A 57,671-nucleotide genomic window follows, 5' to 3' on the forward strand; every position below is an offset into this window, starting at 1 on the left:
TTTGGGTGGCCAGCACCACAAAGGGCGTCGGCATGGGGTAGCGCGTGCCATCCTGCGTTACTTGCCGCTCCTCCATCACCTCAAACAGCGCCGACTGCGTTTTGGCTGGGGCCCGGTTAATCTCGTCAATCAGGACTACGCTAGCGAAAATAGGGCCGGGCCGAAACTCAAACTCCGATTTAGTAGGCCGGAAAACGGACGTGCCCAGCACATCAGACGGCATTAGGTCGGGCGTGAACTGCAGGCGGCTGAAGGGCACATCGAGGGTGCGAGCCAGCAGCTTGGCCGTGAGGGTTTTGGCTACTCCGGGCACGCCTTCCAGCAGCACGTGGCCATCAGCAAGCAGGGCTGTAAGCAGCAGCTCGGCTAGGGCCTGCTGGCCCACAATTACTTTGCTAAGCTCCTGCCGGATTGCCTCCGCGTGGCGGCTCAGATGGCTCAGGTCAGTACGCGACCTAAAGGAGGTTTCAACCATATCAGCACCTAGTGCCGGAGCCGATGAGGGCAATGCTGGATCAGGTGATGAAGTGAGATTATTTTCCATATTTGAAGCAATGCAAAACGAAGGAGTGAGGGTGATAATAATTACATTTAAGTAATTGAATAATTTATAAAAATATGTGTTTAATGATCTGATAAGGTGTTATTGAAATAGTTATAAAATGGTTTATTACAATTGCGTATATAAGTGCAATTTTTTATGCTGACTTTTCTCGGAAGGAATTAATGGCGCTAGTTAAGGCAAGTAAGTCAGTATCCGATACCTGAGGCGCGGTTCGTACTAGGTTCATGCGGCGCACCAACTGGTCGAGCTCAGCGCGGGAAACACCGGTTTTCTGGGCGAGTCTTTCCCGGAGTGCTTCATCGTTGAAGTCAAGACTTGGCTCGTGGTAGCGGGTGCGCACGTATTCTTCAAACAGCCCTATTTTCTTTTCCGCAATGAGGGCGTGGTTGGTGCCCTGCCGGTATAGGCCCGCTACGGTGCGCGTAAACAGCAGCGTAGTGTTGGGCAAGGGGTTCTGGATGGGGATAATGCGCTGCTGGCGCCGGGCTTCAACCAGCACAAACAGCAACCCGCCTAGCAGGCCTACTACCAGCGCCCACCGCAGCGCCTGGTGCTGTTTAAGCACGCGCAGTAACGATTGCTCGCCTAGGGGGCCTTGCTTCTGATACTCATCCCAAAATATAGTCCGGTTGGCGGGTAGCCACGATAAAGCCGCGAAAGCAAAGCCAGCCGTGGCAGGTTGCAGCAAAAGCAGGTTGCTAAAGGCGGCGGGGGTAGTGCTGAGTAGCATCCCGCCGCGGCCTACAGGCACCCACACCAGCACTGGGCGCTTGCGGGCATCATGGGCCAGCACAGTAGCTTTAGAGCCCGCCCGAGCCTTAAAATAAGCCGGTACTTCGCGCTCCGGGAAACGGTAGCGGCGGGCGGCGCCTTGTGGTGGGTTTACCAGCGTCAGGGAGGTAGTGCGGCTTCTGTTGGGGCTGCCTTCCAGGCGACGCATCAGCAAACTATCCAGATCCAGTATTGCTTCGATTTCCAAGTGCAGCGTATCAAGCAGCAGCTGCGAGATACTCTCGGCGGCGATAAACGCTTGGTTGCCCTGGGCTAGGTAGCGCAGCAGGGCATCCTGGTCGAGGCGGGAGCATCGGAATGCGTCATCAACAAACAGATACGTGGCCGCATCATGACGAAGGGCTGGGCCCGAGGCTGTAAGTGTGGTGTCGCGGTTGGCATCGGTACCGAGGGTAGGCAGCAGCTGATTGGCGATGGGCCGCCGCGTGGCTTCAATCTGTTGCCCCGGAAACAACGTTGGCAACTGGTCATACAGCACGTAGGTGCCATACGGAATCTTGTCGCGGTTGATAAAGGTGCGGCTCCAGTTAGTAGGCTGGGGGCGGAAATATTCCACAGCCACAAACGCTACGAACAGCACGCTCAGGCCTACCAAAAAAGCACGAAAACGGGTCATGGCAGAGAGCATGCTTACGCCGCAGTGCGGGAAAGTTGACGAATAAACTCCTGACGGGCATCGCGCAGGGCGGGGTACTCTGCCTCCGATATCCCTAGCTCGCCGTACCACACAAACTCAAACTGATGCGTCAGGGCCCGAAAAGAGGCTGACCAGGGTGTGCCGCTCAACTCGCGCAGGTACTCGTGGTTGGTTTTGTTGGGCTGCCACTGAATCAGGTTGCGCTCAGTGAGTTCACGCAGCGTTAGCAGATAGCCCAACCGAACCGCCAGGCGGTAGTTGCCGGCTGCTTCAGCCTGAGCTATAGCCGCGTCGAAATCAACTCCGTGGATGTCCTCAGCGGCCGCATCATAGGGCAGCGGCACCGTACGGCTGCCTCGCCGCCGGAACAGGCCCGTCAGGTCGAGGCGCAATAGCCGTAGCAGCACATACAGGAAAGCGCCACCAAACAAGGCGTATACCACGTAGCGCCCGCCGTTCTCGTAGCGCGGCCCCGAAAATAAGCCCAGAATCCAGCGGCCCACTTGCTTCCAGAAGCGTGTCCAGAGGCTGTTGTCGGCTTCCTGGGCTTCGGGCTCGGCATACTGAAATTCCGGCTGGCGGCTCAGCTCCCGCAGCCGAGCGGTTTGGGGTGCGCGTAGCTTTCCGGCCGGCCGAGTATCAGCGGGCAGGGGGATAAACCGGGTTTGAGGTGAGGCAGGGGCTAGCGAATCAGAGGGAGCCAGCAGAGGCGGGCGGGATGGGGCCGGCGTTTGAGCCAGGCTGCTAAGGCCGGCGAGCATACCAACCACCAGCAAAACCCGCCAGCTGCTACCCCGCCGCTGCCGATTCACCTGATTAATATTCGCCCTCATCGTCGGGGCGCAGGGCTTGGGCAGTTGCCAGTGGCGCTTGCTGGCCAATGGAGTCCAAGAGTAGGCGGCTGCCTTCGCCCTCGCGGCGCTCTACCAGGTTGAAATATTGAAAGCTAATGGCAATCATCACCAAGGGGTAAAATGCCAGCGAAACCAGCACCTGAATGCCTGAATACACAATCAGCAGAATACGGCTCAGCGAGGAAATTTCAGTGGCGCCTCCACCGGTCATCAGCTCCGTAAAGGGCAAGCCAATGGCTGAAAGAGCAACAACTACTAGCAGCATAATCAGCCACAACATCATTGTCATGACCATAATAAGGCCAAATGTAGACCACCATTTGCCCCAAATAAGCTGGAAGCAGCGCTTTACACTACCAATAAAGCCACGGCCTTCGCGCAGCCAAATCACAAAGTACAGGCTGAGTGCTACCATGGCATAAATCATGGCGATATAAATCACGAAAACGGTCAGGAAGATTACCCAGGAGCCCAGCAGAGCGGAGAGAGCCGCGGAAACCAGACCAATTGCCATGGAAATGGCCAGCGCACCTACCGTGAAAAGCAGCCCTAGACCCAGAAAGGATCCAATCATGCCCAAGAACCTGGACTTCACCACCTGCCACACATCCGCTGGGGTAACGGGCGTTTCTGGGTCGGTTTTGCTGGCGCTCAGCACCACGTAGCCATACACTACCAAATGAAACACCACGAACAGCAGCAAGCTGCCCAGCATCGTGAGTAGGAAGCCCGCTGAGGTAAATATCGGAGGCAACACACTCTGCACGTCGCCCATCCGGCTGCGGCGGGCCATGTCGCCGAAGGTGCCTAGCAACTGGTTTTGCATCAGGCCCAGGCCGATGCCGGTGAGCAGGGCCAGCGGAAGTACCAACGTGGCCATCACGCGGGCTAGGGGCGTAGCGTGGTAGCGGATAAAATCAAACGTAGCCTCAATTTTCTGGCTGAAGTCCCGCTCGCGCAGAAAGTCAGTGGGCTTGGTAAACGCGAGATGACGCATAAAAAGAGTAGAGTGAAATCGATAAGCAGAAAAAAACAGGACAGTATGTTATGCTCCCGCCGACTGTCGGTGAAGCCACCAGGGATAGGCTACAAAGTACCCCAGAATAAAGGCGCCGGAAGTGCCAATAATGGCCAGGCTGGCTAGTAGCGGCATTTCGGTGTGGCGCGTGACGAAACCCTCCAGAAAGCCCGCCACAATAAAAATAGGTACTAGGCCCAGCACCAGCTTCATGCCGTCGCGGGCGCCGCGGCGCAAGGAGTCGCGGCGGGAGTACGTGCCCGGAAACAGGATGCTCTGCGCCATTACGGCCCCCGCTCCGCCAGCAAGCACAATAGCGGAAATTTCGAGAGTGCCATGAATCCAGATGGTGAGTACTGAGGGTAGCAGCGCGCCTTTCTGGTAGAAGAAATACTGGAAAGAGCCCAGCATTACCCCGTTCTTGAACAGCATAATAAGCGTGAGCAAGCCCCCTGTGATGCCGCCGGCAAACGCGTAGAGTGATACTTTTACGTTGTTAAGCGTGATAGCCAGAAACATCAGGGTTTCATCGGCGCCCTTGTACACGGCCATGGGGTCGCCTTTTTCAATATTAGCCAGGGTCTGGTTTACGTAGTCGTCGCTGAGCACCACGCGCACAAAGGAATCGTCGCGGGAGGCGGAAAGCGCCCCAATGAACGTGGAAAGCAGGAAGAAGACCAGGGCGCCCAGCAATACGCGGTGGTGGCGCACCACCAGCAGGGGCAACTCTTGGCGCCAGAACGCGACAAAGCGGCCGGTTTCCTGCTTTTTGTTTTTGTAGAGGGCCTGGTGTAGCTTGCTCGTCAGAGTATTGAGGTAGGCGGTAGTGGCGGAGTCTGGATAAAACGTCCGGGCATACGACAAATCATCGGTCAGCTCAATGTAGCGCCGGGCTAGCTCATCGGGGCCCTGAGCCGGGGCCGTTTCATATTGCTGCCACCGGGCTTGGTTTAAGCGCAGGAATACCGTTTCGCGCATATCACTACCTAGCTATTCTTTAACGGGCATTTCCTTACATTTCTTGGCTGGTGCCGAAGCGCGCCGGGCTAAATATACAGGTTTCGGGCGGCCTCTAAGCGCCCAATTTTCAGCAGCATGAGTACGATTCGAATTCACACAACCCAGAACGTAGTTCTGGAATATGAAGCGGCCAGCGTCGGCGACCGGGTGTTGGCCCAACTGATTGACCTAGTGGTAATGGGCTTATGGGCGCTGGTGCTAAACTTTCTGATTGAGCAACTGACCAACTCCTCCGATGAGCGCCGAATTTTGCAGTACGCGCTTATTTCCGCGCCCTTGCTGATTTATCATCCGGTGTGCGAAACGTTTTTTAATGGGCAGAGCCTGGGCAAGCACGTGCGCCACCTCAAGGTAGCCCGCCTCGATGGCAGCCGCCCCGGCCTCGGCGACTACCTGTTGCGCTGGCTGATTGGGCTAGTAGAAATCGGCATGACCATAGGCTCGTTGGCACTGCTAGCTACCCTGCTCAACGGCCGCGGTCAGCGCCTCGGCGATATGGCGGCCGGCACTACCGTGGTTAGCCTGCGCACGCGCACGCCCAGCGTAGAGGCCATAGCCGCCGAAACCGCCATTCCGGCCGGCTATATGCCCGTTTTTAGTCAGGCCGCCGTGCTCACCGATCAGGATGTGGCCATGGTGCGCCGCCTTTTCCATCAGGCGGCCCGTCGCAACGACTACATGCTGCTGAATGAAGTGGCTAACAAAGTGAAGGCCGTAACCGGCATCCGGACGGAGCTCGAAGATGAGCCCTTTCTGCGCACCGTCTTACGCGATCAAGCCTACTTCGCGGCCCAGGAAAGCGCCCACGGCTAGGCCTCGGGTGCCTGCACACCCTGCTTTACGCTATAAAAAAGCCGTGCTGCCAACGAGGCAGCACGGCTTTTTACCTGAAGTACTAGGTCCGTAATCTTACTGAACCACCAGGCGTTGGGTGCCGGCCGTTTGGCCATCCACCGTTAGGCGCAGGAAGTATACGCCGGCCCGCTGGTGCGTAGGCTGCCAATCGAGGGTGTGCGCCCCTGCCGCCAACGCACCGGTAGCTTTGCGCTCTACTGTGCGGCCTAGGGCATCGATGAGCACCAACTCGGTTTGACCGGCGCGCGGCAGCCGGAAGCTGATTTGCGTGGCTTCGCTGAGCGGGTTGGGGTAGAGGCTGAAGCCCGTAGCTACCTCGGGGCGGCGCGTGCCGGTAGTAACGCCGCCAGCCGCTGCAATGGCTATATCCCGCACAGCAATGCCATTTCCGATTACAGCAGGGGTAATAGCGGCGCCGGTGGTCAGATTCAGGGCATATAGGCTAGAGTTGGCGGAGGCGCCCGATGCGGCTACCAGGTACGCTGTGTTGGTGCCGGCCGCGGAGCTAAAGATGTCGATATCCACGTTAGGGCCGGCCGTGGCCGTAATGCCTGATGCCCCGATGGTCGTGAGCGTGCCTACATTGGGCGGATCTTGGCGCACCAGCACATTCAAGGCTTCATCGTAGCCAAACAGGGTAGTAGTGCGGGGCGTTTCGGTGGTGCCGGCCGGGCCGGGGTAGCTGTTGGTATAGGCCACAGAGCCAATAGCCGGTGTGGCGCTGGCATTCGCATCGGTAGTGGCGTACGTCAGCTGCCCATCGGTGGTAGGGGCGGCGGTGCCGTCGTTGGGGTTCAGGCGGAAGTTGCCGCGGTTAGCTCCTACTACCCGAATGCGGTCTACGGCCGGGTTGAAATCGAAGCCAATGCTGCCAGTGCCCAGCGCCAGCGGCACTAGGTTGCCGGTAGCAGTTGCCACGCCCGTAGTGGGGTTGATGGTATACAGCTGGCCCATTTGCATGGCGGCATCATATCCTAGTCCATACAGGCGGTTATCCAGCGGGCGCACGTCTATGCCCACCAACGTTTGGGAAGCCGCTACCCCCGTAACACCCACCGAAGTCCGGATGGTACCAGGCAGGGCGGTGTCAAACGAGAGAATGTTGCTGCCGGCCAGCGCATAGGCCAGCTGGCCAGTAATGGCGGGCAGCGTAGCAGGGCGGGTTATTTGGAAGGCAATATCCGTGATGGCCACCAGCGGGCCCGTGCCTACCGGCCCCACCGCTGTAGCGGCACCCGTAGTGAGGTTTACGGTATAAAGCGTGGTAGTAGCGGCCGTGAGGCTAGTAGCCGTAGCCACCGTCATGTAAGCCGCGTTGGTACTGGTAGTGGGGTTGAAATAGATATCCAGATCAGAGACTTGGGCCATGCCGTTCAAGGTAACGCCCAGCGGGGCGGTGCCTACCGTGTTCAGAACGCCGTCATTGGGTGGGAGCTGGGTAACGAGGCGACTGTTGGCTTCGTCGAGGTTATAGAGCGTGGTACCAGTAGCCCCGATGTAGCTGTTGGTGTAAGCCGAAGAGCCTACGCCCGGGGTTTGAGCCGTATTAACATCTGCAGGAGCGTACGTGAGTTGACCATCAGTGGCCGCTAAGGCACCATTGTTAGGGTTTAGCCGGAAGTTGGTGCGGGCTCCTGAGGTTACCCGGATGCGGTCTACTGTAGGATTAAAGTCGAAACCAATGCGGTTCAGCTCCGTGCCCAGATTCAGAGTGAGGGCCGGGCCAACGGTGGTAGCAGCGCCCGTGGTGCGGTTGAGGGTGTACAGCTGAGCCTGAGTGCCGGTAGGGTTGTAACCCAGGGCAAACAGCTCGCCGGTGTTCGGCCTGAAGTCAATGCCTACTAGGTTCTGGCCCGCGGTAAGGCCCGTTATCGGAAGCGCGGCCGTGAGCGTACCCGGCGTTGCCACATCAAAGGTTACCAGGCTTGCGGTTATCGGAATTCCGCCTTGGGATATGCCATACACGGTTTGGGCCGCAACTGGCGCAGCAGTCGCCAAGAAGGCGGCCACTCCTAGCAGGAAGCCGCCCCGCCGGGCCGCCATGCGGCGAGTAGAAGTTGTAAACATGAATACGTAGAGGTTAGTGAATGAGATGGGAGTTAAAATGGGTAGCCTATATAGGCTTTCGTAGATACGGAGTTGAGCGCGAGAAGGCTTTTAGCTCCGCAGTAATTAATCTGGTTTTAATGCTAGTGGGCTAAAAAGGCTGATTGTCAGTAGGGAAGCCTAAAAATTACACCTTGCCGCACACAAAAACGACCTGTCAAGCGCTTGACAGGTCGTTGGAAGTACAGAGTGCGAAAATCTAGTTTAGAAGAAGCTAAGGCCTAGCCCGCCGACACTGCTTTGCGGCGACTGGCGGTTTTAGGGGCTCGCTCTTCGCCTTGGGCTAGTAGCTCGTCGTCGCGTTCGGTTTTCTTGGCCCAGCTCAGCGAGTACAGGTCTTTGCGCCGGTCGCGGAGGTTACGCACGGCCCCGCTGGTGTTGAGGTCCTTGAGCAGGTCCAGGTCTAGGTCAGCAATGAGGGTCATCTCCGTGTTCGGGGTTGCTTCGGCCACAATAGCATCGTGGGGGAAGGCAAAATCAGAAGGGCTGAACACGGCACTCTGCGAGTACTGGATGTCCATGTTCTCAACGCGGGGCAGGTTGCCTACCGAGCCGGTAATGGCCACGTAGCACTCGTTTTCAATGGCCCGGGCTTGGGCACACAAGCGCACACGCTGGTAGGCGTTTTTGGTATCCGTCCAGAAGGGCACAAACAGAATTTTCATGCCTTCATCTGAGAGCATGCGCGAAAGCTCGGGGAACTCCACATCGTAGCAGATGAGGATGCCTATTTTGCCGAAATCCGTGTCGAAGCAGCGCAGTTTATCGCCGCCGCGCATGCCCCAATAGCTGGCCTCATCGGGGGTTACGTGCAGCTTGTACTGCTCATCCACGGTGCCATCGCGGCGGCAGAGGTAGCTGACATTGTACAGCTTGCCATCGTCGTAGAGCGGCATGGAGCCGGCGATAATGTTGATGTTATAGCTCACGGCTAGCTCCATCATTTTCGTTTTGATGGGCTCCGTGAAGGCCGACATCGAACGAATGGCCACCGACGGCGACTCCTCGTTGGTAAGCGCCATCATAGGCGCGTTGAAGAACTCCGGGAACAGCACGCAGTCGGCCTTATAGCCCGAAACGGTATCGACGAAGAACTCCATCTGCTGGAAGAAGTCCTCCAGGTTTTTGGTGGCGCGCATCTGCCACTGCACAATACCAATGCGCACGTTAGACTTCTGGTTACCGATCAGCTTGTCGGTTTCCTCATCGTAGTACACGTTAATCCACTCCAGCAGGGTAGCATAGGCCTTCGATTCGGAGTCGTAGGGGAGGTAGCCCCGGATGAGCTTGCGGACGTAGAAGTCGTTGGAAAGCTGGAAGGTGAGGATAGGGTCGGTGAGCTCCTTGTTGCGCACCATTTCCACATACTTGGCCGGCGTCATTTCGTTGGCGTAGGCAGCGTAGCCCGGAATGCGGCCCCCTGCTACCATGGCGCGCAGGTTCAGGTTTTCGCACAGCTCCTTGCGGGCATCGTAGAGGCGGCGGCCCAGGCGTAGGCTGCGGTACTCGGGGTCCACAAACACGTCTACGCCGTACAGCGTATCGCCATCGGGGTTGTGCGTGTTGAACTTACCGTTGCCCGTGATTTTGGCGTAGGTATGCCGGTCGCCGAAGTCGGAATACTGCACAATGATGGCCAAGGCCGCGGCTACAATCTGGCCGTTGTCTTCAATACAGATCTGGCCCTCCGGAAACTTCTTCAGCAAGGCGTTATACTCTTCCTGCGACCAGGAGCCTTCCATATTGGAGTACACCTTGTCCATGATTTCCTTCACGGCCTTAAAATCGGAGCGGCGCAGTGTGCGCAACACGAGTTTGTGGGCCGGAATAGCAGTAGGCGTCAGCAGCTCAGGAGTGGTGGGCATGCCAGGAAGCGTATTTTTTTTGGCGGAGCCCCCGCCGGCTTTCCCATGTGAAGTGGTGGACATATGTGTCAGAAAGAAAGTAGCAAAACAAGATCAAAGATACCCACCCGGTAGCCGGGCGCGGCACCTCTCTTACGGGTGCACAACAACTTTAGTAAAGAAATAGATCAGCCGCGCGATTCTGGCTGGCCTCGGGCGGTGTTAAGAACGAGAGGGAATAGACACGCGTGCTACTCCCGAACCACACGCCGCACGGCAACTCCGGCTGCCGTTTGCACCCGCAGAAGTACTACCCCCCGGAAGGAGCCAAAGGCACTGGAAGGCAGCAGCAAGGAGCGGCCGGGCCGGGTAGGTTCTTGCCGGAAAAGCAGACGCCCGGTCACGTCCGTAGCGGTAAGGGTTACTAGCCCTGCCGATGCGGGCAACGTCAGGCGCAGCGGCTCGCCGGAGCGCACGGGGTTAGGAAATACCGAAACTGCCGATTCAGGCAGGGGAGTGCTGTTGGCTAGGGGCCCGCTGAGGCGGCGGTACACGTCGCGGTACTCTAGTAGTGCCACCGTTTCGCGACCGGCTACCACTTGCGTGGTTATTTGCAGCAGCGGGAGGCCCTGCTTCAGGCCCAGCCATTTGTACTCGCGTGTTACCCGGTCGAGGGCGGTGCCGGGCTGGCCTTGCACCGAGAGGCTGTCGTGGGCAGTGAGCGTGCTCACGACCCGTAGCACAGTAAAGGTGCCAAAAGGCGTGATGAGCGTGCCCCAGCCATCGGTGTGGTTTACGCGTTTCTGCTTTTCACGCAGGTAAGCTAGGGTAGGTACACTGGCTGTAAAATCGGAGTTGCTGGAGTCTTTTTGGCCATACGTGAGCGGAAAGCGGTACACCACATCCTGCAGTTGCTGACTTTGATACGTGGCGGGCAAACCTGTCCCTTGCAGCACCGCCCCAAAGCCTACTTGGCGGTAATCAGCGGCGGAAGCATTGAAAAACTGATACACTTCGCTTACAGGCAAGCCGGCTTCGGCCAGTGGGCTCAGGTCTTGACGAACGGCTTGGGTTGCACGATTTACACCGGATAGTGGCCCAAATGCTACAGGCAGGAAGCCGGGAGTACTAGCCACGTTTTCAATCCGAACCACCCGCTGGCTGACCGGCGTTAGGGTAGAAAAATCCCAGGTTTGATTGGGGCCGGTTTGGCTGAGCGATACGCTCGTGGCTGCGCCGGCTTGGCTTAGCCGGAGTGTGTCACCCACGCTAGGCATGTCAGCCAGCGAAAGACTGATTGCCTGCTGACTACGGGCCGGAGCCACTAACCCAACAAGCAGCAACGAGACCAGAAGCGGGGCGTAGCGGTAGCACATAAGCAGGCAGAGAGAAAGTGGCCGGATTTCCGAAGATACACCACAGAAGGGGTGAGGCAACATCTCCAAGCGCCCGTATCCTCGTACCTTGCAGTATGCTGCCGCCCGAAGAACGTCGTATGCAAACGCTAGCCCGCATCTTATCAGCTCCGGAAGTTTTCCCGGGCACGGCGTGGCTTTGCGCCCCGCCGGAGGTAGAGCGCTGGGTTCCCGAAACGCCGGCGGCCGTATTGCTGACGGCCGTGGCGGGGCAACCCGTCCCGGCTCCGCATGGCTTGGTGCGCACGCTGTTTATGGATGAAGTGCAGCTACTCATGGAGCGCCTGGTGCGGCAAGTGCCCGGTGCATCGCCCTGGCTTCGGGTACAAATGCTGAGCCGCTACCACCAGCACGACGAGTTTCCGGCCCTCACCGGCCAGCCCGATACGCTGGCTTACTACCTCGTTGATGCGGTCAGGGCCGGTTCGCTCACGCCACCGGAAGCGCTGGCTCAGCTACGCCGCTATTTTTCCCACTTCACCCTAGAAGCTGCCCAGCGCATACTAGCCAAAGCGTTTTTGAGCTCGAAGTGAGGTAGGGTAGGTAGACGCTAAGGATGTATAACCAAAAGTTGCCGGTCACGCTGAGCGCAGCCGAAGCATCTCTACCGCTTCGCTAGGCCAGTTGATTAGCCAGAAGTAGAGATGCTTCGGCTGCGCTCAGCATGACCGGCGATTTGGTTACTGACGCCACGCTCATAGCAATCAACCGGACCGATATGCAAAGCCCCGCGCAGCCTTTCACGTTCTGAGGTAATTGACTACCTAGTATCAGAACGTAAAGTGTTGCGTGGGGCTTTGTATATCGGATTATTCTGTCGGGTGGCTGCTGACTTACAGCGCCATTTCTGGCACGTCGTCGGGGATGACGAGCTTGCCGGCGGTGGCGGCTTTGATCTGCTCTACGGTAACGCCAGGCGCCCGCTCGCGGAGCACAAAGCCGTCGGGCGTAACGTCCAACACAGCCAGCTCCGTCACTATTTTCTTGACGCAGCGCAACCCCGTGATGGGCAGCGTGCAGGCGGGCAGCAGTTTTGAGGAGCCATCTTTGGCCACGTGTTGCATGGCCACAATGATGTTTTTAGCCGAAGCGACTAGGTCCATGGCGCCGCCCATGCCTTTCACCATTTTGCCCGGAATCTTCCAGTTGGCAATGTCGCCGTTCTCGGATACTTCCATAGCGCCCAGAATGGTTAGGTCCACATGCTCGCCCCGGATCATGCCAAACGAATCGGCGGAGCTAAAGATGCTGGAGCCAGGCAGGGTGGTCACGGTTTGCTTGCCGGCATTGATGAGGTCGGGGTCCACCTCGGCTTCGGTTGGGAACGGACCCATGCCTAGCAGCCCGTTCTCCGACTGCAGCTCCACATTGATGCCTTCCGGAATGTAGTTGGCTACCAGGGTTGGGATACCGATGCCCAGGTTGACGTAGGAGTTGTTTTCTACTTCCTGCGCAATGCGCTTGGCAATACCGTGTTTATCTAGCATGATGGGGTGGGAAAGTAAGGTGGGAGAGAGCAGCGCCTATTTCACAGGTGTTGCTTTCGATTGGATTACCGTCTGGCGAACCAGACGCTTGAATTTGTCGCCCAAGTCGCCGTAGCTGTTGGGGTGTTTCTGGGTATAGAGCAAGGCCACAATCTTCTCCTTGGGGTCAACCCAATAAGTAGTCCCGAAGATGCCGCCCCACTCAAACGTGCCTTCCGAAAGGCCAGATTGAGCCGCGCCTTTTGGAGTAATAATGCTGAAACCCAGGCCAAATTTATTCAGGCCCTGCTCAACCGAGCCGATCTGGTTGCTGGTTATCAGGCGCACGGTGGCGGGCTTGAGCAGGCGCTGGCCGCGGTATTCGCCCTCGTTCAGCAGCATTTGCAGAAATACGGCGTAATCATCAATAGTCGACGATAAGCCCGCACCGCCCGCGAAGTATGTACCGGCCGTGTTGGGATACTCTGGGCTGATGTAGCCCAAAGAAGCTAGCTTGGCTGGGCTTGGAATGGTGTTTTTGCTGGCATCTTCGGTGTAAAGCTTAGCCAAGCGGGTCTGCTTTTCTGCGGGGAGGTAAAAGTAGGTGTCGCGCATGCCGAGCGGCTGAAACAGGCGCGTGCGCAGAAACTGATCCAGCGACTGCCCCGATACCACCTCAATCAGATACCCAAGCACGTCGGTGTTCAGGCCGTACGTGAATTGCGCGCCGGGCTGGTGCATGAGAGGCAGCGGGCCCAGCGCCTTCATGGCGGGCGCCAGCAACCCCGCCGGCGTACCTATGCCGCTCGGAACGCGAGCCTTAGCGTATATAGCATTAGCCTCCGGCGAGCCAATAACGGCGTAGCCGATGCCCGAGGTATGCGTCAGGAGTTGGCGAATGGTTACCTCGCTGCGCGCCGGCACGGTAGTATAGCTGGAGTCCCGGGCGTTGAAAGTGGCTAGCACCTTGGGGTTGCGAAATTCCGGCAGGTACTTCGATACGGGGTCGTCGAGCTGAAATTTGCCTTCCTCGAAGAGCATCATCACGCCCACGCTGGTAATGGCCTTGGTTTGGGAGGCAATGCGCACAATGGCATCCTCGCGGAGCGGCTTTTTACTAGCCACATCATCGAGCCCAACCGCCTTTCGGTAAATGATTTTACCGTCGCGCGCAATCAGGGCAATGGCGCCGGGCACCTTGTTGGCGGCCGTGTATTCTTGCAGCAGCGCATCAATAGCCGGCAACGAAACCGGCGCCGCGGTTAAGGCCTGGGCGTGGGCTTTAGCTACGGCGGGTTTGGCGGGAGCGGCAATTTGCGCCACCGCGCCCCAGCCGCTGAGCAGCAACAAAGCAAGCGTCGGGTACTTCATATCAACCTCAGGAAAGCCAAGAATGCACTAGGTAGAAAACGGCGGCAAACCGGTGCTTAGCCCTGCCGAACCGTGCGCTGCTCAATGCGCTTCTCGTAGTTTTTGCCCTCGAAAATGCGCTGCACAAAAATGCCGGGCGTATGAATCTGGTTAGGGTCCAGCTCGCCGGCGGGTACGAGTTCTTCTACCTCGGCCACCGTGATTTTGCCAGCCGTGGCCATCATGGGGTTGAAGTTGCGGGCCGTGCCTTTGTAGATCAGGTTGCCGGCGGTGTCGCCTTTCCAGGCTTTTACGAAAGCAAAATCGGCGTGCAGCGCGGTTTCCAGCAAATACATTTTGCCATTGAACTCGCGGCTTTCCTTGCCTTCGCCTACCTCGGTACCGTAGCCGGCTGGCGTAAAGAACGCCGGAATGCCGGCGCCTCCGGCGCGCACTCGCTCGGCTAGGGTGCCCTGCGGTATCAACTCTACTTCCAGTTCACCGCTCAGCAGTTGCCGCTCAAACTCAGCGTTTTCGCCTACGTAGCTGGAAATCATTTTGCGCACCTGCTTGGTCTGCAGCAGGCGGCCAATACCGAAGTCATCGACGCCGGCGTTGTTGCTGATGCAGGTCAGGTTTTTCACGCCTAGGTTCAGAATTTCCTGAATCGAGTTTTCGGGAATGCCGCACAGGCCGAAGCCGCCGAGCATCAGCGTCATGCCGTCGGTGAGGCCGCGCAGGGCTTCGGCCGGGCCGGCTACCACTTTGTTAATCATAGGTTGGGTGGGAAAAGTTTGGGGCGGAAAGTTAGGCTTTCTCGCAGGCTTTCCCACTCAACAGGCAATTGAAGGCCGAATTGCTAGGGTGCTAGGTGCCTTAAACTGCTTAGGCCCCCAGCAAATGTCGGCGGGCGTCGGCGGCATCCATGCTTAATTGCTCTTTCAGAGCATCTAGGCCATCAAACTTCTGCTCATCACGCAGACGGGCCACAAACTGCACCGTCAGGGGCTGGTCGTACAGGTCGCCGTCGAAGTCGAGCAAGTGGGCTTCAACCGTTTGGGCCAGGTTACCGCCTACCGTGGGGCGCACGCCAATGTTGAGCATGGCCGCGTGATGCGTGCCGGCCGCTGTGGTTGCCATGACAGCATACACGCCCCGGGCCGGAATAAGCTTCAGGGGCTCCTCACACTGAATATTGGCTGTGGGCCAGCCAATGGTGCGGCCTAGTTGCCGGCCTTTCACTACGGTGCCGGTGAGAGGGTAGGAGTAGCCCAGGTAGCGGCTGGCAGTAGCCACATCGCCGGCTTCCAGGGCCCGCCGGATGCGCGTGCTGCTCACGCCCACGGCATCTACATCTTCGCGCGGAATTTCTTCTACCGTCATGCCATAGCGGTCGGCATGCTGGCTCAGGTATTCGAAACCACCTTCGCGGTTTTTGCCAAACCGGTGGTCGTAGCCTATAACTAACTGGCGCGTGCCCACCGTGCGCAGCAGAATATTCTGAATGTATTCTTCGGAAGTCCAGGCCGCAAACTCTTTGGTGAACGGCACAATCAGCAGGTAATCAACGCCTAGCTCCGACAGCTTCGTAATACGCTCCGGCAGGGTATTCAGCAAATGCAGGTCAATTGGCTCCGGATGCGAGGGCGGGGGGGCCAACACTAAGCGCGGGTGCGGCCAGTAGGTGATAACCACCGAAGGACCACCGCTCTGCCGCGCTACTTCAAGCAGGCGCCGCAGAATCTGCTGGTGCCCCACATGGACCCCGTCGAAGGTGCCGCTGGTTACTACGGCATTGCCTAAGTGCGGAAACTGCGCGGGGTCCTGAATAACGTGCATAGGAAGAATAAGCAGATCAGTGAACTAAAAAGAGCTGCGCGAAGGTAGGGTTGGGCTCAGCAGCACACCTAGGCAGCAGAGGCCGCAAGTATACTACGTGAGCAAGTGGCTTTACGCTGCCGGTTCCGGCGTTTCGTCGGCGGCAGGCGGTGGCGTGTGGTTAGCCTGGAAGTATTCTAGTCCCGCGCGGCGCTCCGGTTTGCGCTGTCGCCTCTGGCCGCCCGAGCGTTCGGAGCGCTCTGCCTCGCCGGCGGGGCGGGGTGGGCGTAGGGCTTCAATGGCTTCCATGGTGAGGGCGTCGGCTAGCTGATACTCGCCAATGCGGGTACGCACCAGCTTGGTTAAGTGTGCGCCGGAGCCTAGGGCCGCGCCATAGTCGCGGGCCAAGCTGCGGATATAGGTGCCTTTGGTGCATACCACCCGGAAATCGACGTCGGGCAGGGCAATGCGGGTAAGCTCAAACTCCCGAATGGTAATCTGCTTGCTTTTGATTTCGGCCTCGCCACCGCGTCGGGCTACCTCGTAGGCGCGTTCCCCGTTTACTTTCACCGCCGAAAACAAAGGCGGCGTTTGCTCGATTTGGCCGATGAAAGGGGCTAGGGCTGCCCGTAGGTCCTCCTCGGTGAGGTGCTGGTAGGGCGCTTCGTGGTCAACGGGGGTTTCCAGGTCGAAGCTGGGGGTAGTCTGGCCCAGACGGAACGTACCGGTGTATTCTTTTTCCTGGGCCTGAATCAAGTCAATCTGCTTGGTCATTTTGCCGGTGCACAAAATCAGCAGGCCGGTAGCCAGCGGATCGAGGGTGCCCGCATGCCCGATTTTCTTGATGCGCAGTGTGTTTTTAACCTTACGCACCACATCAAACGACGACCAGGTGAGCGGCTTATCCACGAGCAGCACTTCGCCGGTTTCAAAGTCGAAGCGAGCAGCGGCGTCGGTTGAAGGTGTCGGGGTAGGTAGGGAGTCTTCCATAAGGCAAGGCTAGCTGCCGTTAAGGGAGCCAGCTGGTTGGCAGAACGCAGTACGCCGACCGAGGTTGAAAAGAGCCGCCGGAGCAGCTTTGGTTACAAAATGTGCAGCGGAATGCCCAGCGCAATCATTACCAGAATAATTACGCCTACGCCAATGCGGTAAAGACCAAAGGCCCGAAACCCGAAGCGCGACACAAAATCGACAAACGACTTTACGGCCAACAGCGCCACAATAAATGCGACTACGTTGCCAAACAGCAGCAGCTTGATTTCGTTGGCGCCGGGCGTGGCAATTTTGAAGGTTTTGTACAGCTGATAGGCCGTAATGACAGCCATAGTGGGCACTGCCAGCAGAAATGAGAAATCGGCCGCGGAGCGTCGGTCGAAGCCCTGCGACAAGCCACCGATAATAGTAGCTGCGGAGCGCGATACGCCCGGAATCAGGGCAATGCACTGAAACAAGCCAATGCGCAGCGCCTGCCCAAAGTTGGGAGTAGTTACTTCTTTGCCGGGGTTCTTGAACAGCTTGTCAATAAATACCAGCACAACACCACCAAGTACCAGCGCCCAGGCTACTACCGACACATCCTTTAGCAAAGCCTCAATTACGTCCTTGAGCAGAAACCCCAGGATGCCGAACGGCACAAAGGCCACCGCTAGCTTCAGGTAAAAGTCAAAGCTCTGCAGAAATCGCCGCCAGTACAGGGCTACTACTGAGAGAATGGCCCCAAACTGAATGGACGTGATAAACGTGTCAGTAAAGGAAAGCTGGCCGATGCCGAGCAGGTTGGCCACGATAATCATGTGTCCCGTGCTGGAAACCGGCAGAAATTCAGTTATTCCTTCAACAATAGCTAGCAGCAGTGCTTGCCAATACGTCATGGAGGGGAGAGGTAACGACACGAGGCCAGGAATACGCTCGGTGCTTCCGGCATATTCCTGGCCCACTAAGCCAGATTAGCGTTTATAGGTAGGAGCTTGCTGGGGCGCGGCTGCTGGGGCGCTCGGTGCGGCCGGTGCAGGCTGGGCCACTGCGGTGCTGGTTGTAGTGGCGTCGTGTGCTACGGGGGCGGTGGTGCCTGACCGGGCCATAATAGCCCAGAACTCAATACCAAACCCAATGGCCAGCAGAATAGGCCCTAACGTAATTCCCAGAAAACCTTCACCGTAATCGGCCGTGTCCAGGGTCATTGTGATAAAGCCGGCGGCCAGCACGGCCAGCCCAATAAACATCAGCCGATAGTTGCGCGGCCCGAAGGCAAAGCGGGGAGTGTTCGGTTCCATAGGGCAAAGGTACAAGGTTAGCGGAAGGGAAGCGGGAAAAAGCAGCAAGCAGGCCGCAAGCAAGTTGGGTGTGGCCCTAGGCCTAGCGCTGAGTAGTGTACGGGTTTGAGCTCTAATAGGAGCTAGTGCGGCGGACTGCCAGGTGCGGATGTTAGTACAGCTCATCCAGCGACATACCCGTGTACTTGCGCACGGCCCGCCAGGAGCTCAGAAAGCCAATGCCCATGCCTAGCACCATCAGCAAAATGCCCAGCGCTCCAAACAGGCGCACATCCTGAAACAGGCGCAGGTCGGCGAGCTGCAGGTAGGCGTATTGGAGCACTACCAGTAACAGCAGGCCCGCCAGAATGCCGCTTACTAAGCCCTGCCACACCGCACGGCGAAGAAATGGCCACTGAATAAAGGAGGGGGTAGCGCCCACCAGCTGCATGCTCCGGATGAGGAAACGTTGTGAAAACAGCGCCAGCTTAATGGTATTGTTGATCAGGACGACCACCACAAACGTGAGGATGGTAGCAAAGCCCAGCAGCACTAGGCTTACGTTGCGCAAGTTCTTGTTCACGGAAGTAATCAGGCTTTCCACGTATTCTACCTCAAACACGCCTTCTTCCTGCCCTAGCTCCTTTTTGATGCGGGCTAGGTTCTCGGCGGTGGCAAAGTCGGCGTTGATTTTCAGCAGGTACGCATCACGCAAGGGGTTGTCGCCGAGGAATTGCTGGAAGTCTTCGCCGGTCTGGTCGATGAGCTGCTTGGCTCCTTCTTCTTTCGACAGAAACCGGACCTGCGGCTGCCCATCCTTCACGGCAATGTAAGGCTTGCGGGAAAGGTCTTGCTGCAGCCGCAGAAGCTGCGTTTCGGGCAGGCCGCGCTCCAAATACACCTGCATTTCCAGGTTTTCCTTTACCAGCGTTGAAATCTTGTGCGCGTGAATCAGCAGCAGCCCAAACAGCCCAATTACCAGCAACGCCAGCGTAATGCTGAACACCACCATAGTGTGCGGGTAGCTGCCTAGCTTTTTCTTACGAGTAGGGCGGGGTTGCGGCATAGGTGAAATTGTGAGAAGTGAAGTTGTGAAAAAGCGTGGAGAGTGACTGGTAGTATGCACAACATCACCCTTCACAATTTCACCTTTACATTACGGTACGAGGATCATCGTCAATCTGTAGTTCGCGGGCTTTGCGGGCGTTCCGGTCGCGACGGCTGAGGCGTTTGCGGGCAAACAGCTCGCGGAAAGAATCAAACTGCTCGGTGTGCAGCAACGAGACGCCCGCCCGCGCCTGGTTGGTGTTTTGGTTTAGGCCCGTAAGGTCGCGCGGCGTGGTTTCGTAGCGCAGCTTGGCCCTGAACTTACCATCGGGCCGCAGGTAATACTCCAGGCTCAGGTCGCCGAGCACCGAGGACTGGGCATTCGGGACGGGCTGCGGACCGTTGGTGCCGTTGCTGATGGAGTTGTTGCCGAAGCTGCCTTCCCGCGTAATGCGCAGGCGTCCGTTCATAAACGAGTAGCTCAAGCGCAGCTGCAAGGCTTGCAAGTCTTCAGCCGTGAGGCCCGTCAGGTTAAAGCTGATTTCGAGGTTGGGGTCGATTTGAGACGTAAGCAGGCCTAGCTGCGTGGAAATAATCTGGCCCAGGCTGTTGCCGATGGCGTTGTTTTCTCCCTGCAGGCGCGTGACGGCCAGGGAGCCAATAGGTGTCAGTTGCCGGAACACCACCAGGCTAAATACCTGCCGATTCAGCTCCTGCTCATCGTTGCGCAAGGCCGAAAAGAAGGCCGCCAAGTCACCTTCCAAGGAGGATGGAATATCGTTGAACTCCAGGTTGAGCCGGATGATAGGCTGCAGCAGTGGCCCCGTCAGGTTCATGACGGCCGTAACGGGTACTACGGCCGTGTTAGTAGCCAGTACAGGGGCTAGGGAAGTGCGCTGGGTGTAGGTGGCCGTCACGTTCATCTCGCCGGCTAGCGGGTCGCCGTTCCAGGAAATAGTACCGCCGGGCCGCACCACAAATTCCTTGTTCACGAGGCCCTGCAGCGTGAAGTTGTAGGCTCCGCGCACAATCTCTACCTGCCCGTACATGTTAAAGTCGCCGCGGGTATCAATGTTGAGGCGCAGTTGGCCGGCCGCCGTACCTCGGATGATGTCGCCGGTACTTTCATCCAGTAGCAGCTCTACGTACGCATCCGGCGTGATATCCAGGTTCATGTTCAGCCGAATGCCCGACAGGTCGGAGGTGCCGGCTATTTCTACTGGCCTGGTGCGGGCCGTGTCCGGAATGTTGCGGTTCACAAACCGGATGTACTTGGCCTGCTCGGCTTTGGCGGCGTTGTCAAAGGGAAGCGAAACGCGAGTGCCCGCATCGCTACGTGCCGTCACGTTTATGAATAAGTTATCGGAGGGGCCGCGCACAATGGCAGTGCCGGTGGCATACGCCTGCCCGAAGTACAGCTCGTTGTCTTTGCGGGTGGTATTGAGCACCTGTAGCTTCCGGAAAGAAGCGTTCAGATCCAGCCGCATGTTCTGGAAGCCCTGCTCGTAAATGCTGCCGCTTACTACCCCCGTATTGCCCTGCGGGTCGCGCAACGTGACATTCTGCAGCGCAATCCGGTCTTGCAGGAAGCTGATGCGGTCCGAGAACGTGTACGTGGTGCCCAGATAAATAAAGGTGAGCTGCCCATCGGTAACATCAATATTGCCGGTGAGTACGGGCGCTTTCAGCAGGCCGCTCAGGCGCAGCGTGCCACGCGCACTACCCCCCAGGTCGCGGAAAATCGTGTTCAGGAAAGGCTCCGCTAGCTTTACGGGCGCATCGGCCAACACGCCGGTCAGGTTGAGTTGCTGGGTTTCAGAGCCTGGGGAATAATAGCCAGTAAGGGCCACCACGCGTGTCTGGTCGCGTTCCACATCCAGGTTCACGGCCAGGCGTTTGGAGCCATTTTCCCAATCGCCGCGGCCTTTAACGTTGCCAATGAGCACGTTGTCCATGCTCAGAGAATCAACGCTCAGTGTGGAGTTGATAACCAGCGGGCCAAACACGCCACTGATGGTGCTGAGCGCATTCACCCGCCCCCCAAATTTCTGACTGCCGGTTAACCCGTTGAGCGTAGCTAGCTCGAAATTGGTGACCGTCAGGGCCAGCGGCTTGTTAACGTTTTCCGACAGAAAGCCTTGGGCACTAATGCTCTGCGGCCCGTTGCTGAGCGTTACATTTTGAAAATCGAACTCGCGGCCGCCGCCCGAAATTACCAGGGAGTTATCGGGGGCAATAGCCCATTCCTTGCCCAGCACATTCACGCCCGACTGTCGGAAGGTAATTTTAATGGCATCTTCCAGGAAAGCCAGGGCACCGTTGATCTGGGCTTTGTTGGTAGTGCCGGTTTGAGCCAGAGAGGTAGAGAAGTTGATGCGTTCCTGGTCCCAGACGCCTTCTACGTAAAACTTCTCAGTAGCGCCCAACCCCGGTACCCGCTGTTGCTCTGAGGTAACGCTAGCTTGGGCCAGTATCTCGGGCCGGTAGGGGAGCTTGGAGGTAGTCAGGTCGAACTCATTGTTGCGCAGCTGTACACTATCGTAGCGCAGCTCGCGCACGCGGCCACCCAGCTGTAAAATGGAGGTCTGACCGTTGCGGAACGTGCCATCAATGCGCGTAGAGTCAGAAATGGTGAGCTGAGGCACAAACAGGTGCAACACCGGATTCGGCTTCTTCAGATACAAATCCAGCGCAATCTGGTAGTCTTTCAGCGGCACCTGGCGCTTGCGTCGGTAGTACGAAGCCAGTGCTGCGTCGTTGCTCTCAAAGTTGAGGCGATACTCCGTCATCAGCGTGTTCACGTCCCGGATGACGGTGGAGGGTATGAAGTTACCGTCGAGGTTCAGGTTCAGTACTTCGGAGCGAACCGTGAGGCTACGCTGTCCGCCGGTGTAGCGGCTGAAAATGTCCAGCGTGTCAACAGGCACGGTGCGGCCCGCGTAGCTGATACGGGAGTTTCGCAGGCGCGCATAGCCTAGCAGCGCATCCAGGCGCAGGCCTTCAAACTTGACATCAGCCGTTGTTGCCACCGTTACGCTTTGTTTGGTCAGGCCAAGCGCGCGCAGGTCGGCGCGCCGGATGCGGGCGCGCAGGTCGAAGGCCTGGCGGGCTTTATTGAGGCTGATGGTGCCGTCGGCGTCAAACTGTAGGCTGGGGTCGTTGGCGGCCAGCTTGCCCGTGAACGACTCGCGGCTGAACTGCCCATTGGTGGTGATGTTGCGGTAGCGGTAGCCATTGAGCCAAATGCTCTGCACTGTGGCATTGGCCGTGAGGCGGGCCGTGCGCATATCAAAGCCCACGCCCTCTACCTTGCCATTCATGGTGATGTCGCGAATGGTCCTTTCATCACCGAGTAGCTTGCCCAGCTGGAAGCCGGTGGTGCGCACTTGGCCTTCGTAGCTGGAGTAGCGCGGGTCGGTTTTGAACTTGAGGTTAACGTCGGAGACGACTGAGCCCAGCGCCGTCTGGAACGAGCCATTGGCCACAAAGTCGTTGTAGAAACCGAGGAATTGACCTTTCAGCTTGACGACCCCTAGGCGCTGCACATACGGCCAGCCCGAAGCCGGAATGTAGCGCCGGATGTCGCGCCCATCGAGCACCGAAGGCTGCAGGCGCATTTCCACGAAGCTTTCCTTGATGTTAGGCAAGCCCTCCACGTTGATGTCGCCTTTCACGCGGGAGTTTTTGCCGTACTGGATGTCGAGGTTTTTGGTGGTGAAGTTGCGCACGTAGCCCTTGGCCTCGCCCGAAATCAGCACCGTCTCCTTCAGGTCGCGCATGAACGGCTGGGGCGCAAACTTGGCAATATCATCGGAGTACACGCGGCTGGGCTTAAGCCGGGCTACTACCCGCACGGAGTCGTTAAAGTCTGTGAAATTCAGGAAGTGTTGGTACTCAAAGCGCAGATAATCATGGAGATGGCTATTCTGCACGCGCAGCATCAGCTTATCAAACTCCCAGAATTTATCGGCGTAGGTCATGTTGGCCGTCAGCTCGCGCAGGCGCGTGCCGGAAGGCGTATCCACGGTGCGCAGGCCCCGAATGTTGGCGTGAATGGTGTCGCCTTTAATCCACAGCTGATCGGCATCGGCATAGATGCTGTCGAGGTACATGTGGGCGTAATCCATGGTGCGGCCGTATTCCGGAATGCGGGGCACGTGCTGGCGGTCGAGCACAAAACGGCCGTTGCGCAGCCCAATAGCGTCAATCTTGAAGTCGAAGGGCTTGCTGACTTTGGTCGTGTCCGAAGGACCAATCAGACGCTTTACCGACTTGATGAACTGATCGAGCGTAGTAGAATCGGGCTGATCCTTATAGGTGATAAGGTTAAAGCGCGGCTCTTCCAGCGTGAGCTTGCCCACGTGCAAGTGGCTAGGGTCGAGCACGGTAAAAAGCCGGATGTCGGCATCGGCCCGCCCAATGTTGAAGAGCTCGTTGCCGCGCCGATCCAGAACTCGCACGCCTTCCAGCAACACCCGAGAAAAGGGGCGAACATCTACGCGGCCTACCAGCACTTTCTGGCCCAGCTTATCGGTAAGGATGCGGGCGGCGCGTTGGGCAATATCCGTCTGCACACTCGGAATGCGCAATGCCACCAAGGCACCCACCACCGCCAGCACTACCAGCAGCAGCAGAGCAAACAAGACCTTAAGGGTGACGGATAGGAAACGAGGCACGAGCGGCAGATAGGGAAAGGTCAGCGGCAGACCGCAACAAAGATACAGGGTTAGGCCCGACCGTTGCCTGGGCAAAAAACGTTTCTGCGGCAGCGAAGGTTAGCTATAAAACGCACCTAGCGGCAATCTGGTGTTTTGCCCCGACCTTTGCTAGTAAGTTTGGTATTCCGCCGACTTTTCTGGTGGCGCGGGCCGCAATGGGTTTGCGGCGCCAGATGAGCTAGGAGTCAGCTTGAGCATCAGCCCCCGGCCTGCGTTAGTGGCGGTTACTAAGCTGCTTTAGCAAGCAAACCGCCGAAGCCTTCACTTTTGACACTTACTATAGTAGTATGCATCCTGTAATTCTGGCCATTGAGTCTTCCTGCGATGATACCTCGGCAGCCGTGTTGGTGGACGGTGAAATCCGCGCTAATGTGGTGGCTACCCAACAGGTACACGTGCAATACGGTGGCGTAGTGCCCGAGCTGGCCTCGCGGGCCCATCAGCAGCACCTGATTCCGGTAGTAGAAGCGGCCCTGCAAAAAGCCGGCGTTTCCAAGCAGGACCTCGATGCAGTGGCCTTCACGCAAGGCCCTGGCCTGCTGGGCTCTTTGCTGGTAGGTGGCATGTTCGCCAAAACGCTGGCCCTCGCCCTGGGCAAGCCCTTAATTGCCGTAAATCACATGCGGGCCCATATTCTGGCACATTTTATTGACGCGCCCCGGCCCGTATTTCCGTTTCTCTGCCTGACCGTGAGCGGCGGACACACCCAGCTGGTAGTCGTGCGTAGCGCCCTAGATATGGAAATTATCGGCCAGACTATTGACGATGCCGCCGGCGAAGCCTTCGATAAAACCGCCAAGCTACTAGGCCTGCCGTACCCCGGAGGCCCCCACCTCGATAAGTTGGCGCGCCAAGGCAACCCCACACGCTTCTCGTTTCCGGTAGGTGCCATGCCCGGCTACGATTTCTCGTTTAGTGGGCTCAAAACGTCGGTACTGTATTTTCTGAAAAAGGAAACCGCCCAGAATCCCGACTTCATCCAAGAAAACCTGGCCGACCTCTGTGCTAGCATTCAGCACACCATCATCCAGACGCTGTTGCGCCAGCTGCGCCGCGCCGCCCACGACCAAGGCCTCACTCAGATTGCCCTGGCGGGTGGCGTGGCGGCCAACAGTGGCTTGCGTGAAGCATTACAGCAGGAGGCCGAAGCGCAAGGTTGGCAGGTGTTTATTCCGGCCTTCCAGTACTGTACCGACAACGCCGGCATGGTAGCCATGACGGCCCAGTTTCAGTACGAAGCCGGCGACTTTGCCACGCAGCTCGTCAGCTCCGATCCGCGCCTGAAGTTGGCCTAGGTCGTCGTTCCTCGTATACCCCTGAATAATTCGCAACCTTGCCGCCCGCATTTGCGAATCCTGCTTACGCCGCCTTCCCCGCGGCTCCTTTCCAATGGCCAAACAAAAAGACGACACGCCCAAACGGGTTAATATTCTGAACCGCCGTGCCAGCCACGAGTATGCTTTCCTGGTGAAGTACGATGCGGGCATTATGCTGCAAGGCACTGAAATCAAGAGCATCCGGGATGGTAGCGTCCAGATTCAGGACGGCTTCTGCAGCTTCCACCCCGATGGCAGCCTGTGGGTGCACAACCTCACCATTGCCAAATACACTGAGGGTACCTACAACAACCACGAGCCTACCCGCCCGCGCAAGCTGCTGCTGAATAAGCGCGAGCTGAAGCAACTGGCCAACAAAAATCAGGAGCAAGGCCTGACGATTATTCCCATTCGGATGTTTGTGAACGACCGGGGCTTTGCCAAGCTGGAAATTGCCCTGGCCAAAGGCAAAAAGCTGTTTGATAAGCGCGACGACCTGAAAGCCAAAGATCAGAAGCGCGAAATGGACCGCGCCAAGGAGTACTAGCCCTGTTGGTAGGCCAAAGGTGTTTTTGCACAGAAGTTTGGCTGGCTGAAGTTTAAGCCGCAGCTTCGTGCGAAAATCAAAAAGTAGACGCGGCCTCCGGCTTACCTTTACGCCCGATGAGCAGTACGCTCATCGTGTCACTATTTCACTATTTCACCACTTTGGAACACGGAGTCTGCGCTCTGAGCGCCGTGCCAGTGCGGGCCGAACCGACAGATAAGGCCGAAATTGTTACTCAGCTCATCTTCGGGGAGTGCTATTCTATTCTGCTCACCCAGGGCAACTGGTATCAGGTGCGCCTGGCCGCCGATCAGTATGTGGGCTGGATTGACGTGAAACAGCATTTGTCCGTGTCGGTGGAGTACCTGCACGCCTGGCAAGCCCAAGACCACCCCCGCACCTTAGATGTGGTGCAAATGGTAAGCGACCATGGTTCACGGATTCCCGTCACGCTAGGGGCTAGGTTGCCGTTCTTCGATGGCATGACGCTGCGCCTTGGTGAGCGGCAGTTTTTCTACAACGGGGCCGCTACTAACCCCCAAAACGGCCACGGTCCGCACGGCCCCGTTGACCAGCGTCTGCGTTTGGTGGTCAAAATGGCCCATACTTTTCTGAAGTCGCCGTATTTGTGGGGCGGTAAAACGCTATTCGGTATTGATTGCTCGGGCCTGATGCAGCAGCTCTATGGCCTGGTAGGCGTGCAACTGCCCCGCGATGCGCATCAGCAAATTAATTTGGGCCAGCCCGTGCATTTCGTGGCTCAAACCCGCCCCGGCGACCTGGCCTTTTTCGATAATGCCGACGGCCGCATTGTACACGTGGGGCTGCTGCTGGAAGACCAACAGATTCTGCATGCTAGTGGAGAAGTTCGCATTGACCCCCTAGACCATAACGGCATCTTCCGTCGCGACCTGCAGAAGTACTCCCACAAGCTGCGCCTCATCAAGCGCATCCTGCCCGAGGATTAAGCTGTTTAGCACCCTAGCGGGGCTCGACGTAGCTGCCTTTGTGAGCTAGGCTTGGCCCATCTCGGATACCTAGTAAATGGCCACGGCCACTTGGCCGAACTAAACGGTTTGGCTATTGTTAATGCGCTAAGAATCATCTAGCTTTCTGGCAGACCAGATTCTTTTCTCTTAGCGTGTATGGACCAAAAAGTGCTTGTGTTGAACGGTGACTACACGGCTATTACGCTGTGCAGTGTACAGAAGGCCTTCGTACTTCTGTTTTTGGAGAAAGCCGAATTGATTGCCAAGTCGGATGGGGTGTTGCGTTCGGTAAGCAAAGCGTTTCCGAAGCCCAGCATCATCCGGTTGCAGCGCTACGTGCGTGTGCCCTACAAAGGCATTGCGCTGAGCCGGCATAACATCATGAAGCGAGACCATTTTGAGTGCCAGTATTGCGGCTCTACAAAAAACCTGACGCTAGACCACGTACTGCCTCGAAGTAGGGGCGGCGACTCCAGTTGGAGTAACCTGCTGACGGCCTGTTCCCGCTGCAACCACGCCAAGGGCCACCGTACTCCGCAGGAAGCTGGCCTCACCATCAGGCAGCAGCCCAGAAAGCCAACCCTCACGGGGTTCCTCAAACTCAGCGCCGGTACCCTCGACCAAAACTGGCACCCCTATCTGCACTAAAGCCGGCAGCCCCCTGGGCCGACCGGCTTTTTTATTGCTTGCTAGGGGTATGGCTATATAGCTACCTAGCTGAACAGGTGTATAAAAGCCAAAACGCGTCGTTGCAGGAGCAACGACGCGTTTTGGTAGTGCAGTAAGTAACAGCCTTTAGCTGGCGCCATTAGATACTTTACCTCCGCTCGCAAAGGCAAGCAGGTCGCGGTTCAGGCGCTCTTTCTCTGTTACGAATAGGCCGTGAGGCGCACCGCTGTATTCAATAAACTGAGCGTGCGGTACATATTGTGTCATCCGCTCGCCGCTTACTTTGGCCGGTACTGTTTCATCAGAACTGCCATGAATAACAAGGGTAGGAACCTTCAGTGCTGCTAGGTCTTCGCGGAAGTCAGTAGCGGCAAAGGCGTATACGCACTGTTCCGTTGCGCGGGGCGAGGCCAACTGAGTCATTGACTGCATCCAGTCGAGGGTAGCTTGGCTTACGGGGTGTTTGATGGTGCCCACGCCAAAAAACTGCTTGCCAAAGGTCTGCAAAAAGTCAAACCGGTCTTCCTGAATACCGGCCACCATCTTATCGAAGTTAGCTTTAGGCGCACCGTCGGGGTTATCGTCGGTTTTAAGCAGAAACGGCGTTACGGCTGAGACGAAAGCCACACGGCTCACACGGGCGCCACCATAGCGGCTCATGTAGCGGGCCACTTCGCCGCCTCCCATCGAGAAGCCAACCAGCGTCACGTTTTGTAGATCTAAAGTATCCAGCACGGCTTTCAGGTCGTCGGCGAACGTGTCATAGTCGTTGCCTTCCCATGTTTTCGAGGAATTACCGAATCCTCGGCGAGTGTAGGCAATTACCCGGTTGCCATGCTTAGGTAGCTCTGCCAATTGGTATTCCCACATTTCGTAGGTAGCTGGCCAGCCATGAATCAGCACGATAGGATTGCCTTGACCCTGATCGATATAGTGCAGTTTGACGTCGTTGCCATGGGCATCGGTGCCCGCCTTTATGTAACTCATAACCGAAAGAAAAAGTGGTGTTGGTGAATAGGTTAGGGGTAGTATGTTGCTACATACGGCCGTGCTTAATGCCACGGATAAGCAATGCCAAGATGTTGCACCCGGTTGGAAGGCTAGCCTGATTCTGCTTTCTTTGAGCTAATGAGCAACTCGTATTCCTATCGACTCCCCGCTTTGGCCCGCTTTCTGGCTGCGCCACTAGGCCTTGGCTTACTCCTGACCGCCTGTAACTCAGGCTCCGATTCCTCGGCCTCGCAAACTACGGCTACTACCCCCGCTGGCCCCGCCGACTCTCCTGGCACGTGGTACCGCCAATACCGCGGCTTGCTGCCCGGCTCCGCTGACAGCGTTACGATTCATCTGCAAAACCTCGGCGACATTCCCGAAGAATCTACACTGGGGCCCGTAGTAGGCTACTATGCTACTTCCGATGGGCGCCCCTATGAGCTATCCGGCGTGCCTGGCATAAACCCCGACAGCCTGTACTTGCGCGATGTAAGCGTGGAAGTAGTAGGTGACAAGGAATCGGGCCCGCGCTGGATGCTCAAGCAGGACGGCACGCGCCTGGTAGGCACCCGCGACGGGCAGCCCGTGGTACTGCGGCGTTTGCAGCCGCCCGTTGGCGTCAGCTTTGTTTCGCGCAGCTTCTCTTCGGAAGTTCCGGCTCGTCCGGGCCAGCCACAGGATAGCGTTTCAGGCCGCATTACCATGCAGGCACTTATTCCGGTTTCGGGAGCTAGTAAAGATGCGTTGGCAGCCAACATCGTGCGTGGCCTGCGCGGTGACTCCGTAGAAACCAAGCCAGCTCCGGCGCTGGAAGATGTATGGAAAGAGCAGTCGGCCACGTTTACGCGTGACTATCAAAAGGAAGTTGGTCCTTTGGTTGCTAAGCCTAAAACACCGAGCGAATACAGCCCCCAGGCCGCGCTAGCCTATGAGCAGTCATCCAACACCTATGTACTCTGGAATGACGGCAACCTGCTGAGCCTGGGCTATTTCGGCTACGACTTCTCGGGGGGCGCGCATGGCATGTATGGCACCTACGTCCGGAGCTATGATACCCGTACCGGCCGCGGCCTGGGCTATGATGATATCTTCCGCGAGGGTACCAAAAAGCAGCTGGAAGCGGTAATTGGCCGCTATGCCCGCCCGGCCTTGGGTCTGCAGCCCAATGAGCCCCTTTCAACCGAACTGACGACGAACACGCTGCCCGTTACGCGCAATGTGTACCTGACCAGCGGCGGCGCGGTGTTTGTGTATCTGCCTTTTGAAGTGGCCTCGTTTGACCAAGGTGAAATCAAAGTGTTTGTGCCGATGGTAGCGTTGCAGTCTTTCCTGAAGCCTGGCCTGCCGATTGGCGGTGGGGGAGCGGTAGCAACGCGGTAGGTCCGGCTACTACCCCCTCCAATCAGTTAAACTGCTCTGTTTGCTTGCTGCCCTACTGGCCGAAGCAAACAGAGCAGTTTAGTTTATAACGGTATGTATTGAACATAGTGTCGAGCCTAGGCGTTAATGAATGAAATAAGAACCCTCCCTGTACGCTTGTGCAAAATCCGGCCCTTTTCTGGCTGTTCATTCGGCAGCTAAGCAGAAGCGGTATCTTTGTAGCCGTTTCTCTTACCCACCCCGTATGCAAGCACCCAAATTCGCAGCCTCTCGTTCCTTTCATCAGGAACTGAAGCGCCGCACTAATGCCTATTTCCAGGAAGCTGGCAAATCCACCACTGGCGATGCTAGCTTATTCATCAAGGCCGTCATCCTGACGGTTTCGTTCGTAGCAGTGTATCTGCACCTGGTTTTCCTTACGCCCTCTACTTGGGTTGCTCTGGCGGAGTGCGCATTACTAGGCCTGATTGGCTCGGCAATAGGTTTCAACGTCATGCACGACGGAGCGCACGGTTCATTCAGCAAGAAGCGTTGGGTCAATCAGTTTGCCTCGTTTACGCTAAATGTGTTGGGTGGTAATAGCTTTATGTGGAACGTAAAGCACAACCTCATTCACCACATGTATACCAACGTGGATGGTGTGGATGATGACCTGGACGCGCAGCCGTGGTTGCGCCTGAGCAGCACGCAGCCTCGCCACCGCTTGCACCGCTTTCAGCACCTGTATTTCTGGTTTTTCTATGCCCTACTCTTCATTGCCTGGGTGTTCTTCATGGATTACCAGAAGTATTTCAAGGGCAAAGTAGGCGAGATGCCGCTTAAGAAAATGACAGCCGCCGACCAGGGCGTGTTCTGGGGCTTCAAAGCCCTGCACCTGTTCCTGTTTGTAGCACTTCCTATTTACACTACTGGGTTTGTGGCGTGGTTGCTTGGGTTCATCGTGTTTACCACGGTAGTAGGCTTCACCATGAGCATCGTGTTTCAGTTGGCGCATACCGTGGAGCACACCGCTTTCCCAATGCCCGACGAAATCACGAATAAGCTGGAAGATGAGTGGGCTATTCACCAAATCAAGACGACGGCCAACTTCGCTACCGATAGCAAAGTCATCAGCTGGTTGGTAGGTGGTTTGAACTTCCAGGTAGAGCACCACTTGTTCCCCACTATCTCGCACGTGCACTACCCAGCCCTGAACAAAATTATCCGTCAGGCCTGCGAGGAGTTCGGCGTGGAGTACAACGAATATCCGAAGATGCGCTATGCCGTTGCCTCGCACGTTGCCCACCTGCGGCAGCTAGGCCGAGCGTAAGATGAGAGTACATTAAAAAAGGGCTGCTTTACCAAAAGCAGCCCTTTTTTAATGTACTTGTGATATGAAGCAACTCGCTATTTATGTCTGCCTGTTTCTATTGAGCTTCCATTTGTCTTGGGGCCAAACAGGAAGTATCCGGGGTGTATTATTTAACAAGCCTGAAAACAGGGGCTTTGCATACAACGCTACGATTGTATTACGTGAGTTGAAGATGGGGGATATTTCAGACTCGTTAGGGCATTTTGCCATTAAAAACGTCCCAATAGGTATTTACGAAGTAGAAATTTATAGTCCTGGATATCGTGATACAACGATTACAAGCGTTCGAGTCGTTGATAATACGGTAACGCCATTGAATATCAATTTCCCAATAGGATGTCACGTACTCAATCACGAGAATGGTAGGTGCCCCTACTGTAAGAAATCTGATGAATCAATTCCAATCATTTATGGCTTTCCTGATAAACGGATGATGGATCGTGCTAAAAGGAATAAAGTGAGGCTAGGAGGTTGTCAGCTAACGGGTTGTGACCCTCAATGGTATTGCAAAAGAGACGAACGGGAGTTCTAACACAACTTATTATAAACACAAATACTCTGCGGCAAACTCCTTATCTTTGCGCCCCCGCCAGGGTGGCGAGGCCGGCGCAATGGCGCTGTGTATCAAACAAAAACGCGTTCCGGAGGCGGGCCCTGCGCCGGACGTGTACACGAGGGCCAATGCTAATATCATGGCAGAAGTAGTAGACAACTTCGACTGGGACAACGTTTCAGCCAGCAGCTTTGGTGGTAACTATACCGCTGAGCAGCGCGCTGAAATGGAGCAGATGTACAGCGAAACGCTGACCACTGTTCAGGAGGAAGAAGTAATCAAAGGCACCGTTGTAGGCATCACTGAGCGCGACGTAATCCTGAACATCGGCTTCAAATCCGATGGTCTGGTGCCCCTTTCTGAATTCCGCGACCTGCCCGAGCTGAAAATCGGCGACGAGGTTGAGGTATTCATCGAAGACCAGGAAGACCAGAACGGTCAGCTGATCCTGAGCCGTAAGAAGGCTAAGATTAAGCAGGCTTGGAAAGCTATTTACGACGCTCTGGAGAACGACACCGTTCTCGAAGGTGTAGTAAAGCGTCGTACCAAAGGTGGTCTGATCATGGATCTGGACGGCGTTGAAGCCTTCCTGCCCGGCTCGCAGATTGATGTGAAGCCTATCCGTGACTTCGACATCTATGTTGGTCGTCGTATGGAAGTGAAAGTGGTGAAAATCAACGCCGCTTTCGACAACGTGGTAGTTTCGCACAAAGTCCTGATCGAGAAAGACCTCGAGAAGCAGCGCGAAGCCATCCTCAACAACCTGGAAAAAGGCCAGATCCTCGAGGGCGTTATCAAGAACATGACCAACTTCGGTGTGTTCATCGACCTTGGTGGCGTAGACGGTCTGCTGCACATCACGGACATCTCGTGGGGCCGCATCGCTCACCCGAGCGAAGTACTGCAGCTCGACCAGAAGCTGAACATCGTAGTTCTGGACTTCGACGAAGCCAAGAAGCGTATCAGCCTCGGTCTGAAGCAGCTGACTCCTCACCCATGGGATTCGCTGCCCGCCGATATGGGCGTAGGCTCGAAGGTGAAAGGCCGCATCGTGAACGTGGCCGACTATGGCGCGTTTATGGAAATCATCCCTGGCGTAGAAGGCCTGATCCACGTTTCAGAAATGAGCTGGAGCCAGCACCTGCGTAACCCGCAGGACTTCATCAAGCAGGGCGACGTAGTAGAGGCTCAGATCCTGACCCTCGACCGCGAAGACCGTAAGATGAGCCTGGGCATCAAGCAACTGAGCGAAGATCCATGGACTCGCGGCGACTTCGGCACGAAGTACGCTGTAGGTACCAAGCACAACGGTCTGGTGCGTAACCTGACCAACTTCGGCCTGTTCGTAGAGCTGGAAGAAGGTGTGGATGGCCTCGTGCACGTTTCGGACCTGTCGTGGACCAAGAAGATCAAGCATCCTTCAGAAGTTGTGAAGGTAGGTGACCGTCTGGACGTAGTAGTTCTGGAACTGGACGTAGCTAACCGTCGTCTGGCCCTGGGCCACAAGCAGCTGGAAGAAAACCCCTGGGATACGTTCCAGACGGTGTTCACTCCTGGCTCGGTGCACAAGGCTACCATCACCGAGAAAAACGACCGTGGTGCCGTGCTCGAGTTGCCATACGGCATCGAGGGCTTCGCATATCCTAAGTCGCTGGTGAAGGAAGACAACAGCAACGCTGAAAACGGCGAGACGCTGGACTTCCGCGTAGTTGAGTTCTCGAAGGATGACCGTCGCATCGTGCTGTCGCACACTGCGGTGTTCAACCAGCAGCAGGAAGAAGATAGCCGCGCTGCCAAGTTCGCGAAGAAGAAGCCCGCTACTGGTGCAGCTGCTGCCCAAGGCGAAGGCAAACTCAGCGACCTGAAGAAGCCTGCTACGGCTGAAAAGTCGACCCTCGGTGACCTGGACGCTCTGTCGGCTCTGCGCGACAAGATGATGGGCAACGAGCGTGACGCTGAGTAGTCATGGCTTTAGCTCTCCTGCCTACCTAGGAAGGAATAGCTAGAAGTTGTAACAAGAGGCCCCGGAGCAATCCGGGGCCTTTTTGTTGCGGCCTAGTTGAAGGCGGTACGGTTGGGGCGAATGCAAGGGGTAGTAGAAAATTTCCTGCACAATGCCAAGTACTTACCCAAACACTAGGCTAAAAACCGGTGTCTATCTTGGCATAAGTCAGATTAAGCCGTATGTTTGCATCCTCAAAACCACTGGTGACGTGACCGAGTGGCTAGGTAGAGGTCTGCAAAACCTCCTACAGCGGTTCGAATCCGCTCGTCACCTCTTTTCCTGTTTTCAGAGTGCCTAGTGCCCCGGTTGATTAGCCCCGACCGGGGTTTTTTGCGTGTAGGGGGTAGGGCACGAGAAATTTTTAGGTGGCATATTGCCTGAAAATGACGTAGGTACGGGAAGCGACTAGTGAAAGGCAGAGAATGTATTTCCTGACGCATTATCCCTACATTTCATTCTCGCGTAGAAACGCGCACGTAAGTATAGTTTCCACCTCTCTCCCGTATGAAGATAATTGACCTCCGCACTATGCGCGGCCCCAGCTACTGGTCCGTGAAGCATCACAAACTGATTGTGATGAAAGTGGACTTAGAGGACCTAGCTGATGTGTGGTCGAATAGCGTGCCGGCCTTGGCTGAGCAACTGCCGCTGCTGCTGCCCGAACTAGGCCAGCCTCAGCCCGCAGAAACTGAGAAGTCGCTGCAGAAGCACCCGCCGCTTACCGAAGAGCAGCTGACGGATGGTGAGCCAATCGGCCATGTCATTCAGCACGTAGCACTGGCGTTGCAGCGCATGGCCGGTATGCCCGTGTACTGGGGGAAATCGTATCCGGCATACCAGCCAGGTGTAGAATTTGTAGTATTCAGCTACCAAGAAGAGCGCGCCGGCCGAGTAGCAGCCGAAGCTGCCGTACAGCTAGTAGACGACGTAAGCCAGGGCCGCCCGGTGAACGTGAAGGCCATTGTTGATGAGCTGCACGAGATTCGGGAGGATGAGTTTTTCGGGCCCAGCACCTGGAGCATTGTTTCCGAGGCTGCCTCGCGCAACATTCCATACATCCAGCTTAAGAACAGCAGCATCATCCAGCTTGGGTACGGCGTCAATCAGAAACGCATCTGGGCCACTACCACTAGCTACACCTCGCACGCAGGGGTGGAGGTAGCCGGCAATAAAAACCGCACCAAAGCCATGCTCAAAGACTCCGGAGTGCCGGTACCTAATGGTACCACGGTATACTCGGAGGATGGGCTGCGCGACGCGGTAGAAGAACTAGGCTTCCCAATCGTAACGAAGCCCCTAGACGGCAACCACGGCAAAGGCGCCACCATTCGGATAATGAATTGGGAAGATGCCGTGGAGGGCCTTAAAGCAGCGCAGAAGTATTCGCGGGCTGTAATTGTAGAGCAATTCATTGAGGGCCACGACTACCGCATGCTGGTGGTAAACGGGCGACTGATTGCGGCTGCTAAGCGTACTCCCGCAGCCGTGAAAGGCGACGGCAGCAGCACGATTCAGCAGCTTATCGATAAGGTAAACGAAGACCCGCGCCGGGGTGTGGGCCACGAAAAGGTACTCACCAGCATCAAAGCCGACCAGCACACCCAGGACCTGCTGAAAGCCAATGGGCTCACTCTAGAATCAGTGCTGCCAGCTGGGCAGGAAGTGTACCTGAAGAGTACCGCTAATATCAGCACCGGGGGCACGGCTACCGATGTAACGGACCTAGTGCATCCGTACAACGTGCTGCTAGCAGAACGCGTGGCCGGCATCGTAGGCCTAGATATTTGCGGCATCGATTTGCTGACCTCCGATATTGCCATTCCGCTGAATGAAACGCGCGGTGCCGTTATCGAGGTGAATGCGGCCCCGGGCTTCCGGATGCACATTTCTCCTACCGAAGGCCTGCCGCGCAACGTAGCGGCTCCGGTGGTAGATATGCTGTTTCCGCAAGGCAGCACGGCCCGTATCCCGATTATTGCCATTACGGGCACCAATGGCAAAACCACCACTACTCAGCTTATAGCGCACATTGTGGGCTCGAAGGGGTATAAGGTGGGCCACACCACTACCAATGGCATCTATATACAAGGCGTGCAGCTGCAAAGCGGCGACTGTACGGGTGGCCAGAGTGCGGAATTTGTCCTGAAAGATCCGACCGTAAACTTTGCAGTGCTGGAAACGGCTCGGGGCGGAATGCTGCGCTCGGGGCTAGGTTTCCATACCTGCGATGTGGCTGTGGTAACCAACGTAGCCGCCGACCACTTGGGCATGCGCGATATTTACACGGTAGAGGAAATGGCCGCCGTAAAAGGTGTACTACCCCGCACCGTGCGCAAAAACGGTTGGGCCGTGCTGAATGCCGACAACGACCTAGTGTACGCTATGCGCGAGAAACTGGAGTGCCGCGTGGCGCTATTCAGCATGAATGAGCACAGCCCGCGCATCAGGGAGCATGCTGAAAATGGTGGCCTAGCTGCCGTGTATGAGGAAGGCTACATCACGATTTATAAAAACAGCTATAAGCTCCGTATCGACCGGGCTTCCGAGTTCCCCATCACGTTCGGTGGGAGGGCCACGTTTAACATTGAAAACTCGTTGGCGGCGGCCCTGGCTTGCTATTGCTACGGATTCGATAAGGACGATATCAAACAGGCGCTACGCACGTTTGTGTCGTCGGCGGCCAAAACGCCGGGCCGAATGAACGTGTACAAATTCCCGGACTTCGAGGTGATTGTCGACTACGCGCACAATACGCACGGTATCGAGAAGTTCGGCGAATTCTTGGAGGCTACTCAGGCAACACGCAAGGTGGGCGTCATTTCAGGGCTAGGCGACCGGCGCGACGAAGACACGATAGGCTTCTCTCGGATAGCCGGCCGTATTTTCGATGAGATTGTGCTACGCCAAGACCGTGACCTGCGGGGTAAAACGGCTGAGGAACTGAAAGAAATCATGACCCGCGGCCTACGGCTGGATGCTCCGGAAGTGCCCATCACCTACATCGAAAACGAGATGGAAGCCATTGACCACGTGCTGCATACCGCTGTGCCTGGCTCCGTTATCGTGCTCTTCACGGAGAATATTAAAGGCACTATTCAGAAGCTAGATGAGTTTGAGGCTTCTTTGAAGGTTTAAGACCAAAAGATACCTAGCAGCTAAACAGAAAAAGCCCCGACTGGTACCAGTCGGGGCTTTTTCTGTTTTGGGTACCTAGCAGAATGGCTTTCACCATCTGCTAGGGTTCAGGATAGGCTACTTCAGCGTGAACGTGGTTTTGCCGATCATCACACCACCTTCGTAGAGTTCTACAGTGTGCAGACCGGTTTTGTACGGAGCACCTTTGGCGTAAAGGAACTGCACGGGCTGGCGAGTATTGTCATACACGATGTCTTGCTTAGCCGTGTAGAAGGCTTCAGCGCCATCAATCATGAAGGTGCCACCGCCAGTGCTCAGGTTGTACAGAGCAGCGCCATCGGGCTCAATCAGACGCATCATGATCTGCTTGGTTTCCTTCGGCGATACATCGTTGCGGGCCAGGTTGAAGGTCACTTTAATCTTTTCGACCCGCTTCGCCTTGAATTCGTTGTCCTCATCCGCCTTTTCTTTCTCACGGCTGTTTACCACGCCAATGCGGATGTTTTCAGCTTGCAAGCGCGAGGCCACCGCTACTTTTTCGCTGAGCTCCTGGTTGGAGCGCACTACCGTCGAGATGGTGTCAGTGAGTTTGTTCTGACGCTCTTTCAGGGTAGTAGTTTCGGTGTACAGCGCTTCGTTGTCGGCTTTCAGCTGGGCGATTTCCTCGTCTTTCTTGCGGAGCTGCACTTCGAAGTTAGCGGCACGCTGCTTAAAGCGGCGCTGCTCCGTGATGCTGAAGGAACCGGCCCGGAAAGAGCGCAGCTTCAGCAGGTCGGCGTTGATCTGGGAGAGTTTGGCTTCCAATGAATCGTTGGCCAAGCCCATGCCCTGTACTTCCTGGCTCTGGCGCTCGTAATCGGCTTTCAGGGCCTCGTATTGTTTAATCTGCTCCTCCAACTTCGCATCCTTCGTCACCACGTCAGCCTGGAGCTGCTCGTTCTGCTTGGTCTTTTGCTGGTTCATATAAAACAGCAAGCCATTGATGCCAAGCAGCACCAAGATAAGGGCCACAATCAGGAGTACGCGGTTATTGTTCTTCGGCTCGGGGTTGTGGTCTTGTTCCATCGAAAGAGGGGTTAAGTGAAGCCCGGAGAGTCCGGGCGCAGGTAGTACCTTTAGGGCAAAAATAACGGAGTTCCGTACCCAGGCAAGTGCCGAAGGTACAACCCTGCTACAATATGTCTCGGAAACTGCAATTTGATGCTGCGTATTGGCAAAATCGCTACACCACCAGTCAGACCGGCTGGGATGTGGGGGGCATAACGCCGCCGCTACAGGAATATTTTAGGCAGCTCGGCCCGCCTGATGACCGCCGCATCCTGATTCCGGGCGCGGGTAGGGGATATGAGGCTGAATTCCTACATACGCAGGGCTGGCCGAATGTATTCGTAGTTGATCTGGCTCCACAGCCGCTCCAAGACTTGCAGGCCCGTGTGCCGGACTTCCCGGCGGAGCATCTGCTGCTTCAAGATTTTTTTGACCTAGCGCCAGACCAGCCTTTTGATCTGTTGGTAGAACAGACCTTCTTTTGCGCCCTCGACCCCAGCTTGCGGCCCGCGTATGCACGCCAGTGCGCTACCCTCTTGCGGCCCGGCGGAACCCTGATGGGACTGTTGTTCGATACGGAGTTTACGCAGCCTGGGCCCCCATTTGGCGGTACCCGCGAGGAGTATCGGCAGTACTTTGAGCCGTACTTTACCCTAGTACATTTCGATACGGCCACAAACTCCATTCCGCCCCGCCAAGGCCGCGAGTTGTTTATTTGCCTTACTAAAAAGTAGCGCGCATTCCAGCTTCGTGCATTCTGGCTTGATTTCACTAGCTAGGCTACTTTCACTACTACCTTAGGCGCGGCGCTGGAGCTGCGCGCTACCTACTACCCTCCAAAATGCTTGAAACCCTCGCTAAAGCCCTACCAAACTTTCGCCATACTGATTCCGGCCAGTTTTTTCTGATGGCAGGCCCCTGCGTGATTGAAGGCGAAGACATGGCCCTGCGTATTGCGGAGCAGGTGCGCCAGCTCACCGATAAGCTCCAGATTCCATTCATCTTCAAAGGCTCGTACCGCAAGGCCAACCGCTCTCGCCTAGACTCTTACACTGGCATCGGCGACGAAAAAGCGCTGCGGATTCTGCAGAAGGTAAGCCGCGAAATTGGCGTGCCTACGGTCACGGATATCCACGAGTCGGATGAGGCGGCGCTGGCGGCTGAATACGTAGATGTGCTCCAGATTCCGGCCTTCCTGTGCCGGCAGACCGATTTGCTGATTGCCGCCGCTAAAACCGGTAAGGTGGTAAATATTAAAAAAGGCCAGTTTTTAAGTGGCGAATCAATGCAGTTTGCCGTTGACAAGGTGCAGCAGTCAGGCAATGAGCACGTTATTCTGACGGACCGTGGCAACTCGTTCGGCTATTCCGACCTAGTAGTGGACTTCCGTAACCTGCCCGCCATGCGCGCGTTTGGCGTGCCTGTAGTGATGGACGTAACGCACTCCTTGCAGCAGCCCAACCAAAGCAGCGGCGTGACGGGCGGCAAGCCGGCTCTCATCGAAACGATTGCTAAAGCGGCCATTGCCGTAGGTGCCGATGGCCTGTTCATTGAAACGCACCCAACGCCCGCCACAGCCAAATCTGATGGCGCCAATATGCTAGCTCTCGACCAATTGGAGCAACTTTTAGTGAAGCTAACCCGGGTGCGAGAAGCAATTCGCTAGGGTCCAAAAATTAGCAAACAGGTTTCCTTTTAGCTGAGCTTAAGGGCAGCCTGATTGTGAAAACATCCGGTATATTTGTTTCGTTGTAAACGAAAGTAGCAGGAAGCATACGCCTCCTGCTACCGATGCCACTAGGTGCTGAACAAGAGGTAAAGTCCTCCTATCCCGCCTAGCGCGGCCACTACTTTCACCACGAAAGTAGTGGTGACATGGAGTGAGCATTGGAAACGAAGCCCATCCATATCAGTACGACCCTGTCCCATACCAATGGATTTGAGGGTGGCCAAATCACCCACTTATCCTGAAGCCCGTGCTCGCAACACGGGCTTCACTGCTTTTCAAGCAGCCGCATTGGCGGGGTGACAACCGTACGCGTGCTAAATATACTAGTATTTAAACGGTTTGTTTTGCTATTTAATTTAGTAATCAGTCATTTGCTAGATGCGGTTTAAGCAGAAAGCCACTTTGTCTTTTCTAACAGCATATCTACCACGTTATCAAACCGCAGTGAGAAGTGCTGCTTCGGCTGATTGCGGCGGAAGAAAACCAAGCCGATATAAAACAGGTCAATAGTCAAGGTTACGTCAGGATGCTGCTTGATGGCTTCCCAAGCGCGTTCCATTTCCGCTGACCAGTGAATATCATCTAGCACGAACACACTGTGCTCCATGCGGTGCTGGTTCATGAGCTCAAAGTAGCGCAGGGTAGGCTCGTAGCGGTGGTTACCATCAAAAAACGCAAAATCGACGGGGGCCTTTAGGGCGGCTAGGGCAGGGGCCAAGGTAGCATCCAGGTTACCTTCTATCAGTTCTATATTTCGCAGGCCTAGCTTCGTGAACGTATCCTGGGCCACTGATGCTGTTTGCGGGCAGCCCTCAAACGTGAGTACATGGGCGCGGGTGTTGGCGGCGGCCAGATAGCTAGTCGTCAGGCCCAGAGATGTGCCGAGTTCCAGCACCGTGCGCGGTTGGAAATGATTGACTAGGCGAAACAGCAGCTGCCCTAGCTTGGGCGGTTTGGCGGCTGTGCGCGCAATGTCGCGCACCTGACGTACGCGCCCAGCGCCCGTGTGAGAGCCGGCCCCAAAATCTTGTACCTGAATGCTACCAGGATCCGCCAGCAGCTCTTGTCGCCGAGCTTCTACGGCGTCGTAAGCTCTAAAGTGGCCAGTGTGGTTTACTACGTGCGTGTACAGCCCAAACACAAACGGAGAGTGCAATCCGTGCGCATTGCCGGAGCGAAGTAAAAAGCGGAGGTAGCTAACAGCCTGAAACAGCAACGGCAGAAGTAAAACGTGGGCAAAGCGATGCTTCGGCCTGATTTGAAAAAGGAGGGGGTAGTGGGCGGATGTTCTTTCTCACGAAAAGCCGCGGCCCGTGCGGCCGGCGAAGATACCGAACGCCACAAAAAAAGCCGCCCCGATGGTGCATCGGAGCGGCTGATTATGTTGTGCGCCTAGGGTTAGTTCAGGCGGTAAGGCACCACCAATGTGAACTCCGGAATATCAACCGTGAATTCGCTGCCGTCCATAACGCGCTCCATCTGGTAGGTGCCGCGCATCTTGCCCAGCCCCGATTTCAGATTACAGCCAGAAACGTACTGGTGTGCTTCACCGGGTTCCAGCACGGGTTGCTGGCCCACCACGCCTTCGCCCTCCACCTCGCGCACTACGCCGTTGGCATCGTAGATGTACCAATGACGGCGTAGTAGCTTTACAGTGAATTCGCTGTTGTTGCGGATATCGATTTTGTAAGCAAAAACGTAGTGTTCCTGACCCGGGCTCGAGTAATCGGGCAGGTAGTTGGTGGTAACGCTGACGGTTACTCCCTGGGTGGTGGTAGTATTCATAACGCCTGGGGTCCGGGGTAGAAAAAAGCTAACAGCCGTATGCGGGATTTGGTTTATCTACGCAGCCGGAGCACACAATGGCCTACCAAACTGAAAAAATAATCCTCTCCTGTATGTCTGTAAAGATAGAAGAAAGCTGGCGCAAGGTACTAGCTCCCGAGTTTGAAAAACCGTACTTCCAACACCTGATTGCCTTCATAAAAGGCGAATACGCTACGGCTACGGTATATCCGGGCGGCTCGCAAATTTTTCACGCCTTCGATGCTTGCCCCTTCGATAAAGTTAAGGTAGTGATTCTTGGTCAAGACCCCTATCATGGTAAGGGTCAGGCGCATGGACTTAGTTTCTCGGTGGCCGATGGGGTGCGTACGCCGCCTTCACTACAAAATATTTTCAAGGAACTGCAGAGCGACCTGCCCGGTACCCCGCCCGCTCCAAACGGCAACCTCGACCGCTGGGCGCAACAAGGCGTGCTACTGCTCAACGCAACGCTTACCGTTCGGGCCGGCGACCCAGGTAGCCACCAGAAGAAAGGCTGGGAGCAGTTTACGGATGCCGTTATTCAGCAGATTTCAGACCTCAAGGAGCACGTTGTGTTCATTTTGTGGGGCGCGTACGCTCAAAAGAAGGGCGAGGTCATTGACACCCGTAAACACCTAGTCCTGAAAGCAGCGCACCCCTCTCCGTACGCTGCGGACCGCGGCTTTTTTGGCTCCCGTCCGTTCAGTCAAACCAACGCCTACCTCGAACAGCACGGCGAAGCGCCCATTCAGTGGTAAATTAAATCACTGATTGAAACGGATTACACGGATGCAATGATTTGGCTGATGTTGTTCAAAAAGCAAAAGGCCTTTCTCCTAGGAGAAAGGCCTTTTGCATGCGCTGGATTTACTAGGTAGTTAAAGCTGGCAAACCCACGCTAACACTCCAGTTTAGTCAACCAAGTTAAACAGTCGGTTCCAGCGGATCTTGTTGGCGAACGTGGCGTTCGGGTCAACGGACAGCCAGATAAGTACCGCTTTTCCTACAATGTGGTCTTCGGGTACAAAGCCCCAGAAACGCGAGTCAAGAGAGTTGTGGCGGTTGTCGCCCATCATGAAGTAATAGTTCTGCTTGAACGTGTAGCTCTGCAGTGGCTTTCCGTTCTGCAAAATCTGGCCATTTTCAGCCACACTCATGCCCTCGTTGTGCTCATAGCGCAGAATAATCTTCTGGTATTGCGGCGAGTTTTGAGGCGTAAGCTGTACCGTCTGGCCTTTCTTCGGAATCTGGAGCGGGCCGTAGTTATCCTTGTTCCAGGTTGGGAAGGGCGGAGAGGCTAGTGTTTGGCTGTAGGGCGAATCGGGGTTATTAGGGAACACCTGCTGTCCGGCTTCCGGCTGCCCAATTGGGGTCTGCAGTTCTATAATTCCTTTAACAGAGGGTAGCGTTTTGATATAGTCGCGAGCAGCCTGGCTCATGTGTACATCAAATCCTTTGCCCAGCCCTGGCCGCTCTCCATAGTAAGGCACACCATCGGGCGTATTGTATTCGATAACCCCAAAGCGTTTGAAAGTGTCCAGCAGTTCGTCATCGGGCTGCGGCACCTGCAGGAAATAGCTGCTCTGCATTTCCGGGTAGTTCTTGGCGGGCTTGCCGTTGATGAACACCTGGCCTTGCTTGATTTCGAGCACGTCGCCGGCAATGGCAATGCAGCGCTTGATGTAGTTAGTCCGCAGGTCAGCGGGGTGCTCCGCCTCAAAAGGCACATTGAACACCACCACATCGTTGTTTTTTATTTCCGAGAAGCCTGGCAGGCGGTAGCTCGGCAACTGAATCAGCTCGGAGTAGCTCTTAAGGCTAGTGCCCCAAATAGTTTGGTGCGTAAGCGGCACCTGCAGTGGGGTTTGCGGTGTGCGCGGGCCGTAGTGCAGCTTGCTTACAAACAAATAGTCGCCGACCAGCAGGGAGTGTTCCATGGACGGCGTCGGGATGGTGTATGCCTCGAAGGTGGCCCAACGGATAAGGGTAGCGGCAACTACCGCAAACAGAATGGCGTCGCCCCACTCACGAGCGGCGCTTTTACGCTTCTTCGGTGCCCCGCTAGGAGTAGCGGGCGGCGTCGACTTATTCTTTTCGAGGTATTTCTCCCAGGATTGTACTGCCATAATGAGTCAGAGGCCAGAAAAAACGAGCAGCCGGCACACGCCAGCTCCTTTCCGGTTTGAACGCCGGAAGATGCGAAATAATGCGTGAAGTAAGATGAAATAGTAGGGCCATACTACTGTAGTTGGCCCGAGGGCACCGCCAGCACGCCAAAAGCGCCAGTTTACTACCCCCTTGCCGAGCTCAAAGCCCGAGCAAGTCGTTCATCCCAAACACGCCCTGGCGGCCCGGCAACCACTCGGCTGCCAGCAACGCGCCCTGCACAAATCCGTCCCGGGTGTGTGCTTCGTGCTTCAGCTCAATGGTATCGGCTGGGGAGGAATATGTGACAATGTGCGTACCCACCACGGCTCCTTCGCGCTCTGAGAGAATGGCCAGCTCCTCGGCTGCTTCCGTAGCCTCGTTGTGCCACGTGGTTTTGGCTGGGAAATGACGCAGGATTCCTTCGGCGGCCGTAATGGCGGTGCCGCTGGGCTGGTCAACCTTCTGGGTATGATGGATTTCCCGAACCTGCACATCGTACCCGCCAAACTGGTGCATTTTGGCGGCGATATACTCATTGAAGTGAAAGAACAGGTTTACGCCAACACTGTAGTTGGAGGCGTAGAACAGCGGAGTGCCGGTTTGCTGGCTGAGGGCCTGGGCTTCAGGAAAGTGATGAAGCCAGCCTGTAGAGCCGCACACTACCGGAATGCCTTGGCGCAGACAGGCCGTTACGTTCTGAAAAGCGGCATCAGGATGCGTAAATTCAATGGCGGCGTCGGCCTCAGCAGTGGTAAAATTGGAGATGCGTACATCGGGCCGGCTAGGGTCGACGATGCCGACAATATGGTGGCCCCGGGCAATGGCCTGGGCTTCGATGGCCCGGCCCATTTTGCCGTAGCCAATCAGCAGGAGCTTCATGAGGAAAGTTTAGGTAGAAAGAACGGCGGAAGAGTAGGGTTCAGAAAAAGCAGCTCTGCCGGATTATTTGAAATATAATGTAACGGCCAGGCCCGTGCGAGGCACCGCCGTAGTGGTGGGCAACAACGCCGGATCAAGGCGCAGCCCTAGGTCGTCACTGATGTCAAAGTCGCGCAGGTGCGCGTCAACCAGCGCATCCAGCACCGTAATGCCATACGCTAGGGCTGTGTAAGCGATATAGGTGTCGCGGTTGCGGCGATAAAACACAATGCCCCGCTGCACATTTTCGGCACTGGTTTCCTTGCGCACGTTTTCACCCGAAAGTTCGGCTAGTGGCACCCCGGTCAACAGCTGCTCTTTGCCTTTTACGTACTCCTTGTAGCGGCTCTGGTAGAAAAACAAGACGTAGCCTGTGCCACCCAGCGCGCCATACACCAGCGGTAATTTCCAGTAACGGTGATTATAGATCTGGCCAGCTCCCGGCAATACCAGGGCTAGTAACGTAGCCTTCTGAGGCCGCGTGACGCGCATCCCAAACAACCGTTCCGTACGCCGAAGTGAGTCTGATACCGCCGAGGACCTAGTAGCTACCCGCGCCGAATCCGGGCCGGTGGTAACCGTTTGGGCGTGTATAGAACTTACTAAGCCCTGCAGTACCAACGTCAGAATGGCTAATCGGAAGTAATGCGGAAAATTCATGGCTGAAGCTTCTGGTTTTGAGGAAGTAGAGCCCGAACCTATGTGGGGATAGGTTGCAAGAGGCTTCTTCGCTCTATAACAGCTCTGCGTAGCAGGAAAGTATCCTGCCCGACAACTTATCCGTAGCCCACTTTAGCCGAAAAACTACTAGGTGCCAGAAAGTTGTGAAGTGGTGAAGAAACAAAGGGGCGGAACTAAGTTCCGCCCTTCATGTCTGGTTACGCTGGTTGCAGGATGTGGAGGATGCGTTGCATGTCTTCCACGGAGTCAAAGGCAATTTTGATTTCGCCTCTTCCCTGTGGCCCAGGCTTCACGAGCACCCGGCTGCCAAATCGTTCGGAAAGGTGGCGTTCGGCGCGTTTCAGCTCAGCGGGCGGCACGGCAGGCGTGGCGGGCTGAGCAGGCTTTTTGTCCGTTTCTGGGTTAGCACCGGCGCCATTGCGTACCAGTTGCTCTACCCGGCGCACGGAAAGGTCTTCATCTACAATGCGGCGGAATAGGTTCAGCTGCTGCTCCGTGTCCTCTACGTTTACCAGGGCGCGGGCGTGGCCCATGCTGATAACGTTGTCGCGGAGGCCAATTTGAATATCGGGCGGGAGCTTGAGCAGGCGCAGGTAATTAGTTACCGTAGAGCGGTTTTTGCCAACCCGGTCGCCGAGTTCTTCTTGCTTGAGGTTACACTCGCTTACCAGGCGCTGGTAGCTCAGGGCAATTTCAATGGCGTTGAGGTTTTCGCGCTGGATGTTCTCAATCAGCGCCATTTCCAGCATCTGCTGGTCATCGGCCTTCCGGATGTAAGCCGGGATGGCATCGAGGCCGGCTAGTTTAGAGGCCTGTAAGCGCCGTTCGCCACTAATGAGCTGATAGGAGTTGGTGCCCATCTGGCGTACCGTCACGGGCTGGATAATGCCCTGAATCCGGATGCTTTCGGCTAGCTCCTGCAGCGCGGCTTGATCAAAGTGCGTGCGGGGCTGGTACGGGTTGGCTTGGATATGGCCCACCTGAATTAGGCCCACCGAGTTTACCGGATGCGGAACTAGGCCCAGCCGCTCACTTTTCTTTTCGTAGCTGCCTTCAATCAGGGCATTCAGGCCCCGGCCCAAGCCACCGATTTTGCGCTTTGCTGGGGCAGAAGCTGCTGCCGGAATATTCTTCTCTTCGTTTTTCTCTGACATACCTGCAATCAGCCCTCGCCCAATAGCACGGGGCGAAAGCGGGATTCAAAAATACACAAACGCCCGGGATGACCCGGATATTTTTGTTCCACGCCAAAAATAACGTGGAACATAGGAGTAAAAGCAAAGTCGGCCAACAACTTAAGCTGCTGGCCGACTTTTATAATAGCGTCTGTATGGTGACTATTTGATGAGTACGAGCATCAATTTAGGCGAGTAGCCCATGCACTTCGCGTGTAAGAGGCAACGTCTGCCAAGTGGTGCGTTTGTCCCAAGATAGTGACTCGGCAGTCGAGATTATAAGATAGATTCTCGACCAAATCCCACCTGATGATTACGCCGCCGTATCCTCGGTGGCCTGTTCTGGCTCGTCGGCAGCTTCCACGTTCTTTTCCACGATTTCGCGGGCCAGGTTGAGGTAGCTGATGCTGCCCTTGCTGTCGGCATCGTGCAGAATAACCGGAATGCCAAAGCTCGGTGACTCCGACAGCTTCACGTTGCGCGGAATGATGGTATCGAACACTAACTGCTGGAAGTGCAGCTTTACTTCTTCCACTACCTGGTTGCTGAGGCGCAAGCGCACATCGTACATCGTGAGCAGAATGCCTTCAATTTCGAGGTTCTCGTTGAGGCGGCTCTGGATGATTTTGATGGTGTTGAGGAGTTTCCCCAAGCCTTCCAAGGCAAAGTACTCGCACTGCACCGGAATAATAACCGAGTGGGCAGCCGTGAGGGCATTTACTGTGATCAGACCTAGCGAAGGGGAGCAGTCGATAATAATGAAATCGTACTGCTCGGCGAGGGGGCGCAAGGCCTCCTTCATTTTCTCTTCGCGGTTGGGCAGGTTAATCATCTCCACCTCAGCGCCTACCAGATCAATGTGGGAAGGCATTAGGTCGAGGTGAGGCAGGAGCGTGGTTTGCAGGATGATATCCTGGGCATTGATGCCATCCACCATGCACTCGTAAATACTGTTCTGGATATCCTTCGGGTCGAAGCCCACGCCGGAGGTAGCGTTGGCCTGCGGATCGGCGTCCACGAGCAGGGTCCGATATTCCAGCGCGGCCAAGGAGGCGGCGAGGTTGATCGAGGAAGTGGTTTTGCCCACTCCGCCCTTCTGGTTGGCTACCGCAATGATTTTGCCCATTTTCGTCAGTTGTGAGTTGTCAGTTGCCGGTTGTCAGTGGGTGCAAGCTGCGATTTAAGCTACTAAATAAGCAACGGGCAACTGACAACTGGAAACTCATATGGTAATCGTTTCGCCAATGTTCAGCAGCACTAGCTCTTTGCCAGCCTGCTGAGCCTTGGTTTTTACTTCGTCGTGGTTGATGGTAATGGGCGGGAAGGAGTCGAAGTGCATCCCGATTATTTTAGAAGCGCCGGTCCAGTCGGCGGCAATCAGCGCGTCATCGATGCCCATAGTGAAGTGGCCACCGATTGGTAAAATGGCAAAGTCGAGCTGGTGCCGCTCACCAATCAACTTCATGTCGTAAGTCAGGGCGGTGTCGCCGGCAAAGTAGAAGGTTTTGCCTTCCGCCTCTACCACAAACCCTGCCGCCAACCCGCCATACGAGCCATCGGGCATGGAACTGGAGTGGGCCGCTGCTACCATTTTTACGGAGCCGAAAGGCAGCTGTACGGTGCCGCCTAAATTCATGGCGTAGGTAGCTTTCAGGCCTTTCTGCCCAAACCACCCTAGTACCTCCACCATACCTAGTAGCTCCGCACCGGTGCGCTTGCCAATTTCTTCAGCATCAGCTACATGGTCGGCATGGCCGTGGCTAAGCAAAATGTAATCCGCCTGTATTTTGTCCACGTCAATGGCTGCCGCCAACGGATTGGGGCGGATAAACGGGTCAAAAAGAACGTTGCTGCCGCCGGCCTCGAGGAGGAAGCAGGAGTGGCCGTAGTAGGTCAGGTTCATAAAGTGTGGGCAGTTATGCGGCGTGGTGGCTGCAAACCCCGGATGTGGGATACCTTTGCAAATATACACTGTTTCGTCGTTCCCATGCTCCCGTTTTCGCGCTGTGCCGCCGGTTCTGCTTTGCTTCTGACTTGCCTGCTCACGGCCTGCTCTGAACCTGCCTCTACCACCGATGCGCGCCGCGTATTTCGCTACAACCAGCCCGAAAGCCTAACTTCCTTGGATCCGGCATTTGCCCGTAACCAAGCCAATACCTGGGCTGTGACGCAGCTCTATAATGGCCTAGTGGAGCTGGATGATCAATTAAAGCCGGGGCCATCCGTTGCCCGCCGCTACACCATCAGCCCCGATGGCCGCCAGTACACGTTCACGCTGCGCCCCGACGTGTTCTTTCATGATGCTGAGGTGTTTCCGGGTGGCAAAGGCCGGCGCGTGACGGCGCAAGACTTCGTGTATAGTTTTAAGCGCCTGCTGGATGGGGCGACGGCCAGCTCGGGCGGCTGGATTTTCCGAGGCAAGGTGCATGAAAACAGCCAAGGCGAACCGTCAGATACCTGCTTTGTGGCGGTAAATGACACCACCCTGCGCATTCATTTGAAAGAGCCCTTCATTCCCTTTCTGGGCATCCTGACGATGCCTTACGCCTATGTGGTGCCTAGGGAAGCGGTGCAGAAATACGGAAAAGATTTTCGGGAGCATCCGGTGGGCACGGGGCCGTTCCGGTTTAAGGAGTGGGACGAGGGCAACGCCATTATTTATCACCGTAACCCCACGTACTGGAAAAAAGATGAAAAGGGCCAACAGTTGCCGTATCTGGAGGCAGTACAGATCAGCTTTATTCAAGACCGTAAAACGGAGTTTCTGACCTTTATGCAAGGAAAGCTGGACTTTCTGAGCGGCATCCGGAGCGGCTCCCGAGACCTGATTCTGTACCCCGATGGCACCGTGCGTGAGGACTTCCGGGGCAAGTTCCGGCTCCAGAAGGTGCCGTATCTGAATACTGAATATCTGGGAATGCAGCAGGACCCCGCCAACCTGCGCGGCGACAACGCCGAAACCGGCCGCGCCCTCCGCGATAAACGGGTACGCCAAGCCCTGAATTATGCGCTTAATAAGCCTGAGTTTCTGGCGTACTTCCTGAATAATGTAGGCAAGCCCGGCAGCTCAGGGTTTGTGCCGGCTTCGCTGCCTTCCTTCAGCCAGCAACTGGTGCCCGGCTACACCTATCAACCCGACAAAGCCCGACAGTTGCTCAAAGAAGCGGGCTATGGTCCCGGTAAGCCCCTGCACTTGCGCCTGAGCACCGTGGCCGAAACCAAAGAGTACTGCGAGTACTACCAGAAAAAATGGGCCGAAGTAGGGGTGCAGGTAGATATTGATGTAAACCAGGGCGCGGCCCACGGCGAGCTGATTGATAACGGACGCGCCGCCTTCTTCACCCGCAGCTGGCTCGGCGACTATCCTGACGCAGAAAACTACCTCGCCCTGTTCTATAGCAAAAACTTCGCGCCGGCGGGCCCCAATAAAACGCACTTCAAAAACGCGGCTTATGACCGCCTCTACGAGCAGGCCAAGCTGGAGCAAAACACCGAAAAGCGCTACGCCCTCTATCAGCAGATGGACCGCTTGATAGTGGAGGAAAGCCCAGTTATTGCTGTGTATTATGATGAGGTAGTGCGTCTCACCCAAAACAATGTGCAGGGTCTCACGCCCAACCCCATGAACCAGCTAGTGCTAGAGCGCGTCCGAAAGGAGTAGGCAAGTATCTACTAGCTATGTTCCTACTACATAAAGAGCGGCCTTTCTCCCGATGCGAGAAAGGCCACTCTTTATGTAGTAGGGGTAGTTTAGCTTTCCTAACGCCCTAGTGTTTTACTGCTAGCGTTCAGCTAACACCCCGAGGGCTTTTTCCACTTCGGTATTTACTAGGGTATACAGGCGCTGTAAGGCCTCTGGCGTGCCATCTTCGGCCCGCACGGCTTTGGTCGTTCCGTTGGGGTAGCGAATACTCAGGGTAGTGGATGGCATGTCGGAGGCGCCGCTGGAATACTCGGCTTTCAGCTTGCGAAACCCGATTTTGTCGGCCTCGCGCAAAATGCGCTCTATGCTGGCTACCGGCATTTTTACGTCGTGCTTGCCCTGTACCGGTGCGTGCTCAAATCCCTCGTATTGCACGCGGCCATCGGGGAAGATGCGGGCCGTGAAGTGGGGGCAACGGCCCAGGCAAGGCGTACGGCCAAACGTAATAACCGGCTGCGTGGCAGCGGCTGGCTTGGCAGTCGTGGGTTTCGGCTTCTTGCTTTTTACTTTGGCCTTAACCATTTTCTGGTTTTTAGGCGCTTGCTGCGCTCCGGCCGAACAGGCAAATAAACAGAACACGAGCAAAAGGGAAGACCAATGGAGGCGCATACAGAGAGGGTTAGGAGAGCTGAGCGGTAAATTCCAAAAACCAGGCCGAAACTCAACTAGCATTAGCCCGGCAGTGGGATATAAATACTAGGTCCTTGGTTGCTTTAAACCCAAACGCCCCGCTGCCGGAGGGCAACAGGGCGTTTGGAGGTACTAGAATGCTAGCTTACGAGCGGCGCGTTTTGCGCGGCGGCTTCGGTGAAATATCAGAGGCGCCAGTGCCGGGCTCCGAGTCCGTGTCGTCGTTGGTGTTATCCGAAGCAGCGGGGCGGCCACCTTTGCGGTCCTGGACCTCGCGCTCCTGAGCCGTTTTCATGGCTTCGGCCAAGCGTGCCTGGAAACCGCCGGGCTTCTTGTCTTTGTTTTTCACCTTGTTGGCTTCCAGCTTGGCGCGCACCTTGTTGTCATCCACAAAGCGGCGCGTCAGGGCTTGCTGGCCCAGGGTTACTAGGTTCGATACGAGGTAGTACCACGTCAGGCCGGCGGCAAAGTCATTCAGCACGAAGAAGAACACCAGCGGCATGAGGTAGCTGTAGAACTTCATCGGGCCCTGCATGGCTGAAGGGTTCGTCTGGTTGGTCTGGTACGTCATGGCCAGCGTCGAAATCGTCATCAGCAGCGTGAACAGGCTGATGTGGTTTCCGAGGAAGGGTAGGCTGAACGGCAGCTTAATCAGGTCGTCGTAGGTGCTCAGGTCATTCGCCCATAGGAAGTGCTCCTGCCGCAGCTCAATGGCGTTGGGGAAGAACTGGAACATGGCGAACAGAATCGGGATGGTCAGCAGCGTGGGTACGCAACCGCTCAGCGGCGACACACCCATGGTCTGGTACAGCTTCATCTGCTCCTGCTGCTGCTTCATGGCGTCATCAGGATACTTTTCCTTGATGGCATCCAGCTCCGGCTTCAGCACTTTCATGCGTGCCTGCGACTCGTACGTTTTGTACGTGAGGGGCCAGGTAACCAGCTTAATCAGCACCACCAGCAGCGCAATGATGATACCGTAGTTGCTGATGAAGTTCTCCAGGAAGTGGAACACGGGCAGAATCACGAACTGGTTTACCCAGCGGAACAGGCCCCAGCCTAGGTACACGTTGCGGTCGAAGCCCGGCGTCACATCTTTCAGAATGCTGTAAGAGTTCGGGCCGAAGTAAAAGCGGAACTGGCCTTTGCCACCCAGCACATCGGCCGCCGGAATGGTCAGCGTGGTGCTCAGCGTTTTGATGAAGGTGGTATCTTCTAGGTTCACCGTTGAGTTGAACTGCCCGTTGCTGAACTGGTTATCCGCAATGATGCCGGCTACAAAGAAGTCGTGCTTATGAGCCGCCCACTTCAGGGGCTCAGCAACTTTTATTTCCTCGGGTTTTTCTGAGGCCTCGGCCTGCGCATAGTCGCCGGAAACGAGGTAGTGGTTGATGGTAGTATGGTTGCGGTTTTGCTTGGCCTCCTTTTCCGTCTGACGCACATGGTCAAGGAAGGTAAAGGTGATGGGCTCCTGCGCTACAGCGTTGCTCAGGTTTACCATCCGCAGGTCGTACGCCACTTCAAAGCTATTAGCCAGCAGCGTGTAGCTCTGCTCAATCTGGCCGCCGGCCACGGGCGCCGAGAACGTCAGGCGCTGGCCCTGCTTATCGCCAACCGTAACAGCCTGTACGGCCGAGGGCTGGAAATACAGGTCCGACAGCTTCACCTGGCGGCCATCGGTAGTGCGGAAACGGGTATCAATCTGGGCACTGCGGGCGTCTAGCAGGTCGAGGGGCAAGCCCCGGAACGTCTTGTATTTATTCAGGCGTACGGCCTCCACGCGGCCACCCTTCGAGGAGAAGGTAACGGTCAGGTTTTCGTTCTGGAGCTGGGTAGTCTGGGCCGTGCCTTGGGCGGCAGCGGCAAACGAGCCGAGCTGGCTAGCTAAGGCCGCCGAATCAGGAGCAGCGGGCGTGGCTGCGGCAGGGGCCGAGGTAGCGGCGGCTGCGGTGGTTTTCGCGGGGCTGGCCGCCTGCTCCGGTTTCGGCTTGGGCGCAAACTGAAGGTAAATCAGAAGCAAGGCTGCCATCAAAAACAGGCCAATTGCTGAATTTCTGTCCATTAGAAGAGGGTAGTACGGAAAAATAAGGAGTGCAGCAGAAGCAACGCAGGGCTGGCCCGTCGTCAATAATCCGGCTACACTACCGCAAAGGTCGGACTTGTCAGGCGAATATTTTTCGCGCCGGCATTTTTGTCAGGCGAAATGGCAAAATAGTGCGGACCCGCGGCCATAACTGCTATAAAAAAACGGTCATGCAGCATACTGCATGACCGTTTTGTATGGACCGGGACCTGCACTAGCCCTTCCGGAACTGAATAGCCGCCCGCACGAAGCGTACAAACAGCGGATGTGGGTTCTGGACGGTGCTTTTGAGCTCGGGGTGAAACTGGCCGGCTACAAACCACGGGTGGTTGGCAATTTCTACCACTTCTACTAGGCCAGTTTCGGGGTTAAGGCCCGAGGGAATCATGCCGGCTGCCTCATACTGCTCCAGGTACTCGTTGTTGAACTCGTAGCGGTGGCGGTGCCGCTCACTGATGTGGTTGCGGCCGTAGGCTTTGGCTGCTTTCGAGCCCTTCCGGAGCTCACACGCATAGGAGCCCAGGCGCATGGTACCGCCTTTCTGAGTAATATTCTTTTGTTCCTCCATCATGGCAATGACGGGGTTCGGTGTCTGCGGGTGCATTTCCGTCGACGAGGCCTCAGGCAACCCGAGCACGTTGCGGGCAAACTCCACTACCGCTACCTGCATGCCCAGGCATATGCCGAAGAACGGAATGTTGTTTTCGCGCACGTGCTTCACCGCCAGTATCTTGCCCTCAAAGCCCCGCTCGCCAAAACCGGGGGCCACCAGCACGCCATCTACGCCGTGCAGCAGCGTCGCAACGTTGTCCTCGTTGATGTGGTCTGACTGAATGCTGCGCACAGTTACCTTGCACTCGTTCTGGGCGCCGGCGTGCACAAACGACTCGTTGATAGACTTGTAGGCATCGGGCAGCTCTACGTATTTGCCTACCAGCGCAATGGTCACTTCTTCGGTTGGGTTCTTCAGCCGACCTAGGAAATCTTTCCAGGTTTCCAGATCCGGATGCACCGCGCCCCCGCTGAGCTTGAGCTTCTTGATAACCCGATCATCGAGCTGCTCTTTCAGCATCAGCAACGGCACCGAGTAGATGCTGTCCGCATCCAGAGACTCGATAACGGAGTTGATTTTTACGTTGCAGAACAGCGCAATTTTGCGGCGCATATCCGCCGGAATCGGATACTCAGAGCGGCACACCAAAATGTCGGGCTGCAGGCCGGCTTCGCGCAGGTCGCGCACAGAGTGCTGCGTGGGCTTGGTTTTCAGCTCGCCGGCCGCCTTCAGGTAGGGGAGCAGCGTGAGGTGAATCACGAGCGAATCGTTCGGGGGCAATTCCCAGCGTAGCTGGCGCACAGCCTCCACAAACGGTAACGACTCAATATCGCCAATGCAGCCGCCGATTTCGGTGATGACTACATCGTAGTTGCCGGTTTCGCCGAGCAGCAGCATGCGCCGCTTAATCTCGTCGGTGATGTGCGGCACTACCTGCACCGTTTTGCCGAGGTAGGCGCCCTCACGTTCCTGCCGAATTACGTGGTCGTAGATGCGGCCCGTGGTAACGTTGTTGGCCTGCGACGTGGGTACGTTCAGGAACCGCTCATAGTGGCCCAGGTCGAGGTCGGTTTCGGCCCCGTCGTCGGTTACGTAGCACTCCCCGTGTTCGTAGGGGTTCAGTGTGCCCGGGTCAATGTTGATGTAGGGGTCAAACTTCTGGATGGTCACCCGGAAGCCCCGGGCCTGCAGTAGCTTGGCCAGCGAGGCCGAGATAATGCCTTTACCCAGTGAGGAAGTAACGCCGCCCGTTACAAAAATAAATTTGGCCGTAGTGGCAGCCGCGGAGGTGGGGGTTCGGTCTGGCATAACGGGAAACAAAGGTAGAGGTTATATCCGGCGGAGCAGGGTTGCAACTTGTTTTTTTAAGTGTAAGAAGACCCGCTAATAAGATTTTATGAGGCCTATACTGCCTGAGTATAAAGCCCCCACAAAATCAGCCGCGGTAAGCTGAACCAGACGCGGACTAGTTCATGCCCGCCGATTGGCTAGTGTTTTTTTCTAGTGGGCCGGCGCTAATCAGCTCCCGCCGTAGCGTGTCAGAGGCGGCGGTAAGCTTCGGCCGAATCTGGTCTAGGGCCAAGCGCAGGGCCTGCACATCGGAAACCCGCGGCGCGGTGGTTTGGGAGTAGCCGTGGTACATAGCTACGCGCACTTTGCTGCGTCCGGTGCCCGTGTAGGAGGCCAGTATATTCCCTTTGGCATCCAGAATTTGTACCTCCGCTTTCACGCTGGTACGGTACCACTCCAGAGGCAGGCCCAGTAGGCTGGGGGTCATTAGGGTCAGCATTTGGAAGCCCTGCAGAAACCGCCCTGTTCGCTCTTGTTTGGCCTGCGTTACCACCATCCGGGCATGGCCGTAGGTGTTGGAGTCGGGCTGCGGCTCGGCTAGGTGGAATGCTAGTTCCTGCCGAAATACCTTGCTGGCATCATCAGGCAAAGCCCCATCGGTGGCGGCCAGCGGCCCTGGTTCAATAATGGCTTCCAGGCGGGGCAGGCGCCCTAGCTCCACCGAGTTGTTGGAGCGTATAGCATGGAAGATGGCTTTTTCCGAAGACTTGCAACATCCTAGTCCCAGGCTCAATACCGATAGCAGCAATAGGTAGCGGGACGTCATAGGTGCTTATGTTATAAGATAGCCGCTCAGGCGATGTTCAAAATTACACCGCAAGCCGCCAGAAAGGGTTAGAGGCAGGTAGAATTACGCAGAATACCGATGAAAGCCTCAGGAACAAGGCTAAAAAGCAACTATAAACAAGCAGCGCCCCCACAACCGAGGCTGTGAGGGCGCTGCATATTATTGCTTACGTGCTGTTTCTCGGGCAAGGAAACGGCGTTCAGTAAGTTCTTAATGAGGTTGGTGGACTAGGGCGCTATCGGCTTCCGCAAGATCATCTACTGGGTCGGGGGCCACGTAGTTATCCACGAACTCACCTTCCCAGCGGGCTACCACGGCCGTGGCTAGGCAGTTGCCCATTACGTTAACGGCGGTGCGGGCCATATCCATCAGGGCATCAATACCCAGAATGATGAATACCGGCCAAGCGGGCAGGTTAAACGAAGCCACAGTAGCCAGCAGAATCACAAGTGAGGCGCGCGGCACCCCTGCTACACCCTTCGAGGTGAGCATAAGTGTGAACACCATCACTAGCTGCTGCCCAAACGACAACTCCACACCCGCGGCCTGTGCCACAAACACAGCCGCTAAGGAAAGGTACAGCGTAGTGCCATCGAGGTTAAAGGAGTAGCCCGTGGGCATCACGAAGGCCACAATGCGGCGCGGTACGCCAATACTTTCCATGGCTTCCATGGCGCGGGGCAGCGCGGCTTCTGAGGAGGTAGTAGCAAAGGCAATGCTAACGGGCTCTGCAATGGCCTGCACGAAGCGCTTCAGCGGGATACGGGCAATCAGGGCAATCGGGACGAGCACCAGCAGCACGAAAACGGCCAGAGCGCCATAGAGCGTCAGGAGTAGCTTAAAGGCATTCAATAGTGGCGCAAAGCCCATTTTGCCCACCGTGTAGGCCAGGGCGCCGCCTACCCCAAACGGGGCAAAAAACATCACCACGTTGGTGAACTTGAACATTACTTCCGAGAGGCTTTCTGTAACCTGCAGCAGCGGAATGCGGTGGCGCTGGTGCACCATGGCCAAGCCAATGGCGAAGATGATGGCAAATACCACTACCTGCAATACCTGACCCTCGGCCACCGATTTGGCAATGTTTTCGGGGAAGATGTGCAGGATGATGTCGGCGGTGCTTTGCTTAACGGTTTCCAGTTTTTCGGTGTCGGCGGCAATGCCGCTGCGGTCAACACCTTCGCCGGCCCTCGTCAGGTTGATGGCGCCTAGGCCAATGAACAGGGCAAAGGTGGTGACTACTTCAAAGTAAATCAGGGCCTTGAGTCCCATTTTGCCTACCTGCTTTAAGTCGGCATGGCCGGCAATGCCTACCACTAGGGTAGCGAATACCAGCGGGGCAATAATGGTTTTCACCAGCCGCAGGAATACGTCGCTGAGCACTTTCAGCTGCACGGCCTGGGTTGGGAAGTCATGACCAATTTCGGCGCCTACCAGCATGCTGACCACAATCCAGAAGGTAATAGAGTGGCGCTGCGTGGCAACGGCAATGATACCAAGCAGCGCAATCCAGCGGGAGGCCATCGCAATGCTGGGGTCGAGCGCTAGCCAACCCTGCGCGGTGGCTGTGGTCAGGAAAGCAGCTAGTACAAAGAGGATAAGGACTAGGGGGGCGAGTCGCGAAAACTTCATGCGCGGCAATTCAAGGAAAAGAGGGTAGCGGGAATGCAGCAAAGATAGGTTTCTGCGGGCAGTAGTGTGGCGTTCGCTGCGGCGTTGCCTACTTGCCCGTAGCGTACCACCAGCAGTACTAGCCCCCGCAAGCCACTAAACCGGCGGTAGTTGCCGCGCCAGCCGTATCTTTCGCTACCCTCTGTTTTCTTCCAAACCCCACTCAATGCTCACCTGGACGCTTACGCCGCTGGAGTTACCGCTACGCTACACCTGGAAAATTTCGCGCAACGCATCCACTACCAAAACCAACCTGCTGGTGCGGGTGCAAGGCGTAGGAAGTGCCCTGGTAGGGCAAGGTGAAGCCGCCCCGAACGTGCGCTACGGCGAAACGCCAGAAGGCTTGCAAGCACAGTTTGAGCAGTTGCAAGCCGCAGGGCTTGGCCACTGCAAGAGCCTAGTAGAGCTGACCGCTTTCCTGGCCGAACACCAGCCGGCCCAGGCGCTGCGGTTTGCGCTGGAGTCGGCGCTGGTGCATTGGGAGGCGAACAGGGCTGGCCAATCGGTAGCGCGCTGGCTGGGTATTCCGGAGCCTTCGGGAGCGGTGCCCACGGCTTTTTCGCTGCCCATTATGGAGCCGGGCGCTATAGCAGCCTTTGCGCGGGAACAGGACCTAGGCCGTTTTCCGCTCCTGAAAATAAAAGTAAACCGCGACGGCGCCCTGGATCTGCTGCGCGAAGTAACGCGCCTCTTTC

The 57,671-nt window shown here is 56.3% G+C and carries 48 protein-coding genes and 1 tRNA gene (2 of these 49 only partly in view); 17 read left to right on the forward strand and 32 right to left on the reverse strand.

Features of this window, described 5'->3' with window-relative positions; genetic code table 11:
* The 5 genes from ACYVHC_RS13205 to ACYVHC_RS13225 all read right to left on the reverse strand — a co-directional run.
* Positions 1-475: the beginning of an AAA family ATPase gene (locus ACYVHC_RS13205; protein ID WP_460614317.1), read on the reverse strand. Its footprint begins 503 nt before the window's first position; the window shows 475 of its 978 coding nt (coding positions 1-475); it begins with the start codon at positions 473-475; its stop codon lies off the left edge, out of view.
* A gap of 223 nt (positions 476-698) precedes the next feature.
* On the reverse strand, positions 699-1,973 hold the full coding sequence (locus ACYVHC_RS13210; RefSeq protein ID WP_460614195.1) for a DUF4350 domain-containing protein: 1,275 nt from the start codon (positions 1,971-1,973) through the stop codon (positions 699-701).
* A gap of 14 nt (positions 1,974-1,987) precedes the next feature.
* Complete coding sequence (locus ACYVHC_RS13215) at positions 1,988-2,755, reverse strand: DUF4129 domain-containing protein (RefSeq protein ID WP_460614196.1); 768 nt, start codon at positions 2,753-2,755, stop codon at positions 1,988-1,990.
* A gap of 55 nt (positions 2,756-2,810) precedes the next feature.
* Entirely contained in the window at positions 2,811-3,845 is a 1,035-nt protein-coding gene (locus ACYVHC_RS13220) for a hypothetical protein (protein ID WP_460614197.1), read from the reverse strand.
* A gap of 48 nt (positions 3,846-3,893) precedes the next feature.
* Positions 3,894-4,844: a stage II sporulation protein M gene (locus ACYVHC_RS13225; RefSeq protein WP_460614198.1), complete on the reverse strand. Its 951-nt coding sequence runs from the start codon at positions 4,842-4,844 to the stop codon at positions 3,894-3,896.
* 117 nt (positions 4,845-4,961) lie between these two features.
* Between ACYVHC_RS13225 and ACYVHC_RS13230 the strand changes: the two genes are divergently transcribed.
* On the forward strand, positions 4,962-5,699 hold the full coding sequence (locus ACYVHC_RS13230) for an RDD family protein (protein ID WP_460614199.1): 738 nt from the start codon (positions 4,962-4,964) through the stop codon (positions 5,697-5,699).
* A 96-nt stretch (positions 5,700-5,795) separates the two neighbouring features.
* Here ACYVHC_RS13230 and ACYVHC_RS13235 read toward each other — a convergent pair whose 3' ends face one another.
* The 3 genes from ACYVHC_RS13235 to ACYVHC_RS13245 form a co-directional block, all read right to left on the reverse strand.
* Positions 5,796-7,808, reverse strand: coding sequence for a DUF4394 domain-containing protein (locus tag ACYVHC_RS13235; RefSeq protein WP_460614200.1), 2,013 nt, complete (start codon positions 7,806-7,808; stop codon positions 5,796-5,798).
* Positions 7,809-8,068: 260 nt separating this feature from the next.
* The gene (locus tag ACYVHC_RS13240) at positions 8,069-9,712 is read right to left on the reverse strand and encodes a GNAT family N-acetyltransferase (RefSeq protein ID WP_460614318.1); all 1,644 of its coding nucleotides are present in this window, start codon (positions 9,710-9,712) and stop codon (positions 8,069-8,071) included.
* A 230-nt stretch (positions 9,713-9,942) separates the two neighbouring features.
* Entirely contained in the window at positions 9,943-11,067 is a 1,125-nt protein-coding gene (locus ACYVHC_RS13245; protein ID WP_460614201.1) for a T9SS type A sorting domain-containing protein, read from the reverse strand.
* Positions 11,068-11,162: 95 nt separating this feature from the next.
* On the opposite strand from ACYVHC_RS13245, the gene ACYVHC_RS13250 reads away from it, so the two are divergent.
* The gene (locus ACYVHC_RS13250; RefSeq protein ID WP_460614202.1) at positions 11,163-11,639 is read left to right on the forward strand and encodes a hypothetical protein; all 477 of its coding nucleotides are present in this window, start codon (positions 11,163-11,165) and stop codon (positions 11,637-11,639) included.
* Positions 11,640-11,939: 300 nt separating this feature from the next.
* On the opposite strand, the gene ACYVHC_RS13255 is transcribed toward ACYVHC_RS13250, so the two are convergent.
* The 9 genes from ACYVHC_RS13255 to ACYVHC_RS13295 form a co-directional block, all read right to left on the reverse strand.
* Entirely contained in the window at positions 11,940-12,593 is a 654-nt protein-coding gene (locus tag ACYVHC_RS13255) for a CoA transferase subunit B (RefSeq protein ID WP_460614203.1), read from the reverse strand.
* A 36-nt stretch (positions 12,594-12,629) separates the two neighbouring features.
* Positions 12,630-13,943, reverse strand: a complete 1,314-nt coding sequence (locus ACYVHC_RS13260; protein ID WP_460614204.1) for a serine hydrolase domain-containing protein — start codon at positions 13,941-13,943, stop codon at positions 12,630-12,632.
* A gap of 56 nt (positions 13,944-13,999) precedes the next feature.
* The gene (locus tag ACYVHC_RS13265) at positions 14,000-14,698 is read right to left on the reverse strand and encodes a CoA transferase subunit A (protein ID WP_460614205.1); all 699 of its coding nucleotides are present in this window, start codon (positions 14,696-14,698) and stop codon (positions 14,000-14,002) included.
* A gap of 109 nt (positions 14,699-14,807) precedes the next feature.
* Positions 14,808-15,761 carry a bifunctional riboflavin kinase/FMN adenylyltransferase gene (locus ACYVHC_RS13270; protein ID WP_460614207.1) on the reverse strand — a complete coding sequence of 318 codons (954 nt, stop codon included), beginning with the start codon at positions 15,759-15,761 and terminating at the stop codon, positions 14,808-14,810.
* A gap of 111 nt (positions 15,762-15,872) precedes the next feature.
* The gene (truB, locus tag ACYVHC_RS13275; RefSeq protein WP_460614208.1) at positions 15,873-16,730 is read right to left on the reverse strand and encodes a tRNA pseudouridine synthase B; all 858 of its coding nucleotides are present in this window, start codon (positions 16,728-16,730) and stop codon (positions 15,873-15,875) included.
* 92 nt (positions 16,731-16,822) lie between these two features.
* Positions 16,823-17,632 carry an undecaprenyl-diphosphate phosphatase gene (locus ACYVHC_RS13280; RefSeq protein WP_460614209.1) on the reverse strand — a complete coding sequence of 270 codons (810 nt, stop codon included), beginning with the start codon at positions 17,630-17,632 and terminating at the stop codon, positions 16,823-16,825.
* A 54-nt stretch (positions 17,633-17,686) separates the two neighbouring features.
* A complete protein-coding gene (locus tag ACYVHC_RS13285) occupies positions 17,687-18,013 on the reverse strand; it encodes a DUF3098 domain-containing protein (protein ID WP_460614210.1) in 327 nt (108 codons plus the stop codon).
* Between the two features lie 151 nt (positions 18,014-18,164).
* A complete protein-coding gene (locus ACYVHC_RS13290; protein WP_460614212.1) occupies positions 18,165-19,058 on the reverse strand; it encodes a cell division protein FtsX in 894 nt (297 codons plus the stop codon).
* A gap of 85 nt (positions 19,059-19,143) precedes the next feature.
* Positions 19,144-23,715, reverse strand: a complete 4,572-nt coding sequence (locus tag ACYVHC_RS13295) for a translocation/assembly module TamB domain-containing protein (protein WP_460614214.1) — start codon at positions 23,713-23,715, stop codon at positions 19,144-19,146.
* Between the two features lie 329 nt (positions 23,716-24,044).
* On the opposite strand from ACYVHC_RS13295, the gene tsaD reads away from it, so the two are divergent.
* The 4 genes from tsaD to ACYVHC_RS13315 all read left to right on the forward strand — a co-directional run bounded on the left by tsaD (position 24,045) and on the right by ACYVHC_RS13315 (position 27,257).
* On the forward strand, positions 24,045-25,052 hold the full coding sequence (gene tsaD, locus ACYVHC_RS13300) for a tRNA (adenosine(37)-N6)-threonylcarbamoyltransferase complex transferase subunit TsaD (protein ID WP_460614215.1): 1,008 nt from the start codon (positions 24,045-24,047) through the stop codon (positions 25,050-25,052).
* 94 nt (positions 25,053-25,146) lie between these two features.
* Positions 25,147-25,620, forward strand: a complete 474-nt coding sequence (smpB, locus tag ACYVHC_RS13305) for an SsrA-binding protein (RefSeq protein WP_460614216.1) — start codon at positions 25,147-25,149, stop codon at positions 25,618-25,620.
* Positions 25,621-25,736: 116 nt separating this feature from the next.
* Complete coding sequence (locus tag ACYVHC_RS13310) at positions 25,737-26,588, forward strand: C40 family peptidase (protein ID WP_460614217.1); 852 nt, start codon at positions 25,737-25,739, stop codon at positions 26,586-26,588.
* Between the two features lie 177 nt (positions 26,589-26,765).
* Entirely contained in the window at positions 26,766-27,257 is a 492-nt protein-coding gene (locus tag ACYVHC_RS13315; protein WP_460614218.1) for an HNH endonuclease, read from the forward strand.
* A gap of 147 nt (positions 27,258-27,404) precedes the next feature.
* Here the strand turns inward: ACYVHC_RS13315 and ACYVHC_RS13320 are convergent, their stop codons facing one another.
* The gene (locus ACYVHC_RS13320) at positions 27,405-28,265 is read right to left on the reverse strand and encodes an alpha/beta fold hydrolase (RefSeq protein ID WP_460614219.1); all 861 of its coding nucleotides are present in this window, start codon (positions 28,263-28,265) and stop codon (positions 27,405-27,407) included.
* Positions 28,266-28,406: 141 nt separating this feature from the next.
* Here ACYVHC_RS13320 and ACYVHC_RS13325 point away from each other — a divergent pair, with 141 nt between their 5' ends.
* From ACYVHC_RS13325 to cphA, 6 genes are all read left to right on the forward strand, one after another.
* On the forward strand, positions 28,407-29,651 hold the full coding sequence (locus ACYVHC_RS13325) for a DUF3298 and DUF4163 domain-containing protein (RefSeq protein ID WP_460614220.1): 1,245 nt from the start codon (positions 28,407-28,409) through the stop codon (positions 29,649-29,651).
* Positions 29,652-29,895: 244 nt separating this feature from the next.
* Entirely contained in the window at positions 29,896-30,960 is a 1,065-nt protein-coding gene (locus ACYVHC_RS13330; RefSeq protein WP_460614221.1) for a fatty acid desaturase family protein, read from the forward strand.
* A 64-nt stretch (positions 30,961-31,024) separates the two neighbouring features.
* A complete protein-coding gene (locus ACYVHC_RS13335; protein ID WP_460614222.1) occupies positions 31,025-31,534 on the forward strand; it encodes a carboxypeptidase-like regulatory domain-containing protein in 510 nt (169 codons plus the stop codon).
* 160 nt (positions 31,535-31,694) lie between these two features.
* Positions 31,695-33,518, forward strand: coding sequence for a 30S ribosomal protein S1 (rpsA, locus tag ACYVHC_RS13340; RefSeq protein ID WP_460614223.1), 1,824 nt, complete (start codon positions 31,695-31,697; stop codon positions 33,516-33,518).
* A 244-nt stretch (positions 33,519-33,762) separates the two neighbouring features.
* A tRNA-Cys gene (locus ACYVHC_RS13345) sits at positions 33,763-33,833 on the forward strand.
* A gap of 231 nt (positions 33,834-34,064) precedes the next feature.
* Positions 34,065-36,695 (forward strand): cyanophycin synthetase, encoded by a 2,631-nt coding sequence (gene cphA / locus ACYVHC_RS13350; RefSeq protein ID WP_460614224.1) that lies wholly within the window; start codon positions 34,065-34,067, stop codon positions 36,693-36,695.
* A 117-nt stretch (positions 36,696-36,812) separates the two neighbouring features.
* Here cphA and ACYVHC_RS13355 read toward each other — a convergent pair whose 3' ends face one another.
* Entirely contained in the window at positions 36,813-37,760 is a 948-nt protein-coding gene (locus tag ACYVHC_RS13355) for a hypothetical protein (RefSeq protein WP_460614225.1), read from the reverse strand.
* Positions 37,761-37,873: 113 nt separating this feature from the next.
* Here ACYVHC_RS13355 and ACYVHC_RS13360 point away from each other — a divergent pair, with 113 nt between their 5' ends.
* Both ACYVHC_RS13360 and kdsA read left to right on the forward strand, forming a co-directional pair.
* Positions 37,874-38,476 (forward strand): class I SAM-dependent methyltransferase, encoded by a 603-nt coding sequence (locus ACYVHC_RS13360; protein ID WP_460614226.1) that lies wholly within the window; start codon positions 37,874-37,876, stop codon positions 38,474-38,476.
* A gap of 107 nt (positions 38,477-38,583) precedes the next feature.
* Positions 38,584-39,408 (forward strand): 3-deoxy-8-phosphooctulonate synthase, encoded by an 825-nt coding sequence (kdsA, locus tag ACYVHC_RS13365; protein ID WP_460614228.1) that lies wholly within the window; start codon positions 38,584-38,586, stop codon positions 39,406-39,408.
* Between the two features lie 448 nt (positions 39,409-39,856).
* On the opposite strand, the gene ACYVHC_RS13370 is transcribed toward kdsA, so the two are convergent.
* On the reverse strand, positions 39,857-40,687 hold the full coding sequence (locus ACYVHC_RS13370) for an O-methyltransferase (RefSeq protein WP_460614229.1): 831 nt from the start codon (positions 40,685-40,687) through the stop codon (positions 39,857-39,859).
* A gap of 182 nt (positions 40,688-40,869) precedes the next feature.
* Positions 40,870-41,256, reverse strand: a complete 387-nt coding sequence (apaG, locus tag ACYVHC_RS13375) for a Co(2+)/Mg(2+) efflux protein ApaG (protein WP_460614230.1) — start codon at positions 41,254-41,256, stop codon at positions 40,870-40,872.
* A 113-nt stretch (positions 41,257-41,369) separates the two neighbouring features.
* On the opposite strand from apaG, the gene ACYVHC_RS13380 reads away from it, so the two are divergent.
* Positions 41,370-42,035: a uracil-DNA glycosylase gene (locus ACYVHC_RS13380; RefSeq protein ID WP_460614231.1), complete on the forward strand. Its 666-nt coding sequence runs from the start codon at positions 41,370-41,372 to the stop codon at positions 42,033-42,035.
* A 153-nt stretch (positions 42,036-42,188) separates the two neighbouring features.
* Here ACYVHC_RS13380 and lepB read toward each other — a convergent pair whose 3' ends face one another.
* From lepB to ACYVHC_RS13410, 6 genes are all read right to left on the reverse strand, one after another.
* On the reverse strand, positions 42,189-43,403 hold the full coding sequence (lepB, locus tag ACYVHC_RS13385) for a S26 family signal peptidase (RefSeq protein ID WP_460614232.1): 1,215 nt from the start codon (positions 43,401-43,403) through the stop codon (positions 42,189-42,191).
* Positions 43,404-43,584: 181 nt separating this feature from the next.
* Complete coding sequence (gene dapB, locus ACYVHC_RS13390; RefSeq protein ID WP_460614233.1) at positions 43,585-44,304, reverse strand: 4-hydroxy-tetrahydrodipicolinate reductase; 720 nt, start codon at positions 44,302-44,304, stop codon at positions 43,585-43,587.
* A 63-nt stretch (positions 44,305-44,367) separates the two neighbouring features.
* Complete coding sequence (locus ACYVHC_RS13395) at positions 44,368-45,003, reverse strand: DUF5683 domain-containing protein (RefSeq protein WP_460614234.1); 636 nt, start codon at positions 45,001-45,003, stop codon at positions 44,368-44,370.
* A gap of 218 nt (positions 45,004-45,221) precedes the next feature.
* Positions 45,222-46,178: a ParB/RepB/Spo0J family partition protein gene (locus ACYVHC_RS13400; protein WP_460614235.1), complete on the reverse strand. Its 957-nt coding sequence runs from the start codon at positions 46,176-46,178 to the stop codon at positions 45,222-45,224.
* A 334-nt stretch (positions 46,179-46,512) separates the two neighbouring features.
* Positions 46,513-47,325, reverse strand: coding sequence for a ParA family protein (locus ACYVHC_RS13405; RefSeq protein ID WP_460614236.1), 813 nt, complete (start codon positions 47,323-47,325; stop codon positions 46,513-46,515).
* 96 nt (positions 47,326-47,421) lie between these two features.
* Positions 47,422-48,102: an MBL fold metallo-hydrolase gene (locus ACYVHC_RS13410; RefSeq protein ID WP_460614237.1), complete on the reverse strand. Its 681-nt coding sequence runs from the start codon at positions 48,100-48,102 to the stop codon at positions 47,422-47,424.
* An 84-nt stretch (positions 48,103-48,186) separates the two neighbouring features.
* On the opposite strand from ACYVHC_RS13410, the gene ACYVHC_RS13415 reads away from it, so the two are divergent.
* Positions 48,187-49,860, forward strand: a complete 1,674-nt coding sequence (locus ACYVHC_RS13415) for an ABC transporter substrate-binding protein (protein WP_460614238.1) — start codon at positions 48,187-48,189, stop codon at positions 49,858-49,860.
* A gap of 120 nt (positions 49,861-49,980) precedes the next feature.
* On the opposite strand, the gene ACYVHC_RS13420 is transcribed toward ACYVHC_RS13415, so the two are convergent.
* From ACYVHC_RS13420 to ACYVHC_RS13440, 5 genes are all read right to left on the reverse strand, one after another.
* The gene (locus ACYVHC_RS13420; protein ID WP_460614239.1) at positions 49,981-50,481 is read right to left on the reverse strand and encodes a DUF6438 domain-containing protein; all 501 of its coding nucleotides are present in this window, start codon (positions 50,479-50,481) and stop codon (positions 49,981-49,983) included.
* Positions 50,482-50,677: 196 nt separating this feature from the next.
* Positions 50,678-52,594 carry a membrane protein insertase YidC gene (yidC, locus tag ACYVHC_RS13425; RefSeq protein ID WP_460614240.1) on the reverse strand — a complete coding sequence of 639 codons (1,917 nt, stop codon included), beginning with the start codon at positions 52,592-52,594 and terminating at the stop codon, positions 50,678-50,680.
* A gap of 235 nt (positions 52,595-52,829) precedes the next feature.
* Positions 52,830-54,476: a CTP synthase gene (locus tag ACYVHC_RS13430; RefSeq protein WP_460614241.1), complete on the reverse strand. Its 1,647-nt coding sequence runs from the start codon at positions 54,474-54,476 to the stop codon at positions 52,830-52,832.
* A gap of 157 nt (positions 54,477-54,633) precedes the next feature.
* Positions 54,634-55,284 carry a hypothetical protein gene (locus ACYVHC_RS13435; protein WP_460614242.1) on the reverse strand — a complete coding sequence of 217 codons (651 nt, stop codon included), beginning with the start codon at positions 55,282-55,284 and terminating at the stop codon, positions 54,634-54,636.
* A gap of 231 nt (positions 55,285-55,515) precedes the next feature.
* Complete coding sequence (locus tag ACYVHC_RS13440; protein WP_460614243.1) at positions 55,516-56,937, reverse strand: dicarboxylate/amino acid:cation symporter; 1,422 nt, start codon at positions 56,935-56,937, stop codon at positions 55,516-55,518.
* 205 nt (positions 56,938-57,142) lie between these two features.
* Here ACYVHC_RS13440 and ACYVHC_RS13445 point away from each other — a divergent pair, with 205 nt between their 5' ends.
* A protein-coding gene (locus ACYVHC_RS13445; RefSeq protein WP_460614244.1) for a dipeptide epimerase crosses the window boundary here: on the forward strand, positions 57,143-57,671 show its 5' portion. It continues 509 nt past the right edge of the window; 529 of the gene's 1,038 nt are visible here — the first part of the coding sequence; its start codon is at positions 57,143-57,145; its stop codon lies off the right edge, out of view.

This window comes from Hymenobacter seoulensis (genome assembly GCF_054780535.1).

Excerpts from the sequence above, each read along its gene's own strand:
- ACYVHC_RS13210 (WP_460614195.1), bottom strand. The coding sequence starts at position 1,973 with ATGACCCGTTTTCGTGCTTTTTTGGTAGGCCTGAGCGTGCTGTTCGTA.
- ACYVHC_RS13215 (WP_460614196.1), bottom strand. The coding sequence starts at position 2,755 with ATGCTCGCCGGCCTTAGCAGCCTGGCTCAAACGCCGGCCCCATCCCGC.
- ACYVHC_RS13220 (WP_460614197.1), bottom strand. The coding sequence starts at position 3,845 with ATGCGTCATCTCGCGTTTACCAAGCCCACTGACTTTCTGCGCGAGCGG.
- ACYVHC_RS13225 (WP_460614198.1), bottom strand. The coding sequence starts at position 4,844 with ATGCGCGAAACGGTATTCCTGCGCTTAAACCAAGCCCGGTGGCAGCAA.
- ACYVHC_RS13230 (WP_460614199.1), top strand. The coding sequence starts at position 4,962 with ATGAGTACGATTCGAATTCACACAACCCAGAACGTAGTTCTGGAATAT.
- ACYVHC_RS13235 (WP_460614200.1), bottom strand. The coding sequence starts at position 7,808 with ATGTTTACAACTTCTACTCGCCGCATGGCGGCCCGGCGGGGCGGCTTC.
- ACYVHC_RS13240 (WP_460614318.1), bottom strand. The coding sequence starts at position 9,712 with ATGCCCACCACTCCTGAGCTGCTGACGCCTACTGCTATTCCGGCCCAC.
- ACYVHC_RS13245 (WP_460614201.1), bottom strand. The coding sequence starts at position 11,067 with ATGTGCTACCGCTACGCCCCGCTTCTGGTCTCGTTGCTGCTTGTTGGG.
- ACYVHC_RS13250 (WP_460614202.1), top strand. The coding sequence starts at position 11,163 with ATGCTGCCGCCCGAAGAACGTCGTATGCAAACGCTAGCCCGCATCTTA.
- ACYVHC_RS13255 (WP_460614203.1), bottom strand. The coding sequence starts at position 12,593 with ATGCTAGATAAACACGGTATTGCCAAGCGCATTGCGCAGGAAGTAGAA.
- ACYVHC_RS13260 (WP_460614204.1), bottom strand. The coding sequence starts at position 13,943 with ATGAAGTACCCGACGCTTGCTTTGTTGCTGCTCAGCGGCTGGGGCGCG.
- ACYVHC_RS13265 (WP_460614205.1), bottom strand. The coding sequence starts at position 14,698 with ATGATTAACAAAGTGGTAGCCGGCCCGGCCGAAGCCCTGCGCGGCCTC.
- ACYVHC_RS13270 (WP_460614207.1), bottom strand. The coding sequence starts at position 15,761 with ATGCACGTTATTCAGGACCCCGCGCAGTTTCCGCACTTAGGCAATGCC.
- truB (WP_460614208.1), bottom strand. The coding sequence starts at position 16,730 with ATGGAAGACTCCCTACCTACCCCGACACCTTCAACCGACGCCGCTGCT.
- ACYVHC_RS13285 (WP_460614210.1), bottom strand. The coding sequence starts at position 18,013 with ATGGAACCGAACACTCCCCGCTTTGCCTTCGGGCCGCGCAACTATCGG.
- ACYVHC_RS13290 (WP_460614212.1), bottom strand. The coding sequence starts at position 19,058 with ATGCCGCAACCCCGCCCTACTCGTAAGAAAAAGCTAGGCAGCTACCCG.
- tsaD (WP_460614215.1), top strand. The coding sequence starts at position 24,045 with ATGCATCCTGTAATTCTGGCCATTGAGTCTTCCTGCGATGATACCTCG.
- smpB (WP_460614216.1), top strand. The coding sequence starts at position 25,147 with ATGGCCAAACAAAAAGACGACACGCCCAAACGGGTTAATATTCTGAAC.
- ACYVHC_RS13310 (WP_460614217.1), top strand. The coding sequence starts at position 25,737 with ATGAGCAGTACGCTCATCGTGTCACTATTTCACTATTTCACCACTTTG.
- ACYVHC_RS13315 (WP_460614218.1), top strand. The coding sequence starts at position 26,766 with ATGGACCAAAAAGTGCTTGTGTTGAACGGTGACTACACGGCTATTACG.
- ACYVHC_RS13320 (WP_460614219.1), bottom strand. The coding sequence starts at position 28,265 with ATGAGTTACATAAAGGCGGGCACCGATGCCCATGGCAACGACGTCAAA.
- ACYVHC_RS13325 (WP_460614220.1), top strand. The coding sequence starts at position 28,407 with ATGAGCAACTCGTATTCCTATCGACTCCCCGCTTTGGCCCGCTTTCTG.
- ACYVHC_RS13330 (WP_460614221.1), top strand. The coding sequence starts at position 29,896 with ATGCAAGCACCCAAATTCGCAGCCTCTCGTTCCTTTCATCAGGAACTG.
- ACYVHC_RS13335 (WP_460614222.1), top strand. The coding sequence starts at position 31,025 with ATGAAGCAACTCGCTATTTATGTCTGCCTGTTTCTATTGAGCTTCCAT.
- rpsA (WP_460614223.1), top strand. The coding sequence starts at position 31,695 with ATGGCAGAAGTAGTAGACAACTTCGACTGGGACAACGTTTCAGCCAGC.
- cphA (WP_460614224.1), top strand. The coding sequence starts at position 34,065 with ATGAAGATAATTGACCTCCGCACTATGCGCGGCCCCAGCTACTGGTCC.
- ACYVHC_RS13355 (WP_460614225.1), bottom strand. The coding sequence starts at position 37,760 with ATGGAACAAGACCACAACCCCGAGCCGAAGAACAATAACCGCGTACTC.
- ACYVHC_RS13360 (WP_460614226.1), top strand. The coding sequence starts at position 37,874 with ATGTCTCGGAAACTGCAATTTGATGCTGCGTATTGGCAAAATCGCTAC.
- kdsA (WP_460614228.1), top strand. The coding sequence starts at position 38,584 with ATGCTTGAAACCCTCGCTAAAGCCCTACCAAACTTTCGCCATACTGAT.
- apaG (WP_460614230.1), bottom strand. The coding sequence starts at position 41,256 with ATGAATACTACCACCACCCAGGGAGTAACCGTCAGCGTTACCACCAAC.
- ACYVHC_RS13380 (WP_460614231.1), top strand. The coding sequence starts at position 41,370 with ATGTCTGTAAAGATAGAAGAAAGCTGGCGCAAGGTACTAGCTCCCGAG.
- lepB (WP_460614232.1), bottom strand. The coding sequence starts at position 43,403 with ATGGCAGTACAATCCTGGGAGAAATACCTCGAAAAGAATAAGTCGACG.
- dapB (WP_460614233.1), bottom strand. The coding sequence starts at position 44,304 with ATGAAGCTCCTGCTGATTGGCTACGGCAAAATGGGCCGGGCCATCGAA.
- ACYVHC_RS13395 (WP_460614234.1), bottom strand. The coding sequence starts at position 45,003 with ATGAATTTTCCGCATTACTTCCGATTAGCCATTCTGACGTTGGTACTG.
- ACYVHC_RS13400 (WP_460614235.1), bottom strand. The coding sequence starts at position 46,178 with ATGTCAGAGAAAAACGAAGAGAAGAATATTCCGGCAGCAGCTTCTGCC.
- ACYVHC_RS13405 (WP_460614236.1), bottom strand. The coding sequence starts at position 47,325 with ATGGGCAAAATCATTGCGGTAGCCAACCAGAAGGGCGGAGTGGGCAAA.
- ACYVHC_RS13410 (WP_460614237.1), bottom strand. The coding sequence starts at position 48,102 with ATGAACCTGACCTACTACGGCCACTCCTGCTTCCTCCTCGAGGCCGGC.
- ACYVHC_RS13415 (WP_460614238.1), top strand. The coding sequence starts at position 48,187 with ATGCTCCCGTTTTCGCGCTGTGCCGCCGGTTCTGCTTTGCTTCTGACT.
- yidC (WP_460614240.1), bottom strand. The coding sequence starts at position 52,594 with ATGGACAGAAATTCAGCAATTGGCCTGTTTTTGATGGCAGCCTTGCTT.
- ACYVHC_RS13430 (WP_460614241.1), bottom strand. The coding sequence starts at position 54,476 with ATGCCAGACCGAACCCCCACCTCCGCGGCTGCCACTACGGCCAAATTT.
- ACYVHC_RS13435 (WP_460614242.1), bottom strand. The coding sequence starts at position 55,284 with ATGACGTCCCGCTACCTATTGCTGCTATCGGTATTGAGCCTGGGACTA.
- ACYVHC_RS13440 (WP_460614243.1), bottom strand. The coding sequence starts at position 56,937 with ATGAAGTTTTCGCGACTCGCCCCCCTAGTCCTTATCCTCTTTGTACTA.